The sequence below is a fragment of the Olsenella sp. KH3B4 genome, assembly GCA_900111695.1.
Taxonomy (GTDB): domain Bacteria; phylum Actinomycetota; class Coriobacteriia; order Coriobacteriales; family Atopobiaceae; genus Tractidigestivibacter.
Map to the genome: position 1 here is coordinate 345,411 of FOHD01000001.1, position 56,062 is coordinate 401,472.

The 56,062-nt window shown below is 62.8% G+C and carries 55 protein-coding genes and 1 riboswitch (2 of these 56 only partly in view); of the genes, 25 read left to right on the top strand and 30 right to left on the bottom strand.

Translation table 11 applies throughout. The features are described from left to right. The 3 genes from BMX94_RS01550 to BMX94_RS01560 all read right to left on the bottom strand — a co-directional run. Positions 1–781: the 5' portion of an Mbeg1-like protein gene (locus BMX94_RS01550; RefSeq protein WP_091002695.1), read on the bottom strand. The gene continues 494 nt to the left of window position 1, outside the view; only the first 781 of its 1,275 coding nucleotides appear in the window; its start codon is at positions 779–781; its stop codon lies off the left edge, out of view. Between the two features lie 358 nt (positions 782–1,139). Further along, positions 1,140–2,303, bottom strand: coding sequence for a lactaldehyde reductase (gene fucO / locus BMX94_RS01555; RefSeq protein WP_091002697.1), 1,164 nt, complete (start codon positions 2,301–2,303; stop codon positions 1,140–1,142). Positions 2,304–2,525: 222 nt separating this feature from the next. Next, entirely contained in the window at positions 2,526–3,002 is a 477-nt protein-coding gene (locus tag BMX94_RS01560) for a sortase (RefSeq protein ID WP_082667286.1), read from the bottom strand. Between the two features lie 38 nt (positions 3,003–3,040). On the opposite strand from BMX94_RS01560, the gene BMX94_RS01565 reads away from it, so the two are divergent. Then, a complete protein-coding gene (locus BMX94_RS01565; RefSeq protein ID WP_059054738.1) occupies positions 3,041–3,277 on the top strand; it encodes a GGDEF domain-containing protein in 237 nt (78 codons plus the stop codon). Between the two features lie 20 nt (positions 3,278–3,297). Beyond that, positions 3,298–3,540 (top strand): diguanylate cyclase domain-containing protein, encoded by a 243-nt coding sequence (locus tag BMX94_RS01570; RefSeq protein ID WP_286159984.1) that lies wholly within the window; start codon positions 3,298–3,300, stop codon positions 3,538–3,540. Positions 3,541–3,557: 17 nt separating this feature from the next. Here BMX94_RS01570 and BMX94_RS01575 read toward each other — a convergent pair whose 3' ends face one another. From BMX94_RS01575 to BMX94_RS10670, 4 genes are all read right to left on the bottom strand, one after another. Then, on the bottom strand, positions 3,558–4,667 hold the full coding sequence (locus BMX94_RS01575) for a DUF1648 domain-containing protein (RefSeq protein WP_143052239.1): 1,110 nt from the start codon (positions 4,665–4,667) through the stop codon (positions 3,558–3,560). Beyond that, on the bottom strand, positions 4,657–5,088 hold the full coding sequence (locus BMX94_RS01580; protein WP_091002704.1) for a GntR family transcriptional regulator: 432 nt from the start codon (positions 5,086–5,088) through the stop codon (positions 4,657–4,659). The genes BMX94_RS01575 and BMX94_RS01580 overlap by 11 nt, the downstream gene beginning before the upstream one ends. Before the next feature lie 112 nt (positions 5,089–5,200). Next, positions 5,201–5,911 (bottom strand): zinc-binding dehydrogenase, encoded by a 711-nt coding sequence (locus BMX94_RS01585; protein WP_286159985.1) that lies wholly within the window; start codon positions 5,909–5,911, stop codon positions 5,201–5,203. A 2-nt stretch (positions 5,912–5,913) separates the two neighbouring features. Beyond that, complete coding sequence (locus BMX94_RS10670) at positions 5,914–6,303, bottom strand: alcohol dehydrogenase catalytic domain-containing protein (RefSeq protein WP_218138433.1); 390 nt, start codon at positions 6,301–6,303, stop codon at positions 5,914–5,916. Positions 6,304–6,476: 173 nt separating this feature from the next. On the opposite strand from BMX94_RS10670, the gene thpR reads away from it, so the two are divergent. Then, entirely contained in the window at positions 6,477–7,115 is a 639-nt protein-coding gene (thpR, locus tag BMX94_RS01590) for an RNA 2',3'-cyclic phosphodiesterase (protein WP_091002706.1), read from the top strand. Positions 7,116–7,196: 81 nt separating this feature from the next. Here thpR and dapD read toward each other — a convergent pair whose 3' ends face one another. From dapD to BMX94_RS01610, 4 genes are read right to left on the bottom strand one after another with little or no spacing between them, the layout of a single operon-like run. After that, complete coding sequence (dapD, locus tag BMX94_RS01595) at positions 7,197–7,898, bottom strand: 2,3,4,5-tetrahydropyridine-2,6-dicarboxylate N-acetyltransferase (RefSeq protein WP_091002708.1); 702 nt, start codon at positions 7,896–7,898, stop codon at positions 7,197–7,199. A 40-nt stretch (positions 7,899–7,938) separates the two neighbouring features. Further along, positions 7,939–8,658 (bottom strand): 4-hydroxy-tetrahydrodipicolinate reductase, encoded by a 720-nt coding sequence (gene dapB / locus BMX94_RS01600; RefSeq protein ID WP_286159986.1) that lies wholly within the window; start codon positions 8,656–8,658, stop codon positions 7,939–7,941. 1 nt (position 8,659) lies between these two features. Continuing rightward, positions 8,660–9,550 carry a 4-hydroxy-tetrahydrodipicolinate synthase gene (gene dapA / locus BMX94_RS01605; protein WP_177171278.1) on the bottom strand — a complete coding sequence of 297 codons (891 nt, stop codon included), beginning with the start codon at positions 9,548–9,550 and terminating at the stop codon, positions 8,660–8,662. A gap of 59 nt (positions 9,551–9,609) precedes the next feature. Then, positions 9,610–10,899, bottom strand: coding sequence for a diaminopimelate decarboxylase family protein (locus BMX94_RS01610; RefSeq protein ID WP_091002711.1), 1,290 nt, complete (start codon positions 10,897–10,899; stop codon positions 9,610–9,612). A gap of 57 nt (positions 10,900–10,956) precedes the next feature. Beyond that, positions 10,957–11,126: riboswitch (Lysine riboswitch) on the bottom strand. Between the two features lie 456 nt (positions 11,127–11,582). Here BMX94_RS01610 and BMX94_RS01615 point away from each other — a divergent pair. After that, entirely contained in the window at positions 11,583–12,734 is a 1,152-nt protein-coding gene (locus BMX94_RS01615) for a M20 family metallopeptidase (protein ID WP_177171279.1), read from the top strand. A 47-nt stretch (positions 12,735–12,781) separates the two neighbouring features. Here BMX94_RS01615 and BMX94_RS01620 read toward each other — a convergent pair whose 3' ends face one another. The 3 genes from BMX94_RS01620 to BMX94_RS01630 all read right to left on the bottom strand — a co-directional run bounded on the left by BMX94_RS01620 (position 12,782) and on the right by BMX94_RS01630 (position 14,927). After that, positions 12,782–13,921, bottom strand: coding sequence for a pyridoxal phosphate-dependent aminotransferase (locus BMX94_RS01620; RefSeq protein WP_091002715.1), 1,140 nt, complete (start codon positions 13,919–13,921; stop codon positions 12,782–12,784). Positions 13,922–14,084: 163 nt separating this feature from the next. Then, positions 14,085–14,309, bottom strand: coding sequence for a hypothetical protein (locus BMX94_RS01625; RefSeq protein ID WP_091002717.1), 225 nt, complete (start codon positions 14,307–14,309; stop codon positions 14,085–14,087). A gap of 153 nt (positions 14,310–14,462) precedes the next feature. Further along, positions 14,463–14,927 (bottom strand): hypothetical protein, encoded by a 465-nt coding sequence (locus BMX94_RS01630; RefSeq protein WP_177171280.1) that lies wholly within the window; start codon positions 14,925–14,927, stop codon positions 14,463–14,465. A gap of 201 nt (positions 14,928–15,128) precedes the next feature. Between BMX94_RS01630 and BMX94_RS01635 the strand changes: the two genes are divergently transcribed. Continuing rightward, positions 15,129–15,995 (top strand): LysR family transcriptional regulator, encoded by an 867-nt coding sequence (locus tag BMX94_RS01635; protein WP_177171281.1) that lies wholly within the window; start codon positions 15,129–15,131, stop codon positions 15,993–15,995. Positions 15,996–16,049: 54 nt separating this feature from the next. Here BMX94_RS01635 and tatA read toward each other — a convergent pair whose 3' ends face one another. Then, positions 16,050–16,310 (bottom strand): twin-arginine translocase TatA/TatE family subunit, encoded by a 261-nt coding sequence (tatA, locus tag BMX94_RS01640; protein ID WP_091002722.1) that lies wholly within the window; start codon positions 16,308–16,310, stop codon positions 16,050–16,052. A gap of 250 nt (positions 16,311–16,560) precedes the next feature. Between tatA and BMX94_RS01645 the strand changes: the two genes are divergently transcribed. Then, entirely contained in the window at positions 16,561–17,373 is an 813-nt protein-coding gene (locus BMX94_RS01645; RefSeq protein ID WP_091002724.1) for an S-methyl-5'-thioadenosine phosphorylase, read from the top strand. Positions 17,374–17,478: 105 nt separating this feature from the next. Here BMX94_RS01645 and BMX94_RS01650 read toward each other — a convergent pair whose 3' ends face one another. Together BMX94_RS01650 and BMX94_RS01655 are read right to left on the bottom strand one after the other, a co-directional pair. Next, positions 17,479–17,907 carry an ACT domain-containing protein gene (locus BMX94_RS01650; protein ID WP_091002727.1) on the bottom strand — a complete coding sequence of 143 codons (429 nt, stop codon included), beginning with the start codon at positions 17,905–17,907 and terminating at the stop codon, positions 17,479–17,481. Further along, positions 17,907–19,253, bottom strand: a complete 1,347-nt coding sequence (locus BMX94_RS01655; protein ID WP_091002729.1) for a phenylacetate--CoA ligase family protein — start codon at positions 19,251–19,253, stop codon at positions 17,907–17,909. Before BMX94_RS01655 ends, BMX94_RS01650 begins: the two co-directional genes overlap by 1 nt. Positions 19,254–19,827: 574 nt before the next feature. Here BMX94_RS01655 and BMX94_RS01660 point away from each other — a divergent pair. After that, positions 19,828–20,421 carry a GNAT family N-acetyltransferase gene (locus BMX94_RS01660; RefSeq protein WP_059054755.1) on the top strand — a complete coding sequence of 198 codons (594 nt, stop codon included), beginning with the start codon at positions 19,828–19,830 and terminating at the stop codon, positions 20,419–20,421. On the opposite strand, the gene pdxR is transcribed toward BMX94_RS01660, so the two are convergent. Next, positions 20,416–21,855, bottom strand: a complete 1,440-nt coding sequence (gene pdxR / locus BMX94_RS01665) for a MocR-like pyridoxine biosynthesis transcription factor PdxR (protein WP_091002732.1) — start codon at positions 21,853–21,855, stop codon at positions 20,416–20,418. The genes BMX94_RS01660 and pdxR overlap by 6 nt on opposite strands. A gap of 153 nt (positions 21,856–22,008) precedes the next feature. Between pdxR and pdxS the strand changes: the two genes are divergently transcribed. The 8 genes from pdxS (at position 22,009) to BMX94_RS01705 (ending at position 29,329) form a co-directional block, all read left to right on the top strand. Then, the gene (gene pdxS, locus BMX94_RS01670) at positions 22,009–22,926 is read left to right on the top strand and encodes a pyridoxal 5'-phosphate synthase lyase subunit PdxS (RefSeq protein WP_091002734.1); all 918 of its coding nucleotides are present in this window, start codon (positions 22,009–22,011) and stop codon (positions 22,924–22,926) included. Continuing rightward, positions 22,926–23,495: a pyridoxal 5'-phosphate synthase glutaminase subunit PdxT gene (gene pdxT / locus BMX94_RS01675; RefSeq protein ID WP_059054758.1), complete on the top strand. Its 570-nt coding sequence runs from the start codon at positions 22,926–22,928 to the stop codon at positions 23,493–23,495. Before pdxS ends, pdxT begins: the two co-directional genes overlap by 1 nt. Positions 23,496–23,651: 156 nt before the next feature. Continuing rightward, a complete protein-coding gene (locus BMX94_RS01680) occupies positions 23,652–24,731 on the top strand; it encodes a 6-phosphofructokinase (RefSeq protein WP_059054759.1) in 1,080 nt (359 codons plus the stop codon). A gap of 15 nt (positions 24,732–24,746) precedes the next feature. After that, positions 24,747–25,454 carry an MgtC/SapB family protein gene (locus tag BMX94_RS01685; RefSeq protein ID WP_091002736.1) on the top strand — a complete coding sequence of 236 codons (708 nt, stop codon included), beginning with the start codon at positions 24,747–24,749 and terminating at the stop codon, positions 25,452–25,454. A 33-nt stretch (positions 25,455–25,487) separates the two neighbouring features. After that, entirely contained in the window at positions 25,488–26,264 is a 777-nt protein-coding gene (locus BMX94_RS01690; protein ID WP_091002737.1) for a radical SAM protein, read from the top strand. Between the two features lie 91 nt (positions 26,265–26,355). Continuing rightward, positions 26,356–27,183, top strand: coding sequence for a class II glutamine amidotransferase (locus BMX94_RS01695; protein ID WP_091002739.1), 828 nt, complete (start codon positions 26,356–26,358; stop codon positions 27,181–27,183). 141 nt (positions 27,184–27,324) lie between these two features. Then, the gene (locus tag BMX94_RS01700; RefSeq protein ID WP_091002741.1) at positions 27,325–28,308 is read left to right on the top strand and encodes a 3'-5' exonuclease; all 984 of its coding nucleotides are present in this window, start codon (positions 27,325–27,327) and stop codon (positions 28,306–28,308) included. Position 28,309: 1 nt separating this feature from the next. Then, positions 28,310–29,329 carry a LysR family transcriptional regulator gene (locus tag BMX94_RS01705; protein WP_091002743.1) on the top strand — a complete coding sequence of 340 codons (1,020 nt, stop codon included), beginning with the start codon at positions 28,310–28,312 and terminating at the stop codon, positions 29,327–29,329. A 158-nt stretch (positions 29,330–29,487) separates the two neighbouring features. On the opposite strand, the gene htpG is transcribed toward BMX94_RS01705, so the two are convergent. After that, positions 29,488–31,458: a molecular chaperone HtpG gene (gene htpG, locus BMX94_RS01710; protein ID WP_091002745.1), complete on the bottom strand. Its 1,971-nt coding sequence runs from the start codon at positions 31,456–31,458 to the stop codon at positions 29,488–29,490. A 596-nt stretch (positions 31,459–32,054) separates the two neighbouring features. Here htpG and BMX94_RS01715 point away from each other — a divergent pair. Next, entirely contained in the window at positions 32,055–33,041 is a 987-nt protein-coding gene (locus tag BMX94_RS01715) for a D-isomer specific 2-hydroxyacid dehydrogenase family protein (RefSeq protein ID WP_091002747.1), read from the top strand. A gap of 422 nt (positions 33,042–33,463) precedes the next feature. Here BMX94_RS01715 and BMX94_RS01720 read toward each other — a convergent pair whose 3' ends face one another. After that, positions 33,464–34,300, bottom strand: coding sequence for a nitroreductase family protein (locus tag BMX94_RS01720; RefSeq protein ID WP_091002748.1), 837 nt, complete (start codon positions 34,298–34,300; stop codon positions 33,464–33,466). 277 nt (positions 34,301–34,577) lie between these two features. Between BMX94_RS01720 and BMX94_RS01725 the strand changes: the two genes are divergently transcribed. Next, positions 34,578–34,886 carry a CDP-alcohol phosphatidyltransferase gene (locus BMX94_RS01725; protein ID WP_072354954.1) on the top strand — a complete coding sequence of 103 codons (309 nt, stop codon included), beginning with the start codon at positions 34,578–34,580 and terminating at the stop codon, positions 34,884–34,886. Positions 34,887–35,232: 346 nt separating this feature from the next. Here BMX94_RS01725 and BMX94_RS01730 read toward each other — a convergent pair whose 3' ends face one another. From BMX94_RS01730 to BMX94_RS01755, 6 genes are all read right to left on the bottom strand, one after another. After that, positions 35,233–36,828, bottom strand: a complete 1,596-nt coding sequence (locus tag BMX94_RS01730) for a 4Fe-4S dicluster domain-containing protein (RefSeq protein WP_091002750.1) — start codon at positions 36,826–36,828, stop codon at positions 35,233–35,235. A gap of 148 nt (positions 36,829–36,976) precedes the next feature. Beyond that, on the bottom strand, positions 36,977–37,867 hold the full coding sequence (locus BMX94_RS01735) for an RluA family pseudouridine synthase (protein WP_286159980.1): 891 nt from the start codon (positions 37,865–37,867) through the stop codon (positions 36,977–36,979). Between the two features lie 35 nt (positions 37,868–37,902). Beyond that, positions 37,903–38,199 carry a type II toxin-antitoxin system RelE/ParE family toxin gene (locus BMX94_RS01740; RefSeq protein ID WP_091002752.1) on the bottom strand — a complete coding sequence of 99 codons (297 nt, stop codon included), beginning with the start codon at positions 38,197–38,199 and terminating at the stop codon, positions 37,903–37,905. A gap of 4 nt (positions 38,200–38,203) precedes the next feature. Continuing rightward, entirely contained in the window at positions 38,204–38,491 is a 288-nt protein-coding gene (locus BMX94_RS01745) for a type II toxin-antitoxin system Phd/YefM family antitoxin (RefSeq protein ID WP_091002753.1), read from the bottom strand. Positions 38,492–38,591: 100 nt separating this feature from the next. Next, complete coding sequence (gene eda, locus BMX94_RS01750) at positions 38,592–39,230, bottom strand: bifunctional 4-hydroxy-2-oxoglutarate aldolase/2-dehydro-3-deoxy-phosphogluconate aldolase (protein WP_286159981.1); 639 nt, start codon at positions 39,228–39,230, stop codon at positions 38,592–38,594. A 25-nt stretch (positions 39,231–39,255) separates the two neighbouring features. Continuing rightward, the gene (locus BMX94_RS01755) at positions 39,256–40,287 is read right to left on the bottom strand and encodes a sugar kinase (RefSeq protein WP_091002755.1); all 1,032 of its coding nucleotides are present in this window, start codon (positions 40,285–40,287) and stop codon (positions 39,256–39,258) included. A gap of 215 nt (positions 40,288–40,502) precedes the next feature. On the opposite strand from BMX94_RS01755, the gene BMX94_RS01760 reads away from it, so the two are divergent. The 7 genes from BMX94_RS01760 to BMX94_RS01790 all read left to right on the top strand — a co-directional run bounded on the left by BMX94_RS01760 (position 40,503) and on the right by BMX94_RS01790 (position 47,500). Further along, positions 40,503–41,189: a GntR family transcriptional regulator gene (locus BMX94_RS01760; RefSeq protein WP_177171282.1), complete on the top strand. Its 687-nt coding sequence runs from the start codon at positions 40,503–40,505 to the stop codon at positions 41,187–41,189. A gap of 298 nt (positions 41,190–41,487) precedes the next feature. After that, on the top strand, positions 41,488–42,843 hold the full coding sequence (locus BMX94_RS01765; protein WP_091002760.1) for a dicarboxylate/amino acid:cation symporter: 1,356 nt from the start codon (positions 41,488–41,490) through the stop codon (positions 42,841–42,843). Between the two features lie 519 nt (positions 42,844–43,362). Continuing rightward, entirely contained in the window at positions 43,363–44,748 is a 1,386-nt protein-coding gene (locus tag BMX94_RS01770; protein ID WP_091002762.1) for an efflux RND transporter periplasmic adaptor subunit, read from the top strand. 1 nt (position 44,749) lies between these two features. After that, on the top strand, positions 44,750–45,511 hold the full coding sequence (locus BMX94_RS01775) for an ABC transporter ATP-binding protein (RefSeq protein WP_091002765.1): 762 nt from the start codon (positions 44,750–44,752) through the stop codon (positions 45,509–45,511). Next, entirely contained in the window at positions 45,508–46,725 is a 1,218-nt protein-coding gene (locus BMX94_RS01780) for an ABC transporter permease (RefSeq protein WP_091002767.1), read from the top strand. Before BMX94_RS01775 ends, BMX94_RS01780 begins: the two co-directional genes overlap by 4 nt. A gap of 233 nt (positions 46,726–46,958) precedes the next feature. After that, a complete protein-coding gene (locus tag BMX94_RS01785) occupies positions 46,959–47,225 on the top strand; it encodes a hypothetical protein (protein WP_091002769.1) in 267 nt (88 codons plus the stop codon). Next, positions 47,225–47,500 carry a DUF4160 domain-containing protein gene (locus tag BMX94_RS01790; RefSeq protein ID WP_091002771.1) on the top strand — a complete coding sequence of 92 codons (276 nt, stop codon included), beginning with the start codon at positions 47,225–47,227 and terminating at the stop codon, positions 47,498–47,500. The genes BMX94_RS01785 and BMX94_RS01790 overlap by 1 nt, the downstream gene beginning before the upstream one ends. A gap of 222 nt (positions 47,501–47,722) precedes the next feature. Here BMX94_RS01790 and BMX94_RS01795 read toward each other — a convergent pair whose 3' ends face one another. Next, the gene (locus BMX94_RS01795; RefSeq protein WP_091002773.1) at positions 47,723–48,664 is read right to left on the bottom strand and encodes a LysR family transcriptional regulator; all 942 of its coding nucleotides are present in this window, start codon (positions 48,662–48,664) and stop codon (positions 47,723–47,725) included. Between the two features lie 182 nt (positions 48,665–48,846). Here BMX94_RS01795 and BMX94_RS01800 point away from each other — a divergent pair, with 182 nt between their 5' ends. Beyond that, positions 48,847–50,226 carry a Na+/H+ antiporter NhaC family protein gene (locus BMX94_RS01800; protein WP_177171283.1) on the top strand — a complete coding sequence of 460 codons (1,380 nt, stop codon included), beginning with the start codon at positions 48,847–48,849 and terminating at the stop codon, positions 50,224–50,226. Positions 50,227–50,509: 283 nt separating this feature from the next. On the opposite strand, the gene BMX94_RS01805 is transcribed toward BMX94_RS01800, so the two are convergent. From BMX94_RS01805 to BMX94_RS01815, 3 genes are all read right to left on the bottom strand, one after another. Then, complete coding sequence (locus tag BMX94_RS01805; RefSeq protein WP_091002890.1) at positions 50,510–52,120, bottom strand: MFS transporter; 1,611 nt, start codon at positions 52,118–52,120, stop codon at positions 50,510–50,512. Positions 52,121–52,199: 79 nt separating this feature from the next. Next, positions 52,200–55,214, bottom strand: coding sequence for a glycoside hydrolase family 3 N-terminal domain-containing protein (locus BMX94_RS01810; RefSeq protein WP_218138434.1), 3,015 nt, complete (start codon positions 55,212–55,214; stop codon positions 52,200–52,202). A 129-nt stretch (positions 55,215–55,343) separates the two neighbouring features. Then, positions 55,344–56,062: the 3' portion of a glycoside hydrolase family 2 protein gene (locus BMX94_RS01815; protein WP_218138435.1), read on the bottom strand. Its footprint extends 1,234 nt past the window's final position; only the last 719 of its 1,953 coding nucleotides appear in the window; its start codon lies off the right edge, out of view — the gene reads right to left on this strand; the stop codon is at positions 55,344–55,346.

Here is a 56,062-nt window from a genome sequence, read left to right on the forward strand (position 1 = left end):
CGTGCTGGAGGGCACCGTCACCGGTACTCCGCACGATGGTCTTGGGCTCGGCGGGGTCGTCGAAGAGCATGCCCACCACGCTGTAGGTGGGGACAATCCGCACGAAACGCTCGCCGTACACATCATGGCAGCTCAGAGGCACGACCTCCGGCGCCATGAGTGGGCCGTCGTTTGAGTAGACGCGCTCGATCACGTTACGCAGGTCGTCGGGCAGCAGCACCGCCGAGAAGCTCGCGAGGTTGCCTCCCTTCGAGTGGCCGCCCACCATAAGGCACACGCCCTCGGTCCTGGCGCGGCGCGCCTGTCTCAGCAGGTACTCCGCCGCCAAGCGCTGTGCCTCCGTGACCTCGAAGCTCAGCATGAAGTCCTCGCGCCAGCCAACGAGGGAGTTGTCCGTCCCCCTAAAGGAGACGAAGCGCATCCCGCCCGGAAGGTCCACCGTGAGTGCGGCAAACTGAAGGTCGCGATCGTGGTCGAAGACGTCCACGTAGTCCTCAACGCCAGCCTGCCCAAAGCGCTTGGACGCACCAAGGAGCCGCAGGTAGCGCTCATCGATCTTGGCGAGCGAGCGCACGTAGGGCGAGACGTCGCCACCAGCGCGGTCAAGCAGGGCGTCGCAGGCGTACGAGATGTTGACCGGCCCCTCCCCCTCCCCGGGAACGATGCCCGAAAAGTCGACGTACGAGAGCACCGAAAGCACCAGGCCGTCGACCACGTTGAACGGCCGCTCCCCTAGCGTGATGTCGGCGCGAAGGTCAAGGTAGTCGTGGATGTTCGCCATGGGCGTCCCTCCGTGCAAGGCTAGACGAGCAGTTGGTATGAGGCAGTATGCCACGAACGCGTGCAGGTGGGGGAAATCTGAGGCTAAATTGCAGTTTGCCTGTGGTGTCGACCCGTCGTCGATCCGCCTCTCACCAAACCTGCGACTTAATAGCAGTTAGCCTGGGGCGCCGCTGAGAGAAACCGCAGGTAGAAGGCCCGCTGCCTTCTCGGAGGGTGCTATTAAACCGCAGGTTTTCTCGGCGGCGTGTTTTTTCTCAGCCGTAGTCTTCCCTTGCAGGGCCAAGGACTGCGCCCAGCCGAGAAAAACGGCCCGGCCGGGAAGCCCCAGCCGGGCCGTAGTCCGGAGTCCTTCTCGCCTACGCCATGACCTTGCGGAACAGCGCCTTGATGGTCTCGTGGTCTGCCGGCTTGGGCGTCCCGGGGAAGCACGCGTCGGCGGCAGCGTCGTCTGCGAGCTGGTCGAGGTCGGCCTCCACCAGACCGTTACAGGTCTTGGGGATGCCCACGTCCTCGCCGAGCTTGGCAACAGCGGCAACCACGTTCTTGTTCACCACGTCGATGGGGTCGGTATCCCAGTCGGCCACATCCATCACGCGGCCAATCTCGCGATAGCGCTCGCCGCAGGCGTCGGCGTTGTACTCCATGCACACAGGCAGGAGCATAGCGCAGGCCACACCGTGCGGGGTGTCATAGTGCGCCGAGAGGGTGTGCGCCATGGAGTGCACGATGCCCAGGCCAACGTTGGAGAAGCCCATGCCGGCGATGTACTGGCCCAGCGCCATCTCCTTGCGGCCCTCGCCCGGCTCCTTGGACTTGGCCTCGGCCACGGCCTCGCGCAGGTTGTGCGAGATGATGCGAATGGCCTCGAGGTGGAACATGTCAGAGAGCTCCCAGGCACCCTTGGTGGTGTAGCCCTCGATTGCGTGGGTGAGCGCGTCCATGCCGGTCGCTGCGGTGAGGCCAACGGGCATCGAAGCCATCATGTCCGGATCGACGACGGCGACCTCAGGAATGTCATTGGTGTCCACACAGACGAACTTGCGGACCTTCTCGGGATCGGTGATCACGTAGTTAATCGTGACCTCAGCCGCGGTGCCTGCCGTGGTGGGCACGGCAATGGTAAAGGTGGCGTGGTTCTTGGTGTCCGCCACGCCCTCAAGCGAGCGGACGTCTGCGAACTCGGGGTTCTCGTGGATGACGCCGATGGCCTTGGCGGTGTCCATGGAGGAACCGCCGCCGATGGCGATGATGCAGTCAGCACCGGAGTCCGCCATGGCGGCCACGCCATCCTGCACGTTCTTGATGGTGGGGTTGGGCTTGATCTCGGAGTAGACCACGTAGGGGAAGCCCGCCTCGTCAAGGAGGTCGGTTACCTTGGCGGTGACGCCAAACTTCACGAAATCAGGATCAGAGCACACGAACGCCTTAGTGAGGCCGCGACGGCTCAACTCGCCGGGGATCTCTTTAATGGCACCGGAGCCGTGGTACGAGATGGTATTGAGGACAAAGCGATTGGCCATTGGCTCTTCCTTTCCGTTGGATTCCGGCGGCGCCCATGCCGCCGGGCACATGCCAGGGACCAATCTACCCAACGAGAGGGATGCCAGACTGGTGAGCCTCCCCAATCAGCCTTCTTTATCGGTATCTGGGAATGCTCTGCTCGCCAACTGGGCAAATGCGACGTCCCGTTCACGGATACCGATAAAGAACGGAGGGGCTTGAGACGAGATAGGGCCAAGACGCTACTTGCGTTCGTGGCATGGCGTGTAGGAAGAGTCTCGGTCTCTCCTGCGTACGACTGCCCAGCGCAGGACGAGCAGGCCGATGCCCACGCCAAGGCCTATGAGGGAGAAGACGATGAGGGGCGCGCTCTCGTCAGCAGGACTGAGCAGTGGCACGTCATCGGCCGTGTCCTGCATGTCGAGCCACTCCTGGGGCACGTCGCAGCGTTCCGCGTGGACAAGCAGCCTGTGCGTGTTCACGCCATACGGCGTGCAGGTGACAAGCGTCACCAGGTCCTTTCCGTCCTGTGTGACGAGGCTCTGCGTCTCTGTAGGAAGCACGACCTCGGTGCTGGTCACACGGTAGGCGTGGTCCTCCCCCAGAACGGGGATGATGAACCAGTCCCCCTCCTTGAGCTGGTCGATGTCACCCAGGATCTTGGCGGATGGCAGACCGGTATGACCTGCGAGGACACAGTGCGTTGAGGGGCCTCCAATGGGAAGGGATGTCGTAGGGAGATGCCGTCTGCGTACTCATGTACTCCGAGCGCCTGAGGCGTGACAAGGCTGAGGAGGGCCTCGAGACCCTCGCGTCGACGGACGCCCTCACAGGACTGGGCAACATGCGGGCGTTCTCGCGAGTGCGCCAAGGGGTTCCGAGGGACGCAACGACCATGCTCATCGTCGACGTAGACGACTTCAAGGTATTCAACGACACGTATGGCCACGACGCGGGCAACCGGATTCTGAGCTGCATTGGACAGGCTCTCTAGGGGGATTTGGGAGCCACGCGCTGTGCTTCCGTATGGGTGGCGACGAGTTTGCGGCCATCTCCGATTCGCAGGACGAGAAGGGGCTTCTCGCCTGCCTCGAAGACGCCAAGACGAACCTGAGCTATCTTGCAGATGCCATGGGACTTGAGGCCCCCACGCTGTGCGTTGGGTTCTCGAGCGTGCAAACGGATGGCGCAAAGACCTACGAGGACCCGCTCAAGTACGCCGACAAACACCTCTACCAGGAGAAGGGCACCCGTTGAGCAGGGCGGCGCCTCGCCTACCCCTGCGCAGCCACCACAATGGACACGATGCAGATGGCGATGAACCCAACCACGATGGCCCAGCCAGCGGGCCTTCCCATGTTGAGCGTCCAGCCAATCCCAAAGCGCTTGGGCACCACTACTGACGGGTCTTCTCGGTTGACGTAGAACACGCCTCCATACCATCGGTCGTCCTCGTCCGCGGGAAGCGCGAGGTCCTCCGGCAGCCGCGCAAGGAGCCTCGTGCCGTTCTGCCCATAGCGAACGGCCAGGACCAAGCAAGGGACGAGAATTGCCAGCGTGACGGCCGTGATCGCCGTGGATGCAACGTGCAGCGAGACCCATCCCACCTGGGATGCCTCCAGCACCATCCCGGACGCGTTCAGTGCCAGGCCCATCCACACGCAGCACACGCTCCAGGCGTGCACGTAGGCACCGTAGGCGAAGGCGCTCGACGCCGGATGTCGCGGATCCACGGGACGCTTTGACCGCAAGATCATGGCGTGGACAACGGTCATCGTACCTGCCATCGCCAGCTGGAACAGAATCGGCAGGAGCATCGTAAGAACGGACTTCTCAGCCCAGCCGTTCACGACTCCGTCCAAGCCCTCGTGGATGGGAATGAGGTCCGGCGCCCCGTCGTAGCCCAGCGCTGCTATGAGCAACGATGCGGCTATGGGCAGCAAGTTCAGAAGCTCCCAGCTCAGCGACGCCGGCATGGGAACGCCGTCACCGACCAACATGGCCGCGTGCTCCTGGGCTGAGGCTACCCAGCCGCGGACCTTCTTGAGGTTACGCACCCTGTCCCTGCAGCGCAGCATGAGGAGGTAGCCCACGAGCACCAGGGCTGCGGTCGCCACACAGATGACAAGTGCGGCGGTGTATTCATCAGCCGCGGCGAACGCATAGATGACCAAGCCGGTGAGCGCGGCAGTTAGGACGAGCATCCACTGTGAGTAACCGCGCTTGAGTGACCGAACCTGTGGGTCGCTCGCCGCCGCGGTAGGAACGCTCACCGAGAAGAGCTCTCCCTTCGACGTGATCCAGGGAGTCAGGGCGAAGACGATGCCGCACGCTGGCACCAAGACGAGAATCATGACCGCCTCAAGGATAGACTCAGCGCTCATCTCCACCAGCCCCTTTGACTAAGGTCTTCTCCGCCTGGAACGCGGCGCGCGCCTGGCGGGCCGCCTCCTCCACAAACGCAGACTCCGAACCCCCGCGAGCCCGGAAGGCTACCGCTAGTCGCCTCAGCTCTTTTCCCATGAGCCAGTCCTGCTCGGCCGTGAGATGGTGCACGGGCGAATCCCGTATGTCTGCGACAAAGGCGCCAGACCGACCGCGCATGATGAGGTAGCCCTCGTCGCGCAGGACGGCATATGCCTTGTTCACGGTATGGAGGTTCACGCCAAGGTCGCGCGCAAGCGAGCGCACCGAGGGGAGAGGTTCCCCGGGAGACAGCTCTCCCGTGGCGATGGCCCCTATCACCTGTGTGCGAATCTGCTGGTAGATGGGATCCTCTGACATCTGGTCTATCACGATGGGCATGGCAAAGCCCCCTCCGCGGCGACAGCATTTGTTCTATTTGAACTATAACAGTTAGAACAATCCTGTCAACCAGACGGAGGAGGCCCGACAACAATCGCCAGCAATACGCGTCCTACTGCTTCGAGATCCTGAGTACGGCCTTGATGGCCTTTCCGCTAGACGTGTCTTCAAGAGCCTTGTCAATCTCGGAGAAGTCGTAGAACGAGAGGATCTTGTCCACGGGGAAGCGACCCTCCTTGTACCAGCGCACCATCTGCGGAACGAAGGTCTTGGGGTCGGACTCTCCCTCGCAGGTGCCCTTCATGGTGCGCATGGGCATCATGATGTCACCGCCCACGTCAAAGTGGTCGATGCAGCCAGCCGCCGCAACGGGTAGGAACGTTCCGTGGAACTTGAGGCTGCGGATGGCGTTGACCATCATGTACTGGTTGCCGGAGGTGTCCAACGTGACGTCGACGCCGGCAGGGCAGATCGCGTGGACCGCCGCCGGGACGTCGTCCACCTCCTTGCGGTTAATGGCGTGGGTCGCGCCAAGCTCGCGGGCAAGGGCCAGGCTCTTGGAATTGCCTCCCACCGCGATGATGACCTTGGCTCCCGCTACGGCCGCACCCATGATGGCCGACATTCCCACGGCACCGCAGCCGAATACGGCGACGGCGCTTGTCTCGTCCACGTGAGCCACGTTGATCATGGCACCGGCGCCCGTCTGCACGCCACAGCCCAGAGGCGCAACAATGCCCAGGTCAACGTCATCGTCAACCTTGCAGACCGATGCGGCGTTGGCCACGGAGTAGGTGGCGAACGAGGACTGCCCGAAGAACATGCTCACGTCATGTCCGTCCTGGTGGAGGCGCGTGGTGCCGTCGGAGGCAACGCCGCCGAAGTTGATCTGGTTGAAGTTCTCGCAGTAGTAGGGCTCGTGCGCTTGGCATGCAGGCAGGTGTTGTCGAAAGCGTAGGTTATGCCCACGTGGTCTCCGGGCTTGAGGTCGTCCACGTTGGCGCCCACGCGCTCGACGATGCCGGCGCCCTCGTGGCCCAGCACCAGCGGCAGCGCTATGGGCACGCCCTGGGAGCGGCCAAACTCGTCGGTGTGGCAGATGCCCGAGGCCACGTTTCGCACGAGAACCTCGTTGTCCTTCGGCTCGTCTAGATCGACGTCCTCCATGCAATAGGGGCCGTTTTTCTCGTGCACGACCAAAGCCCTGACTCTCATGTGTACCCTCCCAACGTCACGTGGCTCGCGGGCGCCTATCCCGCTCACCGAATGACTATAGGGCACAGAGCAGACGTTCAACTCGTCATTCCTGCAAGTGGAGCTGCGGAGCCACTCGTTGAGATAGGCTTCCTTGTAGGGACAATCTCTGCAGGCTAGCTACGGGAGACATCATGGAGCATGCCGAGAACCACCAGCTCTCTGCGGACCAGACGCAAAAGCGGCTCTTCATTGCGTTGCGCTTCTCGGAAGAGGAACAGGAGGCGCTTGCGCGGTCACGTGACGCCGTACTGAAAAGGCTTCGCTCTGGGCGTCCCACTCCCACTACAAATATCCATCTGACCATGGCGTTTCTCGGGATGCTCGACGGCGCGGGCGAGCAGCGCGCGGCAGAGGCGCTGCGTTCTGCGGCACGCGAATGCGGCCCAGTGAGCCTTTCTCTTGGCGACCTTGGCGCGTTCGAGCATCGGCGTGGGGGCATCGTATGGCGCGGTGTCTCTCAGCAAGAGGGGCTTCTCGCCCTGCAGCAGACGCTCGTGCGTGAGTTGGCGGCGCGTGAGCTGCCTGTGGACGAGAAGCCCTTTGTGCCGCACGTGACCCTTGTGCGCAGTGCGCGGCCGGCCAAGGGCCTTGTGGCAAACGCCACTCCTGACCTGCAGCTCATTTGCGATGAGGTGTCCCGTGGGCTCCCTTCGCTCCAGACGCGCCACACGGAGGTTGCCCTTATGTGGAGCCATCACCCCGAGGGAGGCCAGCTCACCTATACACCCATCCTCACCGCGCCGTTGCGCGGCAGCGAGCACCGCGCCTAGCAAACAGCAAATGCCGCGGATTCCGGACGGTTAGGCCACCCTAAACGTCCAAAATCCGCGGCAATACGCGTCGCGCCCTGCCTACAGCGTGCGTAGTGCGTCTACCAGGGCGGTCTTGGCCTCGGTCTTCTCGTCCTTCATCTTGATCACACGGGCCGGGCACCCGGCAACCACCGCACCGGCAGGCACGTCCTCGGTGACGACCGCGCCCGCAGCCACAACGGCCCCCTTGCCAACGCGGCACCCCTCGATGACCACGGAGTTTGCGCCGAGAAGCACGTCGTCCTCGATCACCACGGGCGTCGCGCTCGCGGGCTCCACCACGCCAGCAAGCACGCAGCCAGCGCCCACGTGGCAGTGGGCGCCAACCGTGGCGCGCCCACCCAAAACAGCGCCCATGTCAATCATCGTGCCCGCGCCAATGACCGCACCAATGTTGATGATCGCGCCCATCATGATGACCGCGTTGTCGCCAATCTCCACCTGGTCGCGAATGATGGCGCCCGGCTCGATGCGAGCGTTCACGTTGCGCACGTCAAGCAGCGGAACGCCGGAGTTGCGGCGGTCGTTCTCTATGACGACATCGAGAACGTCGTCACCCGCCGCCTCGAGCGCCGGCCCGACCTCGGACCAGTCGCCAAAGACCACGACGTCTCCCGTCCCAAAGACGTGGGAGCTGGGCCCAAAGTCCACATGCGCACCAGAGGCAAGCTTGACGTATGCCTTGACCGGCGTCTTCTTTGGCGCGTTCGCAATGAAGTTGATGATTTCCTGGGCGTCCACGGATAGTCTCCTCTCGCCAGCGACTGGCGGTTCTCGTTTCCTAAAGCAGTCCGAACATGAGCGTGTCGAAGTCGTAGAAGCCGGGCTCGCACACCAGCAGGCGCTTTGCCGCAGCAATGGCGCCGTTCACGAAGATCTGCCTGCTCGTCGCTCGGTGCGTGAGCACAACCTCCTCGTCCTCGCCAAAGAACATCACCTCGTGCGTTCCTGCCACGGTGCCGCCGCGCAGGCTGTGCATGCCGATCTCGCCAGCGGGGCGTGGCCCCACGATGCCCTCGCGACCGTACACGACGCTCTTCTCGCCAGCGGGATCCACGGCCTCAAGCAGCATCTTTGCCGTCCCGGAGGGGGCGTCCGCCTTGCGGTTGTGGTGACACTCGACAATCTCGGTATCCCATCCGGGAAGCGATGCCGCGGCCTCGCGCGCCAGGTGTCGAAGGACCGCCACACCCAGCGAGTAGTTTCCGCTCCAGATGACCGGTGCCACCTCACCCAGAGCGCGCAGTCGAGCGAGGTCATCCACCGAGAGGCCAGTGGTGCCCGAAAGGAGCGCGGCATGTGTGCGGCGCACGTAGGCCTCCACGTGCGGCAGCGACGCGGGGGCGGAGAAGTCAATCACAAGGTCCACCGCCGACGCAACCGAGTCCAGTTCAGAGACGTTATCGGCGTCGTATCCGCCCGCAAGCGAGAGCGACTCATCTGCCTCGACGGCAGCCCGGAGCAGCGTTCCCATGCGCCCCTTGGCACCTACAACCAGCACGCTAACCAAGAAGACCAGCCCCCTTCATGGCCTCCTCGAGGCGCACGTCAGCCTCGGGCGAGAGCTGCCAGAGCGGCAGGCGCACGGTGGGACCGATGAGGCCCATCTTGGCGAGCGCCGCCTTCACGGGGATGGGGTTGACCTCGCCAAAGAGCGCGTGCACCAGGTCGAGGTTCTTAAGCTGCACCTTGAGCGCGCCGGCGGTATCGCCAGCGAGCCACTTCTCGCACATGTCGTGCACGGTACGCGGCGCAACGTCTGCCCAGACCGAGACCACGCCAACACCACCAAGCGAGAGGATGGGCACCACCATGTCATCGTTGCCACTCATCATGTGGAAGTCGTCCGAGAGGTAGCGCGCAACCATCGTGGCATAGGAGATGTTGCCCGAGGCCTCCTTGATGCCCCAGGCGTTGGGATGCGTAGCCAGGCGTGCAACGTTTCTCTCCGAGATGGAGCAGCCCGTGCGACCGGGGATGTTGTAGAGGAGGCACGGCACGTCCACCTGGTCGAGGACCGTGGTGAAGTGATGGTAGATGCCCTCCTCGTTGGACTTGTTGTAGTAGGGCGTGATGAGGAGAAGCCCGTCGGCACCGAGCTTCTCGAGTGCCTTTGCCTTGCGGAGGGACTCCGCGGTGGAGTTGGAGCCCGCGCCGCCAATAACGGGGATGCGGCCGGCAACGCGGTCGATAACGGTCTTGGCTACCTCGAGGTCCTCCTCGTCGGTCATTGTGGACGACTCTCCCGTGGTGCCCAGCACCAGAATGCCATCGGTCCCGTTCTCAAGATGGAAGTCGACCAGGCGCTCGAGCGACCCAAAGTCAATGGAGCCATCCTCGTTGAACGGCGTGACCAGCGCCACGACGGATCCGGTAAGTCCCTGCATGTCCATTGTTTCCCCTCTCGTCTGGGCGCCCCGCAGGCGCCTTGCGTGTAAGCCCTACGTGCTGCCTAGCCCTCTGGGTGGGCGAGCGCCGAGAAGCGCGAACCTGGAAAGTCGAGCGTGGCAAAGTAGTCCGCCGGCGTCTCGGCGCGCCGGATGAGCTCGAAGGTGCCGTCCTCGTGGAGGAGCAGCTCCGCCGAGCGGAGCGTGCCGTTGTAGTTGTAGCCCATGGAGTACCCGTGGGCGCCGGCGTCGTGAATGAAGAGCAGGTCACCGATGTGGACCTCGGGCAGCATGCGGTCGCGCGCGAACTGGTCGGAGTTCTCGCAGAGCCTTCCCACCACGTTGTAACGCTTGGTTGCGGGCTCGCCCTCGTGGCCCATTACAGTGATGTGATGATAGGCGCCGTAGACGGCGGGGCGCATGAGGTTGGAGGCGCAGGCATCGACGCCCAGGTAGTCGCGGTAGGTGACCTTCTCGTGGATCACGCGGGTCACAAGGCCGCCGGCGGGCGCCAGCATCCAGCGGCCAAGCTCGGCAGCGAGCGTCACGTCGCCCATCCCCGCGGGGACGAGAACCTCCTCGAACACAGCACGCACGCCTGCGCCCACCGCTGCGATGTCCACCGGGGTGTCATCCGGACGGTAGTCAACGCCAATGCCGCCGGAAAGGTCGATGAGCCGCACGCGCACGCCAAGCTCGCGCCTCAGGCGCACGGCAAGCTCGAAGAGCACGCGCGCGAGGCGCGGATAGTAGTCCTCCACCTGCGTGTTAGAAGCAAGAAAGGCATGGAGGCCAAACTCGCCGACGCCCATGGCGGAAAGCCTGCGAGCGGCCTGCATGACCTGCTCGACCGTCATGCCAAACTTGGAGTCCTCGGGCTCGCCGATGATGCCGTTAGAGGCCGTGAAGTTGCCGCCCGGATTCACGCGCAGGCAGACCGTAGAGGGAAGCACCCCGCCCAGCGCACGCGACAGGCAGTCCACCATGTCGAGCGAGTCCAGGTTGATGATGGCGCCCAGGTCGTACGCGCGGCGATAGTCCTCGTCGGGCGTGTCGTTGGAGGAGAGCATGATGCGCTCGCCTCGCACGCCGCACGCGCTGGCGAGCGTAAGCTCTGTGGCAGTTGCGCAGTCGCAGCCACAGCCCTCTTCCGCAAGAATCGAGACAATCGTGGGGTTGGGCGTAGCCTTCACGGCGAAGTACTCGGTGAAGCCGGGGTTCCATGAGAAGGCCGCCTCAAGGGCCCGCGCACGCTCGCGGATGAGCTTCTCGCTATAGACGTGGAAGGGCGTGGGCCACGTTGCAGCGGCACGCTCGAGCTGCTCTTTAGTGACGAATGGTAGCTTCTCTCCCATTGCTCCCCCAGACGCGCCGCAGGGGCGCCGCCGGGGTCCACACGGCAGCGCCGCATGACCGGGGATAGCGCTCCCGCAGATCTTCTCCACGGACAGTCCCGGCGGTATTCCCGCCGAGCCCACCGCCACGCCATGCCTGACGTGGAAGTTCGGCGGTCATCGCCTCTCCTGGAATCCTCGCCCGCCGGCTCCACCAGGACCATCGTGCCCGCTCCTCTATCGTGGGCACAACGCTAGCATCCACGCCGCGGCGGCGCAAGGTCGCGTGGGATACCGACGAAGAAAAACTGCTTCACGCGGGAGCAGTGGCGCTCACCCCGTCCGTCCGGGACCCTATTCCGTTCGCGAAACCAGTTCCGGGGCATCGAATTCGTGAAAAGAGCCCGGCAGTGGGGTGAGCCTGCACAAAAATCGCGATTGACGGCCCATTTTGGGCGAATCTCCGAGTACGAAGGCGCTAACTCTTTGCGGAGCCGCAGGTAGGGAAATGGCACCCGAGGGGTGATACTAGGCGGGACCCCGAATTTGGGCCGTCAATCGCGATTTTTGTGCACGGGGCGCCGCACACGGCCGCACAAGCTTCCCCCGGTCCACTGCCAGCAAACCCGCCTACACGCCGCAAGGTTTTGAGTATGCTTTGGCTGACGCCCGCGTAAATAGCAGCAATGCCAACGGAGGACCGCATGAACGCAAGGGAGACCTGCACAGCACTGGAGTTCGCACGAGAGGTTCGCGAGGAGTCGCTCGAGCTCCTGCGCACGATTGGTCGAATTGGCGCGCCTACCGGTGACGAGGGCCGCCGTGCGGCTTTTGTTGCCAACTGGCTCCGCGAGCAGGGCGCCACCGACGTCACCGTGGACGAGGCCAGAAACGTGGTGTGCATCCTGGGCGATCGCGCCGAACCCGGTCGCGCGGTCTTCTCCGCCCACACCGACGTTGTCTTCCCCGATACGGGCGAGCTGCCGCTCACTGAGGACGAAGAGAACATGTACGCCCCGGGCATCGGCGACGACACCGCCTGCCTGGTAACGCTGCTCATGGCCACCAAGTGGTTCCTGCAGTACCAGCCCAAGCTCGACACCTGCGTTGTTGTAGTGGCAAATTCCGGCGAGGAGGGCCTGGGCAACCTCAAGGGCACCAAACAGCTCATGCGCGAGGCGACAGCCCCCGTGACCGAACTCACGGCACTCGACGCCCACTTCCCCGAAGTGGTCACCGAGGCCGTGGGGTCAATGCGCTACCGCATCAGCGTGCACACGCAAGGCGGCCACAGCTGGAAGAACTGGGGCGTCCCCAACGCCATCGAGCGGCTCGCACGCGTGACGTGCGCGATGTACGACCTGCCGCGCCCCACCGAGGCCCGCACCACCTGCAACGTTGGCCTCATCGAGGGCGGCACCACGGTCAACAGCATCGCGAGCGAGGCGTCGTGTCTCTGCGAGTTCCGCTCCACGAGCGAGGCGTGCCTGCAGGAGATGGACGAGAAGCTCCGCGACCTCGTCGCCCGCGCGGACGCCCGCGACGACATGGAGGTGCGAATCGACGTGATAGGCCGTCGCCCCGCCACCGGTGACGTGAACGAGAGTGCCGAACGCCGTCTCACGCGTCGCTGCGACGACGCCATTCAGGCGGTCCTTGGCATACGCGCGCGGCACGTGAGTTCCTCGACCGACGCAAATGTGCCGCTCTCGCTTGGCGTACCCGCGGTGTGCGTGGGCACCATCGCGGGCGGCCTTCCCCACACGCGCGACGAGTGGATTCGCAAGGCGTCGCTCGAGCAGGGCGTGGCCGTGGCACTGCTGCTCATGATGGCACATGTGGTGGAGGACGAGTAGGGCACTGACCGGCGCCCACCGGTAGCCACCCGGCCCGCACGCCATTGCTACCGCAGCGCGCTCACGAATCCAGCCAGCCGCTCGAGGCCGGTAGCCAAGGTCTTCTCGTCCGTGGCATAGCTCAGGCGCACGTGGCCCTCGCCCCCAAAGCATGAGCCCGGCACCAGCGCCACGCCCGCCTCGCGAATGGCTCGCTCGCAGAACTCCTCGCTCGCAAGGCCAAGTCCCTCGATGCTGGGAAACGCGTAGAACGCGCCCTGGGGCGTGACGGTGGGAAGCCCCATACGGGCGAGCGCCTCCACCGTGAGGTCGCGTCTTGCCTGGTACGATGCGCGCATGGGAGCCACGCTCGTCGACAGTGCCTCAACGGCGGCGTGCTGCAAGAACGCCGGAACCGATGAGACGGCGTACTGGTGCACCTTGGCCATGGCGGAGGCGACCTTCTCGCCGGCACCCACCCAGCCAAGGCGCCAGCCGGTCATCGCCCAGGGCTTCGAGAAGCTGTTGGCAACGATGGTTTGGTCCGCGAGCTCGGGATAGGCTGCCGAGAAGCGCTGGTAGCCGGGCTCATAGCAGAGCTCTCCGTAGACGTCGTCGCAAATCACGTAGAGGTCGCGCGCCCGCGCCGCCTCGGCAACGGCGTCCATGCTGTGACGGTCGAGGACGCAGCCGGTGGGGTTGTTGGGCGAGGTGATCACAATCACCTTGGTACGGGGCGTGATTGCCCGTGCAAGCGCCTGCGGGTCTATCTGGAAGTCATGTGCTGTGGTGTCGAGCGGCACGGGCACGCCGCGGGCCAGCCGCACAAGGGAGTCGTAGAGGAGAAACGCCGGCGTAGGTATGACCACCTCGTCGCCTGGGTTGAGAAGCGCCGTGATGGCACAGAAGAGCGCCTCCGTTGCTCCGTCGGTCACGATGACGTTGCTGGGCGAGAGGAGCACGCCGCGCTCGGCCTCCCACGCACAGATTGCCTCGCGAAGCCAGGGGAAGCCATTGTTAGGTGGATAGTGCGTGAGGCCGCAATCGAGGTCCTCCCCCACCCGGACGCACACCCCGGGAGGTGTGTCCTCGCCGGGCTCGCCCAGCGTGAGGGAAACGCAGTCGGGAGTCTGCACGGCAAGGGCCGAGAAGCGCCTGATGCCAGAGAGTCTGAGGCCATCGAGGGCAGAGTTGAGCGAGAGGGGCATAGGTTTCTCCTAGGAATTCCAGGCTGCCCCAATGGTGGTTCCGGGGGCGGCGCACGGGCGCGACTCCCCGAAGACTAACAAAAAAGACCCCGTGGGGTCCCGCTTGCCAACGTGCACTGTGTCATTTCCCCGGACGGCACCGGGGTGCCGGGGCGCACAGCCCCTAATCGACCCTAGTGCACTTGACGAGCAGGTGGGAATCCCCGTGGTTGGCGGCATGGCTTGCATACCAGCGCTCGATGTCGCGGTAGAGCCAGAGGGGGCTGTCGGCCTCGAAGCTGCGACGATGGTTGTCAAAGGTGGCCGTGTACTCGCCACTCATGAACCAGCCGTTCATGCAGGCATCAAGGACCTTCTTCTGGAGCCTGCTTAGGTTCTTGATCTTCATGGAGTCCTCCTTTCCTAGCGGTGTTCCTGATTGGAACGGTACCCGTTAGGTAGGAGCGATATGTTGCCGCCCGGTTACCTCACATAATGTCTACAACTTGTTTGAACAAGCTGTAAGCCCAGCGTAAGTACCCTGTACGGCGGGTGAACAGTGTTAGCGAAGCTTCTCCAGGCGCGCGAGGGCATCGCGCACGGTATCGCGCGCATGGTCCACGTGGCTGCGCGCATCCTCGATCTTGCGCTGCACCACGATGTCAGAGATGGCGCCATCGAAGAAGAAGTCCGCGAACGTCCACCCGCGACCGATGTCAACCTTGAGACCTGAGAACTCGCGAACGTCCGAGAGCTCGCGCGAGAACACCGCAAGGGACGCCTGCGCCTCTCGCAGTGCGTCCTGCGCCTCGTCGATGCGGTGATGTTTTGCCAGGCCAGAGATGAGGCCACCGCCAAAGATGTCGAGCATGCCCCAACCAGACGCACTGTCCAGACACTTCGACGCCCGGTCGAGGCATGCAAGAGCCTTCTCGCCCGCGTCGATTGCCTCTGCAACCTCGCGCTTTGGGTCAAAGTCCTCCCCGGGGACCTCGTAGCTTGGGTAGTTGTCGCTGTCTCGGGCCATGTGGACCTCACCCTCCATGTGTGCCGGCATAGGCACCCGGCTGCCTTTGTGCCCACATTCTACCCATGCGAGAAGAGCGAGCCACTGTTGACCCATCTTGTACACGCATGTTCTGGGGCGACGCCATACAATTCTCGTATGATTTGTTCGGGGAGGCAATCGACCCATGCCCTGCATCCCCAGACGCCATGGGAGGCACATGTGAACCTCAAACAGCTTGAGTACTTTGTCGCCATTGCCGAGGAGCACCAGATAACGGCAGCCGCCCGTCGTCTGCACATCTCTCAGCCGCCCCTCTCCTACGAGCTGGCGCAGCTCGAGCGCGAGCTGGGAACCACGCTCGTGCGCAGGGGACCGCGCTCGGCCACGCTCACGGACGCCGGCAAGCTCCTCTACGAGCGGGCCGTGCGTATCCTGGCGCTTGCCCAGGCCACCAAGCGAGACGTCGAGGGGGTTGGCAAGGGCATGACGGGCGTGCTCACGCTTGGGGTCGACGCGTCATGCGTGGGGTCGGTCCCGGGCACGAGACTCGCCGAGCTTGCGGGCGCGCCCCGCGTCTCGGTCGAGCTGCGCGAGGGTGACACACCGCAGATACTCGAGATGCTCGAGGGCGGCGTAATAGATATTGGCGTGGTGCGCACGCCTTTCTCGAGCAACGGACTGCGTTGCCGCTACGCAAGGACCGAGCGCATGCTCGCCGTCATGCCACCTACGCTCGAGGTGGGGTCAGAGATGGAAGTCACCTGCGAGCAGCTCTCGGGCGTGCCCATAGTGCTCGCGCGCTGCCTCGAGGAGCAGGTGCGCACCGCATTCGAGGAGGCCAAGGCCGAGCTCACGGTGAGCTGCACGGTTGACGACGAGCGAACGGCGTGCAGCTGGGCGCGAGGAGGGATGGGCGTTGCTCTCGTCCCCGAGACGCTGCTTCCTGTCACCGACACAGGCGACTGCTTCATTAAGGTGATCGCCGAGAAGAGCTTGTCAACTCGTCAGGCGGTGGTCTGGAAGGCAGACCGATACATGTCACCGCTTGCACAGAGATGCTTGGCTCTTCTCGGCGATCTTGGGTAGGAACCAACCTGGCGGAGGAAGGAGGCCGTTCGGTCTGGGGAATGGGGACCAGGGTTACTTGGTGCTTGAGGCGACCTCGATGTCGGCATCGGCGTCGTCAGGGTCGGCGACGACCTCCTCGACGTTCTCGGAGGGGCTGGACTTCTCGGCCTTTGCCACGGCCGCGTCGCCATCGCCCTCCTCCATGCCCTCGCGCACGTTCTTGACGGTCTTGCCTATGGCGGAGCCGAGCTTGGGTAGGTTCTTGGGCCCAAAGATGATCAAGGCAACCAAAAGAATGACGAGAAGCTCGGGAACTCCCAATCCGAGAATCATTGCGTACCTCCTCAACGACATGCGATTGGACGGCAACGTTGCGTTGCGGTCCCTTTGCAGCACGTCTTGGGGCGCGCCGCCTTTCAGTCTTGATGGTAGGGATGGCGATTGGATAGGTAAAATACATTTTGATGCACGTATCCATATACGCTTTGTATCGATTGCCGACGACTGCCCGTCACGTGACGGAGCAAAGCCGCCACCCTACAATGGACAGGGGCATACGCACCGCATTCGAAAGGAGTCACGCATGGCAGAGCTTCCGCAGGCAGAGATTGGCATCTTTGGCGGATCTGGCTTCTACAGCCTCTTCGAGGGCGACTACGAGGAGGTCTCCCTTGACACGCGCTGGGGACAGCCCTCCGACGTCTACACCGTGGGGACCATCGGGGGTCGCAAGATCGCGTTTCTCCCCCGCCACGGCCACAAGCACACCTTTGCCCCCGGCGAGGTCAACTATCGCGCCAACCTCTGGGGCATGCACGAGCTGGGCGTGAAGCAGGTCATAGGGCCGTGCTCGGTGGGGTCCCTCTCGCTTGACATCCACCCCGGCGACTTTGTGATCTGCGACCAGTTTGTGGACAGGACCAAGGGCCGTGCCGACACGTTCTTCACGCATGACCTGGGGCTGGGCGTGCAGCACCTCTCCGCAGCTCACCCCTACTGCGAGACCATGCGCAAGGTCGTCGTCGAGAAGTGCCGCGAGCTGGGCATTCCCGTGCACGACGGCGGGACCGTCGTCACCATCCAGGGACCGCGCTTCTCGACCACCGCTGAGAGCGAGTGGTTCCAGAAGATGGGCTGGTCGGTGGTGAACATGACGCAGTACCCCGAGGCGTGGCTCGCCCGCGAGCTGGGCATGCACTACGTGAACGTGAGCCTGGTCACCGACTACGACTCCGGCCTGGGCAAGTACGCCGCCGTCACCAATGACGACGTGCTGCGCGTCTTTAACGAGAACCTCCACCTGCTGCGCAAGCTCATCGAGGCCATGGTCCCCGCGCTACCCGCCACCATCGACGACGACTGCACAGGAAGCGCGACGCTCTTCGATCGCTTGTAGAAGAAGTTGCGCTCGCGCGGTTTTTTCCTTAAGAAGCCCCTCCGGCGACCACTTGACGCCGGAGGGGCTTTGCAACGCACACACAGCCAAGCGCTCGAGACCAGGCTAGTCCAGCTCGCCCTCCTCCAGAATCTGGAAGCCCGCGCGCTCGATGGCAAAGACAGCCTCGGCCGCCTGCGCCGCATCCGTCACCTTGAGCGCAAAGATTGCGTTGCCGTCCTGGTGAGAGAAGCAATACCCGTACTCCACCGAGATGTCCGCCTCGTCCAGCGTCTCCAGGAGCTCGGCTAGGCCGCCGGGACGGTTGGGCACCGCCACGGCCGTAACCTTGGTGACGCGAGCGCGATAACCAGCCGCGTCAAGCGCCGCCTTGGCCTTGTCCGCCTCGTTGCACACAATGCGCACCAGGCCGTACTCGGGGGTGTCGGCAATCGACAGAGCGCTCATGTTGATGCCCGCATCTGCGAGGCAGCGGCAGAGCGCCGCCAGACGGCCCTTGTCGTTCTCGAGAAAGACCGAGATCTGCTTAATCATCACTTAATCCCCTTCCTCGTGTCGATGACGCGCTTTGCCTTGCCGGTGCTGCGCGAGATGGACTTGGGCTCGACGATGCGAACCTTGATGCCAACGGAGAGGTCGGTCTTGAGGCGCGCGGAGATCTGACGCTGCAGGGCATCGATGGCACCGGTCTGGTCGAAGTCGAAGTCGGGGTTTGCCTCGGCCTTGAGCGTGACAACGTCCAGCGAGCGCTCGTCGGTGCCGACCTCGATCTGGTACCAGCTGGAGACCTGGTCGAAGGTCTTCATAACGTCCTCGATCTGCGATGGGAAGACGTTCACGCCACGAATGATGAGCATGTCGTCGGTGCGGCCGTGTAGGCGGTCGATGCGCTTGTGGGTGCAGCCGCAGGAGCACTCGCCAGGCAGGATGCGCGTGATGTCGCGCGTGCGATAGCGCACGACAGGCGACGCCTCGCGGTCGAGCGTGGTGAGGACGAGCTCGCCCCACTCTCCGTCCGGCAGTCGCTTGCCGGTAGCCGGGTCGATGATTTCGGCAAAGAAATGGTCCTCTGCCAGGTGAAGGCCGTCCTGCTCAAGGCACTCGCAGGCCACGCCCGGTCCCATTGTCTCCGTGAGGCCGTAGATGTCGAGCACCTTGTAGTCGAGCTTGCGCTCGAGCTCGACGCGGAAGTTGTCAGAGAAAGGCTCGGCGCCGTGGATTCCCGCCTTGAGATGGAAGTCTCGAGAGGGGTCGAGGCCCATCTCCAACGCCGTGTCGGCGATGTGCATGGCATAGCTGGGCGTGCAGCAAAGAATCGTGGTGCCCATCTCACGCAGGATGCGAATCTGGCGCTCAGTGTTGCCGGCAGAGGTGGGGATCACCGTTGCCCCAGAGGCGAGGGCGCCATAATGGGCACCAAGGCCGCCCGTGAAGAGGCCGTAGCCGTAGGCAACCTGCACCACGTCGTTGGCGCCACCGCCCGCGTAACGGATACCGCGCGCGAAGCAGTCGGACCAGAAGTCGAGGTCATGCTGAGTATAGGCACCAAGCGTGGCAACGCCCGTGGTACCGGACGACATGTGAATCTCGCGCACGTCGGAGAGCGGAACGGCAAGCATGCCGTAGGGCGCGGCGTCGCGGAGGTCCTGCTTGTTCACAAACGGGGCGTTGGCAAGGTCATCGAGGGAGGCCAGGTGATAGGGGTCAAAGCCCGCCTCGTCGAAGGAGCGCTTGTAGAACGGGACGTGTTCGTAGCAGTTGACCAGCGTGCGGCGCACGCCTTCAAGCTGCATCTCCTCGAGCCTCTCGTGCGGAAGGCGCGTTGCGTCCTTTGCCCCCGCATTGCCGGTGATCGCCGTGCCGTCGTGCTCGTCTGCCATGCCATACCGCCTTTCGAGCCAATCTGCGCCGACTGAACTCGGCGCGTGCACCCATTGTCACCCAGACGTCGCGCCTGATGGGGCAGGCGTCCGTGAGCGCACTTTATCACAGGGGAGCGTCGCCAAGAGGGTGTGCGCGGCAGGTGGACTTGATGCAGCGCTTGCTATAGGGCACCTGCAGGCGGAGGAGTTATTGCGCTTCGCCATGCAACGACGCCGATCCCTGTGCATAAAACTACCCTATCGGACGGTGAATCCTGAGTCGCTGCATAAAAACGCTCTATCGGACAGTGCCTTCGTGTCACAGATATCAAACTTTGAACTACATATCCACAATACTGCATATTTCATATTAAGTATGCATTTATATGAAAGTTTGATTCAATATTTGATGCAGTTAGACAAAAAACACCGTCCGATAGAGCGTTTTTATGCAGCGAACCCTGAAACTCTGTCCGCTATCGACTTTTTGTGCAGTGAGATGACTGTTGCAGCAAGCATGGGCGCCGCGACAAGCCCGATGGACTCCAAGCACACCGCTATAGTTGACCCAGGAGTTACAAGGAGGAACCACATGAACCAGGTAGACCAGCTTCGCATAACGGTCGCTACCAGCTCAGATGCTGCAGCCGTCGCCAACATCTACGCTCCATACGTACGAGACACCGCAATCACCTTCGAGTACGATGCCCCTGACGCACGGGAGATGGCCGCTCGCATCGAACGGGTTGGCGCCACACACCCCTGGCTGATCGCGCGCGACGCCGCAGGAGCAGCGCTCGGCTATGCCTACGCGAGTCCCTACTATGGGCGAGCCGCATACGCCTGGTGCGTTGAGACCTCCATCTACGTTGACCGCGAGGCCCGCGGCAGCGGGGTTGGCACCGCCCTTTACCAGGAGCTCGAACGCGTGCTGACCGCTCAGGGAATCCTCAACCTATACGCCTGCGTTGCCACAACAAGCACGCCCGACACCCACCTCGACAACGGGAGCGTCACCTTCCACGAGCGGCGAGGCTACCACGAGATAGGCCACTTTCCCAACTGCGGATACAAGTTTGGGCACTGGTACGACACAGTGTGGATGGAACGCAATCTGGGCGCCCACGCTTTGCCACAGCCGTCGGTGCGTCCGTTTTCGCAGGTGAGAGCCGAGCTTGGCCTATAGCACGCTCCCAAGCGCCTTGGCAGCAGCACGGGCATCGTCCACCGAGAGGCTGTCGTACTGCACCACAAACCGGGCAAAGCCATCCGGTGCCCCGACATGCTCGGAAACCCGCGCAAACGAGGAGAGCGGCATCAGTCCCACGCCCACCTCACGCGCAGCCGCGGAAATACCGGCCTCCCCGCGCCCCTCATCGCGCACCTCCAGCACGAAGTGAATCCCGGAATCGGCTTCCTCGAAGCGAACGCGTTGCCCCGAGGGGCCATCGAGCAGACCCTCAACCAGCGCATCGCGCACCTCGCGCATGGCGTGGCGATAGCGAGCCACGTGCCGCTCGTACGCTCCGGACTCAAGTGCCTGTGCAAGCGCCACCTGATCGATGGCAGGCACGGTGGTCGAGAGAAACCCCAGGCGCTCGTCATAGGCAGCGTCGAGCGTAGCAGGCAGCACCAGGTAGGCGATGCGCAGTGCCGAGGAGAGGCTCTTCGAGAACGTGTTGAGGTACATCACGCTTCCCGTGGCATCGATGCTCGCTAGCGCCGGGATTGGCCGGCCCGCGAGTCGCAGCTCGCAGTCATAGTCGTCCTCGACAACGTAGCGTCCGTCCTGCTCGGCTGCCCAGCCCAAGAGCTCATAGCGGCGCGCGACACTCATCACGCGGCCGGTGGGAAACTGGTGCGAGGGCATCACGTGCGCCACGGTAGCACCAGACCCACGCAAGGCACGCACCGAGATGCCCTCGCCATCAAGCGGCAGGTAGTGCACGTCAAGACCATGTGCGCGGTAGGTCTCGCTCGCGCGGGAGTAGCCAGGGTCCTCCACGCCCACCGAGCCTCCCTCGCAAAGGAGCTGTGCGACAAGTCCGTAGAGCGTCTGCGCACCAGCACCCACAACCACCAGCCGAGGGTCGACCGACATCCCGCGCGAGCGCGCGAGGTGGTTAGCGATTGCCTCGCGAAGGCGGGGCACGCCTCGAGCAGGCGGCGTACGATAGAGCACGTCATCAGGCTCATGGGCCAGTACGTCGCGCAACGCGCGCTCCCAGAGGCGCGCCGCTCCTGGGCAGGCAACGCTGGCTCCACGTGTCAGATCATATGGCACCCTACCTGCAGCGGATTGGTCTTCTGCCACACCTGCCGACGCAATCTCGGACCCCGAGGAAACCGGCTTGGCTGCCGTTGTGTCCGGCAGCGCGGGCAGGCTTTCCGCGTAGTAGCCGCGACGGGGTCGGGCGACAACATACCCCTCGGCGACCAGCTGCGCATAGGCGCCCTCCACGGTGACCACGCTCACGCCCAGCCGCTCCGCCAGGACGCGCCTAGAGGGCAAGCGCTCGCCCGCGGCAATCGCACCCGTCACAACCTGGTTGCGAATGCACCGGTAGAGGTACTCATAGAGGGGAAGCTCCCCTCTCCCTGTGAGGTCAATCCCCCGCATGCGACGATCCTCTCAACATCTGGTCTTATCGGTTTTGTAAAACTGGACTTATATTGGTCATAGCAATCTATCACGTTCTGGACATTCTAATATTGCCACGGTGCTCCTAGTCTACGTAGGCACACAGACGCGCCAACGCAAGGAGGACCACGAATGTCACAGGACAAGAGAGACGAGAAGACCGTCACGCCGGCACCCGGGCCGGAGCGCGCAAAGCTCAACCGTGAGCTTGCACAGATGCTCAAGGGCGGCGTCATCATGGACGTCACGACCCCCGAACAGGCTCGCGTTGCCGAAGAAGCCGGCGCCTGCGCCGTCATGGCACTCGAGCGCATCCCTGCTGACATCCGCGCAGCAGGCGGCGTGAGCCGCATGAGCGACCCCCACATGATCAAGGGCATCCAGGCGGCGGTCTCCATCCCCGTGATGGCCAAGTGCCGCATTGGCCACTTTGTGGAGGCTCAGGTGCTCCAGGCCATCGACATCGACTACATCGATGAGTCCGAGGTCCTCTCCCCTGCCGACGACGTCTACCACATCGACAAGACCCAGTTCGCGGTGCCTTTCGTCTGCGGCGCCCGCGACCTGGGCGAGGCACTGCGCCGCATTGCCGAGGGTGCCTCGATGATCCGCACCAAGGGCGAGCCGGGCACTGGCGACGTGGTGCAGGCCGTAAGCCACATGCGCCTCATCAACTCGCAGATCCGCCACGTGGTGAGCCTGCGGGCGGACGAGCTCTTCGAGGAGGCCAAGCACCTGCAGGTACCTGTCGAGCTCGTGCAGTCTGTGCACGAGAACGGCCGCCTTCCCGTGGTCAATTTTGCCGCAGGCGGCGTGGCCACCCCCGCCGACGCCGCGCTCATGATGCAGCTGGGAGCCGAGGGCGTGTTCGTGGGCTCGGGCATCTTCAAGAGCGGCGACCCCACCAAGCGCGCGCGTGCCATCGTGGGGGCCGTCACCAACTTCGACGACCCCGAGAAGGTTGCCGCGCTCTCCGAGGACCTCGGCGAGGCCATGGTGGGCATCAACAAGGACGAGATAGACCTGCTCATGGCCGAGAGGGGCAAGTAATGGCCACCGCGGTTCTCGCCCTCCAGGGAGCCTTCGCCGAGCACGAGGCCCGCCTCGCCGAGCTTGGCGAGAACACCATCGAGCTACGGAGCGCGGACGACCTCGCGCGCCCGTTCAATCGCTTGGTGCTGCCCGGCGGCGAGTCCACGGTCCAGGGGCGCCTTCTCAAGGAGCTGGGCATGCTCGGGCCACTGCGCGAGCGTATCGAGGACGGCATGCCGGTGCTTGCAACCTGCGCCGGGCTCATCCTCCTGGCGCAGAGACTTGCGGCCCATGACGACAAGGGCACGCCACGCCTGGCAACGATGGATGTGACCGTCGAGAGAAACGCCTATGGTCGGCAGCTGGGAAGCTTCCATGCAACGGCGGAGGTCGCTGGCATTGGCCCAGATGTGCCCATGACCTTCATCCGCGCGCCGCGCGTGGTTGACGTGGGGAAAAGCGCTCTGGCACTGGCGCGCGTGGACGGAAACGTGGTGGCCGTGCGGCAGGGTGCCCAGTTGGGGGTTGCCTTCCATCCGGAACTCGACCCAGACCTCAGGCTGCACCGGCTGTTCCTCTCGCTGTGAGCGGGGCGCAGCGCCCGCAGCTGGCCCGGCGGCAAGCTCACGCCTGCACCGGGCCAGCCTCCCTTTGGCCGCCGGCCCCACCCGCGAGCCGCAACTTGTGCCACACTCTCTCTAGGCGTCCGCCAGGGGACGACGGACCACAGGAGAGGATGAACCATGCTGAGGATCGGCCTTCTCACCAGCGGCGGCGACTGCCAGGCGCTCAACGCCACCATGCGTGCAATCGTCAAGACGGTCATGCACAACACCAAGCAGGACGTCGAAATCTACGGCTTTCTCGATGGCTACCAGGGCCTCATTCACAACCGCTACATTCAGATGACCCCCGGCGACTTCTCGGGACTACTCTCGCAGGGTGGCACCGTGCTCGGCACCAGCCGCACCCCCTTCAAGCTGCTCGACATCCCCGAGGCAGACGGCACCGTGAAGGTTCCGGCCATGAAGCGCACCTACAAGAACCTCAAGCTTGACTGTCTCTTCGTGCTCGGTGGCAACGGGTCGACCAAGACCGCCAACCGCCTCTCGCAGGAGGGCCTGCACATCATCGCGCTGCCCAAGACCATCGACAACGACACCTGGGGCACCGACATCACCTTTGGCTTCACCTCGGCAACCGACGTCGCCACGCGCTGCATTGACGACATCCACACCACCGCCAGCTCGCACGGCCGCGTCTTCGTGATCGAGATCATGGGCCACAAGGTGGGATGGATTCCGCTCTACGCAGGCGTTGCCGGCGGTGCCGACGTCATCCTCATCCCCGAGATCCCCTACGACATGGACAACGTGGTCAAGGCTATCGACCGGCGCGAGGAGAACGGCGGACGCTTTGCGATCATCGTCTGCGCCGAGGGCGCCATCTCCAAGGAGCAGGCGGCCATGAAGAAGAAGGACTACAAGAAGCTCGTAGCCGAGCGCGTGAAGCCCTCTGTGGCCTATGACATTGCCGAGGAGATCGCCCGCAGGACCGACCGAGAAGTTCGTGTGGCCGTGCCCGGCCACACGCAGCGCGGCGGCCAGCCCGACTCCCAGGACCGCATCTTTGCCACGCAGTGCGGCGTCGAGGCGGCGCGCGGCTGCCTCGAGGGCAAGTACGGCTACATGATTGCCAAGGTGGGCGGCAAGATGTGTCGCGTACCGCTCGAGGACGTTGCCGGCAAGCTCAAGTACGTCGACCCCAACTGCGACCTCGTGCGCGAGGCAAAGCTTTTGGGCATCAGCTTTGGCGACGAGTAGCAAGCGGCACAGGGCATGATTGGCGAAGCCTGGCAGAGCTTTGTTTCTGAGACGGCGGCATGGGGTGCCCATGCCGTCTTCTTAAGGTTGCTGCTCGCAACCCTCATTGGCGTGGCCATCGGCATCGACCGCGAGTTCCACAACAAGGGCGCAGGCGTCAAGACCCACGTCCTCGTGTGCATTGGCGCAGCTATGGCCATGATCGTGAGCGAGTACGTGCTCCACCAGTTCCCCGATGCGCGTGGCGACATCAACCGCATTGGCGCCCAGGTCATCTCGGGCGTTGGTTTTCTCGGCGTGGGCACCATCCTCGTGACCGGCAAGAACGAGGTCCGCGGCCTCACCACGGCAGCCGGCCTCTGGGCGTGCGCGTGCATAGGGCTTGCTGCGGGCATTGGTTTCACGGAGGCCGCGCTCATCGGGCTGTTCTTCGTGCTTCTCACCTTCGAGGGGCTCAACCGCCTTGACCGCGTGATTCGCCGCGCATCAAAGACCTTCGACGTCTACGTGGAGTTCAACGAGCCGTCGGGCGTGCGAGAGCTTCTCCGCAAGCTGCACTCGTGGGACTGCACGTACGAGAACTTCGAGGTCATTCGCGGCCAGGATGGCCGCAAGGGCACGGCGGCGACCTTCTCGGTGGAGCTCTCGTCCATGGGCCGCAAGAGTCTCTTCATAGAGTCCATCGGCAACCTCGACTTTGTCACCTTTGCCGACGAGATATAGGTGGTAACGCCAGCGGCATTGGAGGCAATCGACATGCCCACGTTCCTCAACCAGAGCCCCGTCTTTGGGCCGGTCACAAGCAGGCGCTTTGGCGTCTCCCTCGGGGTGAACCTAATGCCGAGAACAGGCAAGATCTGCACCTTTGACTGTCTGTACTGCGAGAACGGCTTTAACGACGAGCGCCGCACGCGCGACAGCTATGTGGGCCTTGACCAGGTGATCTCCGCCCTCGAAACGGCCTTAGTGGCAATGGCCGAGAGGGGCGAGAAGCTCGATGACATCTGCTTTGCCGGCAACGGCGAGCCAACCGCAAGTCCCGTCTTTCCGGCAGCCGTCAACGCGGCGCTAGCACTGCGCGACCGCTACGCGCCAGAAGCGCACGTGACCGTGCTCTCAAACGGCACGCAGGCAGCACGGCCGGAGGTGCACGCGGCACTTCTCCGCGTGGACAGGAACGTCCTCAAGCTTGACACCGTCGACGCCACCTACGTGGCCGCGCTTGACCGCCCCCGTGTGCCCTATAGCGTGGAGCATCAGGTGGAAGTGTTCGCGTCCTTCAAGGGGCATGTGATTGTGCAGACCATCTTCCTGCGCGGCAGCTACAAGGGCCGCTCGCTCGACAACACGGATGAAGGCCACGTGGAAGCGTGGCTCTCGGCGCTTGAGCGCATTAGGCCGGAGGGCGTGACCATCTACACCGTGGACCGCGACACGCCTGCCTCGGGCCTTAGTAAGGCGCCGAGAGAGACCCTCGACGCCATTGCCCAGCGCGTGCGAGCCCTCGGCTTCCCCTGCACCGTGGGGTACTAGCAAGGCTGGCACCACACGGAAACAGAGCCGTCACACGAGACGCGCTATTATCGTTAGTGTACCTATACCCGCTTGAGATCGGACGTCCCGCATGTGTGAGCTCTTCGCGATCAACTCGGGAAGGCCGGTCTTGGCCAACGCCTACCTGAGGGAGTTCTACACTCACAGCCATGACAACCCACATGGCTGGGGACTTTCGTGGCGCGACGACCACGGCAGGGCCGGCGACCCCGAAGCGGATGTTGTACTTTGGCGCGAGCCCATCCCAGCATATGAGTCAGCGCTGTTGCCCAAGATTCTGGATCAGCCCGTCGAGGCCTGCCGCCTGGAGGCGCACATTCGCTTCTCCACCTGCGGTGCGCAGAGCGTCGAGAACTGCCACCCCTTCCTGGGCTCGGACATCTCCGGGCGCGAGTGGACCCTCATCCACAATGGCATCCTCTTCAACGAAGAGCTGCTCGCGGGCTATGACCGGCGCGAGCGCGGCGAGACCGACAGCGAGCGTACGATGCTCTTCCTTCTCGACGTCCTTGACGAGGCGGCAATGCGCGCGGGCGGTGCGCTGGACTTCAACGGCACCTTCGACGCGTTGGCTGGTGCCCTCTCGCAGATTTCCAACCTCAACCGCCTGAACCTCATCATGGACGACGGCACCTATACCTACGTGCACACCAACACCTCCGAGGACACGCTTAACTACCGTCAGCTCTCTGACGACGCCATTGTCTTCTCGACGAAACCCCTGGGAGGGGATGCCGAGAAGGACCTCTGGAAGCCCGTGCCCCGAAACCGTCTTATCGCCTACCGCGACGGTCGCCTGGTGCGGACCTCGGCGCCTCACGGGTACACGTTCTGCGAGGCGATTCTCGTCCTGCGCAAGAAGTTTGGCGACGCGTGGCCAGAGGTCATCGCGTCGTAGCGCCAGCAGCCAGCACCGCCTACCGTCCCGGCACACCGCCGCCACGCCCCTCTGCTAATCTGTATGGTTCCGTCTGGCTCCACCGGACGCCTCACACGGCAACAGCGCGGGCCCCGCCCGCCAGAAGCGAAAGCGGCAAGCATGGACCTCTCCCAGGCAATCGAACAGGCAAATGCCTTCGTCTTCCCGGGCTTTCTCACCGACGACGACTCGCTCACCCAGGAACGCACGAAGAACGAGGAGGCCATCAAGGTCCTGACAGACGCCTGGAAGGCCGCGCCGCTTGGCCGCGAGCCCTTCTCGTTCGACCTGGTGCGCGGCCTTGCCGACAGGAACCGCGACATATGCGACCGCTATGGCATCGAGCGACTGAGAAACACCAACGGCCTCAACCTCGCACGGCGCCTCTCGGATGCCGACCTCGTCCACGGCGTGGCCACGCTCCAGCACAGAAGCGACGAGGAGGTCGCGCGCGTCGCTGGCCCCACAGCCTCTGACCTGGGCATCGCCTACGTAGACGCGCCGGTGTGGGGTGCCGTGGTAGGCATCGACCTCGAGACCTCGGACCGCGAGCCCGACCGCGGCTACGTGATCAACGTTGGCCTGGAGTTCATGAACCTCACGCCAACGGCAAAGCCAACCAATCCCTACTCCGCCTACTGCGGCATGCCCGAGATGTATGCCGAGAAGGGCGTGCCCCTCACAGAGATCCATCACATCACCTGGAAGGACCTCGAGGGCGTGGCCCCTCTGCGCCAGAACCCCAAGATGCAGAAGGCCATTCTCGCTGCGCTCACCACCTTCCCCTACATGGCCCACAACGCCGCCTTCGAGGACTCCTGGTTCATGCTCAACGTGGACGGCTATGCCGAGGCGCGCAAGGCCGGCAAGGTCGTTCCCATAGACACGCGCGACATCTGCCGCCGGCTGGACCCGGAGGTGCGCCTGCTTCCCCGCGAGACGCATCCCGCCACGCTCGAGAACTGGGCGCGCCGCCGCGGAACGCTCAGCAAGAACGAGAAGGAACGCCACCTGGGCCTTGAGGACGTGGACCTCATGCTTGCCACGGTGCAGGCGGAGTTCTCGGAGCGCAAGATGTTCCCCGGCCAGCGCGAGGAGGACTAACATGCGCCTGCAGCAGCTTCGCTACCTCATCGCCGTCGCGGAGAGCGGCTCGATCAACTCCGTGGCGCACAGCCACTACATCTCGCAGTCCGCGCTCTCGACCTCCATCCGCGAGCTCGAGGAGGAGATGGGCGTCAAGGTCTTCAACCGCACGAACAAGGGAATCACGCTCACGTCGGAGGGTGTGGAGCTTCTCGCCTACGCACGCCAGGTGGTCGAGCAGGCCGACCTCATGATTCGCCACTACGAGAGCGACCGCAACGACACCTACCGCAAGCTGTCCGTCTCGTCTCAGCACTACGCCTTTGTGGTGAATGCCTTCACGGAGTTCGTGGCAAAGCGCCACGACGAATCATGCGACTTCACGTTGCGCGAGACCCGCACAGCCGACGTGATCGACGACGTGCGCACCTTTAGGAGCGACATCGGCGTACTCTTCCTCTCCACCTACAATGAGCGCGTGCTCAGGCGGCGCCTCGACGAGGCAAACCTGCGCTTTGTCTCGCTGTTCCGCGCGCGCCCGCACGTCTTTGTCCGCGAGGGGCATCCCCTTGCCACACACAAGAGCCTGCGCGTGCAAGACCTCGAGGACTACCCGCGCTACACCTTTGAGCAGGGCCCCGAGGGATCGCTCTACTACTCCGAGGAGCCCCTCTCGTCGCTTCCCCACCGCCAGCGCATCACCGTGAGCGACCGCGCGACCATGACGAGTCTCCTGCGCTGCTACGACGGGTTTCTTGTCTCGACGGGCGTGCGCTCCGACGAGATGCTCGAGGGCGTCGTTGCCATACCGCTTGACGTGGACGAGGTCATGAACGTGGGGTACGTGGTGCACCGGGAACGCAAACTCTCGAGCCTTGCGCAGGAATACATTGCCGAGCTCAACCAGCTCATCATGGACTGCACAGACAAGAACGCCCTCGTTCCCTCCAAGGAGGTCACGAGGGCCGTTGCCGGCGATGCTGTCGGCGCGGCCGATGACACACAGGACGCACCGGAAGACGCCACGCCAGCAGAGTAAGATGCGGCGCGACGTCCCCGCCCCTCTACTCCGACCTAACCTCTTGGCTGTAAAAATTCGTGAAAAACATGAAACGAGGGTGCCCGGAACCATTCCGGACACCCTCGAGCTGTATCGACGGCTTGGGCTCAGCGCGAAAGCCGCGCCCGCAGCCCCGCCTACATGAGCTCGGTCACGTTCTTGGCGAACTCCACCGGGTCGTCGATGGGAAGACCCTCGACGAGAAGCGCCTGGTCGTAGAGGATGGATCCCATGAGCTTGAGGCGGTCCTTGTCGCCAGCGTCCTTTGCCGCCACGAGCTTGCCAAACACGGGGTGCGCGGCATTGAGCTGCAGCACGCGCTGGGCCTTTGGCGCCGTGGTAGCCTCGGGGCCCTGGCTAATCACGCGCTCCATCTCCAGAGAGACCGGGCCCTCAGATGCAATGGCCGCAGGGGCGTCACCCAGGCCAGCGGCCACGCGCACGTCGGTGACCTTGTCGCCCAGGTCGCCCTTGAGCTCGTCGATGAGGTCCTTGTGCTCGGTGGTCGCCTCGTCCGCCGCCTTCTTCTCATCCTCGGTCGCAAGGTCGAGGTCGGCGGAGGAGACGTTGGCAAACTCGAGGTCGCGGGCGTCGGTACCCTTGTGCTCGGAGTCACCGGCCACGGCGTCCACGTGGTAGGTGCGCATGAACTGGAACATGAACTCGTCGACGTCCTGGGTGCAGAGAAGCACGTCGAAGCCATGGTTCACGGCAGACGTCACCACAGGCATCTTCTCCAGACGGTCACGGGAGTCACCGGCGGCGTAGTAGATCTTCTCCTGATCAGCGGGCATGGCGGCCACGTACTCCTTGAGCGTGACCTGCTTGCCCTCCTTTGCAGACCAGAACAGAAGCAGGTCCGCCAGGTCAGCGGCCTTCGAGCCGTAGGAGTTGTAGATGCCAAACTTGAGCCCACGACCAAAGTTGCCAAAGAACTTCTCGTATCCCTCGCGGTCGTTGTCGCGCATGTCCTCGAGCTCGGAGTGAATCTTCTTCTCGATGCGGCGGGCGATGGCCCTGAGCTGCGAGTTCTGCTGCAGCGTCTCGCGGGAGATGTTGAGCGTCACGTCAGGCGAGTCAACGATGCCGCGTACGAAGTTGTAGTAGTCGGGAAGCAGGTCCGCGCACTTCTCCTGGATGAGAACGTTGGACGAGTAGAGCGCCAGACCCTTCTCGTAGTCCTTGCTGTAGAGGTCGAAGGGCTGCTCGGACGGGATGAAGAGCAGGGCATCGTACGAGAGCGCGCCCTCGGCGTGGAAGCTGATCGTGCGCTGCGGCTTCTCCCAATCGTGGAAGGTCGACTTGTAGAACTCGTCGTAGTCCTCCTGCTTGACCTCGCTGGAGCGCTTCTTCCAGATGGGCGTCATGGAGTTGAGGGTCTCAAGCTCCTGGTAGTCCTCGTACTCGGGCTTGTAGTCGTCGCCGGCGTCCTCCGGCTTTGGCTTCTCGCGGCTCTTGGTGACCATCATCTGGATGGGATGGCGCACGTAGTTGGAGTAGCGCGTCACAAGATCGCGCAGGCCCCACTCGGAGAGGAAGCGGTCGGTGTTGTCCTCCTCGGTCGAGGGGCGCAGATAGAGCGTCACGTCAGTGCCGTGGTCGTTCTCGCCCGAACGCTCGCCCTCGGCGGCAGGCTCGATGGTGTAGCCACTCCTGCCATCGGACTCCCAGGCAAAGGCCTCATCCGCACCGTAGGCACGGCTCACCACGCGGACCTTCTCGGCGACCATGAAGGCGGAGTAGAAGCCCACGCCAAACTGGCCGATGATGTCCATGTCCTGGCCCTGGTGCTCGGCGTTTGCCTCCTTGAAGGCCTCCGAGCCCGAGTGGGCAATGGTACCCAGGTTCTTGTCGAGCTCATCCTTGGTCATGCCGATGCCGTTGTCGCTCACTGTGATGGTGCGCGCGTCCTTGTCGAAGGCCAGGCGAATGGCAAGCGAGTCCTGGTCAACATGGACATCCGGGTTGGTGAGGCTCTCAAAGCTGAGCTTGTCGATGGCATCCGATGCGTTGGAGATGAGCTCGCGCAGGAAGATTTCCTTGTTGGTGTAAATCGAGTTGATCATGAGGTCCAAGAGCTTCTTGGACTCTGTCTTAAATTGCTTCATGTGCGCTTCTTTCCTTGAGACAAGCCGGCATCAATATGCATACCGTCTATCTAGGTACCCAGCGCAGCAGGAGATAAACCTACAGAGGGAAATAATCTAGTGCACACGCACTGAGATTATCTCCGTGTGCAGATTGATGGACGAGATGGGCAAGCACCCGATTCGCCGACGTCCTCAACTACGCCCAGATAAGCACTGTTGAGAAGGAATTGGACGTTCTTGGGCATCCCTGGCGTGAATTCTGTCCACTTTCTTCTCAACGGCAACGGCACACGAGGCCGGGCGGGCCACCCCGTCTCTGGACGGACGCCATTCGGATGCACGATGGCAGGAATCGACGGTTGGTGGCAGTTTTTCGGAGATACCCCCAGTACAAACAGGTTTGAAACATGATGAACCGCAGGTCAGAGAATTGGGACTTTGCTACAGACACATAAAGAATCTCACCAAAACTGCTGCCAACCGGAACTCGCATCTGCCGTCTCGCGGTTATTCCGCTTTTGACCGCTGTGTTTCGCGTTGGTCGCCACGATGCATCTGTGCTCCTGTCGCGCATACCATAAAGCCGCACCGAGCGTGACCTAAGGAGATACAACATGAAGCTCTTTGCCTATGCCCTGCGCGAGTATGACGAGCTGGGCTACCTTGACGCCTGGGCGCACGAGATGGGATTCGAGTACGGCTGGACGTCCGAGTACCCCAGCCTCGAGAACGTTGGCTTGGCCAGCGGCTATGACGCCCTCTGCATCATCACCAACCCCATGAACGCCGAGCTTCTCGACGCGTTCCATGCGGAGGGCATCAAGAACCTTGCCACCAGGACCATCGGATACGAGCACATCGACGTTTCCCATGCCTACGAGCTGGGCATGCGCGTGGCAAATGCCCCCTACCCGCCCGAGGGGGTGGCCAACTACGCCATCATGCTGCTGCTCATGGCACAGCGAAAGGTGAAGCTCCTCTCGCGCCAGTCCCTAGCGCAGGACTTTGGCCTCCATGGCAAGCTGGGAAAGGACGTCTCTACCTCCACAGTGGGCGTCATTGGCACCGGTCGTATTGGAACCACCGTGGTGAAGCACCTTGCGAGCTTTGGCTGCAGGCTCCTGGCGTACGACCCCTACCCCAATCCCGAGGTCGCCAAGCTCGCAACCTACGTCGACCTCGACACCCTCTATGCCGAGTCTGACGCCATAACGCTCCACGCGCCCGGCCTGGCCGAGAACCGCCACATGATCGATGCCGCGGCCTTCTCCAAGATGAAGCGCGGCGTGACCATCGTGAACGCGGCGCGCGGCATGCTCATCGACACGCAGGCGCTGGTAGATGCCGTGGAGTCCGGACAGGTTGGCGCGGCGGCGCTCGACACCATCGAGCACGAGGAGGACCTCTACTACCTCGACCGCAGCCGAGACGTGCTTCCCAACCGCGATCGCTCGATCCTCATGGCCTTCCCCAACGTGATCGTCTCGCCGCACATGGCGTTCTACACCGCCGAGGACGTTGAGGCAATGATCCGCAATTCCGCAAGCGCGCTCCTCGCTTTTGAGCGAGGCGAGGAGACGCCCTTCGAGGTACGCCACTAGCAAGGGCGAGTCCACGAGCACGAAAGGAACGAGCGTCTCGCCGCGAAGACCATACGGAGAAAAAGGGGGCCGGCGTCTCTAGGACTGCCGGCCCCCTCGTGTCATGTGGACTTAGCTCTGAACTATTAGGGTGGTAACGCTCCTTTGCAATCGCAACCTGTAGAACTTCTGTCTACACGTCGCCAGGTTGCTAGCGCCCTTGATGCGATTTACGCTTCGCGTTGCTGGCCCTCCCGGGACCTACAAACGGGCGTGCCTTGGGTTGGCGGCCGCAGACAGGTTTGAATGTATCTCGTCTTCACTGCCCATCGGTATCGCCTCCCTCACTCGAGCTCCGGGCCGTGCCTCGAAGCTAACCTTCGTTTCGATGAAGTATGTACCCTGGCGTCTGAGAAGTAAACAACACTTGATGCGGCTTGTGTTTAAAAACTGATGGTAGCCACGTAAGTCAAGGAGGGATCGGGGTAGCCAGCACCGGCGCGCGGCCCGTCAAACGACCATGTGCCACACATGCCCTGCTGGGCAAGGCCAGCCTCAAGGTGGAGCATGGCTATCCCCATGTCCACGAGCTGCACGTCCCCGATGGGGCGCAGCGGCAGCGTGCGATGCTCAAAGAGGTCGATGCGACCATCCGAGCAGACCAGGCGCCACGGCTGGAGATTCTGCGCCGAGGGCGCCGCGCGCACGCAGGTGAGAGCGGTGGCGAGTGCGGGGTCAAGCTCGTCCGGTGAGGACATGGGGTGTGCGAAGTCACCTCGGAAGACGAGCGCGTTCCACGGCGCCCGCTCGTCCGCATGCAGCTTCGAGCGCATGACGCGCTCGAGCGCGGACATGCGGGCCGCAGGCGTACCAACGGCGATGACGGCAGGCGTGATGCGGTTCTCGTCCACCTCCGCCACGCGCTCGAACGCAGGGCGGTCAATGGTGCCCGCAAGCCAGGCCGTCCCCAGACCGTGCGACGTCGCTGCGAGGATCAGGCGCTCGACCACGTAGCCAAAGGCCTCCTCGGCGTGCGCACGGCGCGAGAGTGAGCCAACCACGTACCAGTTGGTTCCACGAATCACGCGGCTGGTGGCGCCGTACGCCTCGGCGTCAATAAGCCGCAGGTCAATCGGTATGCCATAGGGGTTCTCGTCATGGGATGCCAGGGTTTCGAGAGGCTCGCGAGCCTCCGAAGAGAGCGGCGAGGCGTCGAAGGTGCGCACGGTGCGACGGAGCTCGCACGCAGATGCAAGAACAGCGGCCTCTGTTGCTTCCATGTCGACGCTCCTTCATCAAGCCTCGAACCGATAGCGGGCAGCCCCGGGCCCGTGCGCATTCCCCACCATGCTAGCGCACACGTTGTGCCTCAAGTACCGCCAAGCGCGACCAATCGGGCGGGCGGCAGGCGCGCACCCCTTTCGAGCTGCATCTTATTTGGAGAAACAATCGCTTGCCGACGAGAAGGGAACATTATCCAAACGCGGGACTAACTCTGAGCCAACGGGGATATAGTCAATCTATGCAGGTCATGGTCGTTCGGCGAAAGGACATGCCATGGGAAAGAAAGCGGCAGAGGCGCTCGATATCAGCTACAACGATCTGGCCGACTACCTTCATAGGAATCATTCCGTGTACATGAAGGTTGGGTCGGCCATTTACTACCTCACGGACGTCAACTTTGAGGCTTGGCGCGCGCAGGACACCTCGCGGCGCAACTCCAAGAACCACTTCGTAGACTGCAGCGAGCTTGTCGACACGGTCGACGAGTTCCTCATGCTCCCCTTTGTCCACGGCAAGACCATCAAGGATGTGTTTGACCAGGCAACCTTCTATGCCTCGGTCAAGGGCGAGAAGACCGCGTAGGTCCACTGCCATAGCTGCTCATGGCCCCGTTGGCAGTTGCCGACGGGGCCGTTTTGTGTACCCCCCGCCTCGCGGGGGCCTGGAGGGCGGGAGTGGCGGGGAGAATCCGAGGGGCTGCGGGATCCCGAGGGCGGCTCGCGGGGTCCGGAAGGCGGCTCGCGCTGAAAACTGCGACTTAATTGCAGTCGTGCGAAGGGTGTGCCGAGAAGAACCGCAGGTAGAACGCTTGGTCCTTCTCGGCACACTGCAATTAAGCCGCAGTTTTGGTTTCGCGCAGCGCTGGACGGCCGAGACGGGCGGGCGGACGGACGAGACGCGCGCCCCCGGTCGCGGCGCCCCGGAGGCGCTACTTCTCGTCCACCGGACACTGGGCCTCGAAAGTCTCCTCAACCTCGGTATCCACGCCATCTTCCTCGGCAAGCGCCGGGATGAGCACGCGGTACGCGTTCTCGGTAGCGTTCTCGTGCGGAGACCGCTTGGCGTAGCGCTTGACTGCCGCAGCAGACTTGTTGATTGCCTGCAACGTGCCAGCTCCAGCCACGCAGCCACCCGGGCACGCCATGCCTTCAAGCAGGTAGCCAGGGTACTTGCCACGTACGGCGTCCTTCATCATCTTGCGGCAGTCCTCGAGGCCCTCCGCATTCGCCACATTGACCTCGCGATCGGGGTAGCGACGGTGAATGGCGTTGACCACGGCCGTGGCCACGCCTCCCGCCACGGCAAAGCCGCGACCGTCGGCAGACGCAACGTCGAAGTCGCTCTTGTTGTCGTCGGCCAGAGAGAGATAGTCGATCTGCTTGGCCTCCATCATGCCCGCCATCTCCTCGAAGGTGAGCACGAAGTCCACCTCGCTCCTGATGGACTTGCGCATGGCCTCGAGCTTCTTGGCGGCGCAGGGCCCCACAAAGACGATCTTGGCGTGGGGGTGCTGGGTGCGAATCATGCGCGCCGTGAGCGTCATGGGCGTGAGAGCCATGGAGATGCAGTTGGCGTACTTGGGGAACTCCTTCTTGGCCATGACCGACCACGCGGGGCAGCACGACGTGCCCATGAAGGGGAGCTTGTCGGGGACCTCGTTCATGAAGTCCTCGGCCTCCTGGATGGTACAGAGGTCCGCTCCAAGCGCGACCTCCTCAACGCCAGAGAAGCCCAGCTGGTGGAAGGCCTCACGCAGCTTGCCCACATTGCCCTTGCCGCCAAACTGGCCGACAAACGCCGGCGCCACGGCAGCAATGACCTCGTCGCCTGCGTTGATGGCCTGGATGACCTGGAAGATCTGGCTCTTATCGGCAATGGCGCCAAATGGGCAGTTGATGAGGCACTGTCCGCAGGAGACGCACTTCTCGTAGTCAATCTCCGCACGACCGTGCTCGTCGGAGCAAATGGCCTTCATGCCGCAGGCCGAGGCGCAGGGCCGCTCCTTGTGGAGAATGGCGTGGTAGGGGCACACCTTGGCGCACTGGCCACAGTGGATGCACTTCTCCTGGTCGATGTGGGCCTTCTTGTCCACAAACGTGATGGCGCCCTTGGGGCATATCTCGCGGCAGGGGTGCGCCAGGCAGCCCTGGCACATGTTGGTCACGCGATAGACGTTGTCCTCGCAGGCGTTGCAGGCAAATTTGATGATGTTGATGAGAGGCGGCTGGTAGTAGGTCTCGGGCTTTGACGCCTCGGCAAGGCCATCGGAGAGCTGCTCGGGACGGTCGACGCCCTGCAGGGGAAGGCCCAGCGTGAGGCGGATGCGCTCGCCCACGATGGCGCGCTCGAGGAATACGCTCTCACGGTAGGTTGCTACGTCGCCGGGAATGATCTTGTACGGCAGCTCGTCGAGCTTCTTCGCCTCGTCTTCCCCGCCCTCGTACGCAATCTTCGCCACCTCGCAGAAGACATTGCGCCTGATCTCGGTCAGGTTGGTGTACACGCCACGCATGGTGTCAGCCATCGGCGAATCCTCTCGCTTCTTTTCTGTTCTACGCGCCGCACTGCAAACGGCGTCCCCTTCATCAACAGTATCGCGCAACCGTGCTTGCGCTGCATGAGTCGAAATGGCGTTGCAAGCGGGCGCACAGCCCCAGTCGCGCAACTCCCAGCTACGCTCGGAACCTTTGCGGCATCTCGGTGCGGAGAAGCACGTGCGCGCCGGTCACCGGATGGTCGAACTCCTCCTCCAGCGCATGCAGCATGAGACCGCGCGCATCGCGGGCGCCGCCGTAGAGCACGTCCCCCATGATGGGAAAGCCCACAGACGAGAGGTGCACGCGAATCTGATGGCGCCGGCCCGTGCCCAGCTCGACGAGAAGGAGCGTGCTTGCCGACCTTCGCTCGAGCACGCGCACCCGTGTGAGGGCGGACTGGCCCTGCCCTGGACGGCACACGCGCATGCGGCGCGCGTCGTGACGGTCTCGGCCGATGGGCCTCTCTATGGTAGTCGCATCCTGCGGAAAGCTGCCGGCAACCTCGGCAAGGTAGCGCTTGCGCATGGCGTGACCGGCGACAAGCGCGTCAAACGCCGGCTGGTACTCCTCGGAGAGCGAGAAGAGCACAATGCCCGTGGTATCGACGTCCAGGCGCTGCACCGCCTGGGGGATGGCCGCCACACCCTGGCGCGCAAGCGAGACGCGCACGCGGTCTGTGAGCGTGGGGGTACCGGTACCGTCCCCATGCACTAGGATGCCCGCGGGCTTCTCGGCAGCAAGGCAAACGGAGTCCTGGTAGATGATGGTGGCAGGAGGAACGTCCAACACTGCGGGGGTAACCGCAGAGCGCACAAGGGCAACGGTCACCGTATCGCCCGCCAAAAGCCGTGACGGTGGTGCGAGCATCTCTCCGTCACGCGAAAGCTCGCCGCGCTGGAACGCGCGGGCAGCGGAGCGACGCGACATGCCCGTGTCCAAGGCCACATCAAGCGCCGAGCAGGCCTCGGGCACGCGGAACTCAAGCCGCGTGGCATCGCCCTTCTCGCCGAGAAACTCGCAACGCACGAACTACCTCCAGCCTCGCCGCGCCAAAGCGCTACTCACGCAAAGCGGCGCCGCAGGTCACCCGCACTCCACTCGACGTCGAAGACCGTCACGACGCCGACCTCCTCGTCAAAGAGATAATAGAGCGTGAACGGTGTGTCGGAAACTTGAAGAAACCTGCACGGAAAGGGAGGGCGTGCGGCAGGATACGATGGATCGTACGCTTTGCCGATCAAAGGATACGCGCCGAGAAGTTCAACGGTTTCCTCAATCCTTCTCATCACGCGTTCGAGAGTCACATTTTCGAGAAGGAAACTCTCCGCGTGTTGGGTGAGCAGCACCTCGCACGACATGGCGCTACCAGCCGCGCTTGGAGCGAATGCGGGCGAAGGCATCTTGCGCGGGGGCCGCCTTGCCATCAAGAACGTCCTGGTATCCCTGCATGAGACCGTCGTACACTGCCATTTCGCGAGTGCGGAGCTCCTCCTTGGCAGAAACCATGCGATCGAAAGCGTCCGCGTCCATGACCACCACGGCAGACTTGCCGTTTCTGGTGAGGTACAGAGGCTCCCCCGTCTTCTCAAGCTCGGATATTGTCTCGCTTTGGTGCCTGTTGAACTCGCTAAGCGACGTCATCGCCGGCATGCCGAGCCTCCTCTCGATGGGTTCGCATGTATTTTACTGCAAATATCATGTGAAACGGCAAGCAAAGAGGAAGCTCAGACCGGCATCGTCCAGCGCGACCCTACCCCCGGACGATGGCAGCCGCCTCACGCGAGAGTTCGCAGATGCGGTCGAACTCACCGGCGCGAATCATGGCCGGTTTGCACATCCAGGTGCCCCCGCAAGCAATGATGGCAGGGTCAGCGAGGTAGTCCTTGAGGTTCTCGGCGTTCACCCCGCCCGTGGGCATGAAGCGGTGACCCACAAAGACCGAGGCCAAGGCACGGATGGTGGAAAGACCGCCGTACTGTGCCGCCGGGAAGAACTTGGTGACCTCCACGCCCTCGTTGACCAGCGCCGTGACCTCGGTGGGCGTGACGCCGGCAGGAATCACGGGCACCTGGTGTGAGAGGCACCAGCGAACAACGCCCAGGTCGTAGCCGGGAGAGACCACAAAGCGGGCGCCAGCGTCAACGGCGCACCTGGCCTGCTCCTCGTTGAGGACCGTGCCCGAACCCACAAGGACGTCCGGGCACTCATTGGCGATGGCGCGGATGGAGTCGGCCGCAGCGGCAGTGCGGAAAGTGACCTCAGCCGCGGGAAGTCCGCCCTCGGCAAGTGCCTTTCCAAGCGGCACCGCGTCCTCCGAACGATCGAGCACGACCACGGGCACAACGCCGACCTGCTCAACGCTCTGATAGAAACCATCCATGTAACTCATGAGAATCCCCCTTATGGCAAAGGCCCTAGCGACTTACGCGCAGGGCAGCGCCGCTTTTTGCAACAGACTCGATATCGCCAACACTCACCAGGTTGGAGTCACCACGGACGGTAAGCTTGAGGACACTCGCCGCAATCGCGTACTCCCCTGCTCGATCGAGGTCGAACCCATGAAGCAGCGCGTGAAGAAGGCCTGCGCCATACGCATCGCCCGCTGCAACACCCTCGAGCACGTGAACGTGGTGGATGGACGAGAAGTGCGCCTGGCCGTCGGTGTAGATGAGCGACATCCAGTCGGAGTCCTCGACGGAGCGGATGTCACGAACGATCGAGGCGACCATCTTGCAGCCGTAGCGCTCGCAGACGTCAGCGGCTATCTGCACGTAGGCGTCGCGTTCCTCGATACCCGTGGCAAGCGAACCGGAGCCGTGGGAGATGCCGAGACACGCCTCGGCATCCTCGTCATTCGAGATGCAGATGTCAACGAGGGGCAGAAGGCGCTTCATTACCTCGCGCGCACGCTCGGGAGACCAAAGGCGCCCGCGGTAGTTGAGGTCGCAGACCGTGGTGATGTTGCGCTCACGGCAGGCAGTAAGGGCTTCCTCACAGGCTGCGGCCATCTCGGGAGACACGGCAGGGGTGACCCCGGAGACATAGAAGACACCGACGCCCTCGAGAATCGAGTCCCAGTCGAAGACCGAACGAGAGGCAAGGTTCATGGCGGAGTACTTGCGGTCGTAGACGCAGCCGTTGGGCCTCACCGACGCGCCCAGCTCGAAGTAATAGGTGCCAAGGCGATCACCCGTGCGGACCACGCGACTCACGTCCACGCCGTAGGCAGCAAGGCTGCGCAGCGCGCAGTCGCCTATACGGTTCTCCGGCACAACCGAAACATACGCCGCGTTGTCACCCTGATACGCAAGGGAGAGCGCGACGTTCGCCTCGGCGCCGCCGTAGCGAACGTCCATGCTCGTGGCCTGCTCCAGTCGCAGGTGATCAGGTGGTGAGAGACGCATCATGATCTCGCCAAACGTCAAGACCTTGGTTGTTGAATCCATGGCCACTCCTCCTTTGAGTAATTTAGCATGCTAGTTATGCCTGTGATCTTCTCGCCTTGGATATGAGAAGTCAAGGCGTTACGTGGTGTTTTCGCAAGTGAATTCCAAATATCGGCAAACGCGCATCCCCAGTGGTTGCCGTGATTCTGGCTTAACTTACATTCCAGTTAATGAGTAATATGCTAGCCACCACACTCAAGCCCAAGGAGAAGCGGATGCCAGACAGTACCGACCAGGACCAACAGGCCGAGCTCGCCTATGGCGCACTGAGGCGCGGCATCATGGAGTTTCGCTTTGCCCCGGGAGAACGGCTCTCCCCCACCGCGATACGCGAGCGCCTTGGAGTCGGACGCACCCCCGTCCGCGAGGCGATCGTGCGCCTGCGCCAGGAGGGGCTCGTTGTCACACGCCCAAAGAGCGGCTCGTACGTGGCCTTGGTCGACCTCGATGCCGCGGAGTGCGCGCGCTTCCTAAGGTCGAACACCGAGCGCGCGGTTGTTGTGGAGTGCTGCTCACGCGCAGGCGAGAAGGACATCGCCTCTCTGCGAAAACTCCTCGACAACCAGGAGCGCGCCATGAAGGCACACGATCAGAGGACGTTCTTTGACGCAGACAACCGCATGCATGAAGAGCTCTATACCATTGCAGGAAGGCGTCGCGCCTGGGCGTGGCTTGAGGAAACCAACCTCGACCTCGAGCGGTATCGCTGGCTGCACGTTCAAACGCGAGGCATGGGCTGGGGCTCCATCCTCGCCGAACACCAAGAGCTAGTCGAGGCCATCGCTAAGAAGGATCCCGAGGAAGCGTCCTACGTCACGGTCCACCACCTTCACGTGATGCTCGACGAGCGCAACGAGGTCACTGCTGCTTTTCCCGGCTATTTTGTTCAGGGACCGCACTAGCCGTACTTAATTCGGTAAGAGCCATTCCACGGGGCCCTTTGGGTCCCGTTTTTCGTGCGTCGAAACTCCCTGCTCTCCCAAATTACGAACGCCAGTTGTCGAAAAACGCTACGACGTGTGACCTTGTGCTGCGAACTCTCATGCACGACCATACCAATATCCTACTCGCGCACTAGAGATTGAGGAGCATCTCATGGCCACCATCTGTCACCGAATGTGTAGCGAAACCAGCACGGCGAAGCAGCTCGCCCGCATCCCCCACTTGGAACGAATACGACACGTCGGAAGGTAGCATCTCATGCAGGTTGATATCACGGCACTCTGGGCACTCGTCGCAACCATTGTGGCGTTCGCCCTTCTCGCCACGCTCAAGCGCCGGTTCAAGGTGGGGTTTGGCGTGCGCACCCTCATCGCGACCGGACTCGGCATAGTCATTGGCGTCGCGTTTGGCCAGGCCTTCTCGTACTACGCAATCTTTGGCGCCATCTACGCAAACGTGATTTCCGCGCTTGTGGTACCGCTCCTCCTCTTTAGCATCATCTCGAGCGTCACCAACCTGGCGGACCTCGTCCACCTCAAGGGCATCGGGGTAAAGTCGGTGCTCTACCTCGTGCTCAACACGCTCACGGCAACCCTCCTCACGCTGGCAATCGCGCTGCCCCTTGGCGTGGGAACGGGCTTCTCGCTTGACGGCGTCACGTACGAGGCCAAGGAGGTCCCCACGGTCACCGACACCATCGTTGGCCTCTTCCCGCAGAACCTCGCCGCCGCGTGGACCAGCAACGCGGTTGTCCCAATCATCATTTTTGCAATCATCGTGGCACTGGCGTACAACCGCCTTGCCTCGCAGCGGAAAGATGACGAGAAGGTCGACGTTCGTCCGTTCAAGGCATTTGTCGATGCCGGCAACAAGGTGCTGGGCGAGACCGTAAGCTGGGTCGTTGGCTTCACGCCTTACGCCGTGGTGACCCTCATCGGACGCGCCGTTGGACGCGCTGACGTCACCCAGCTCGTGCCGCTGCTGGGTGTTCTCGCCGTTGCCTATGTGGTTCTCGCCATCCAGTTCTTTGGTTTCGAGTCTGCCTTCGTGGCATGGATTGGCCGCCTGAGCCCGGTGCGCTTCCTCAAGGGAATGGCCCCCGCAGCGGTCACCGCCTTCACCACGCAGAGCAGCATCGGAACGGTCCCCGTTACCATTCGCTCGCTCACCCAGAACCTGGGCGTCGACGAGGACGTGGCAAGCTTCACGGCCGGCCTTGGCGCGAACCTTGGTATGCCCGGCTGCGCCGGTATGTGGCCAACGCTCGTGTCGGTTTTTGCAATCAACGCGCTTGGCATCCCCTTCACGCCGGTCCAGTACGCCTTCCTCGTCCTGCTCACGCTGGTTGTCTCCATTGGCACCGTGGGCGTGCCGGGAACGGCAACCATCACCGCCACGGCGCTCCTGGCCGCGCTGGGGCTTCCCGTGGAGACCATCGCCCTTGTGGCGCCCATCTCCTCCATCGTCGACATGGGCCGCACGGCGACCAACGTGCTGGGCGCGGCAGAGGCCTCGCTGCTTGTTGCGGCAGGCGAGGGCCTGGTAGACCACAGCGTCTACGACGGCGAGGATTCGTTTGGACTCAAGAACACGAGTCAGGCAAGCGCGGCGTAGCGCTTCTGTGACAGCGTCTCCGCGGGCTCCCCGGTGCCGCATGGGCATTGGGGAGCCCTGGTTTGTGTGCCCCACTTTGCCTAGCCACTCGTGGCCCACGGGCTGTTGGGCGAGCGTTGGATGCGGGGCAAGAGCCGTGCCGACTCGATGTTGCCTTACTGGCAAGGATTTATTGCGCGATATTCCGAGAAATCCTAACAGCAACTGGGAGAATGTCATTCTTAGAAGAAATAACGTTCAATAATTGAGAGGCAATAGGCCTTCGGGACTGAAAAGCCCTGCCTATTGGCCGCAAACTCCAGCCGATGGGATGAGAACCCCCGTGCCTACCGTCTCGCCCGTCCGCAGGCACAAGCGCCGCTTACAGATTTGTAAGCTTGCCGATAGGTTCCTGATGGTAAGGCCCCGGTATCATGTCCCTAAGCACGTTGAGCAGGCAAAACAGCAGCGTTCGCTCAACATCGCAGGCACGACGGCACCCCGCACCACCCGTTTGGCACACAAGGGCGAGGAGGACGCATGTCCCAGGAGACCGACCGCACCACAGATTCTGGCGAGCCTGACAAGACAACGCCAGCCGCCCACCCACTCGACAGCCTCCCCGTGATATCTGGGGACTCCCCCAGCGCCTCGCCGTCCCTGCCAGGCGAGACCGCCGAGGAGGACGAGGAGACCCGCAACGCCATGGCGAGCCTCCTCGCCCACCGCAAGAAGCGCCGCCGTAGGAACGTCATCATCGGCGCCATCGCAGCCTGCGCGGTTCTCGCCGTCCTCGTCTGGACGGTGACCTCCCAGCAGAGTGCGAACGTCCCCGAGGGGCCAACCCTCCAGACCACCCCCGTCATGCGCGGAGAGTTCACGGACCAGGTGAAGGCCTCCGGAAACGTCCAGCCCATGAGCTCCGTCGTGGTGACACCGGAGGTGGACGGCATCATCTCCGAGGTTTTCGTCAGCGAGGGAGACTACGTCGAGGCGGGCACCACCCTCCTCACCATCCGCAACGACTCACTCGACAAGGCCGTGCGCGAGGCGGACATCCAGCTGCGCTCGGCAAAGACGCAGCTCTCCTCCGCCAAGGAGAACTACAACACTGCCTACAAGGCATACTACGCAGACCAGACGGACCTCGCCACGGTGAACTCGGCCGCCGACGCCGTCGACTCCGCCCAGCTCGCACTCGAGACAGCCCAGTCCGCCTATGACGACGCCGTTGCCACCGCAGACAAGCGCACGGTCACGGCACCGGCCTCGGGCACGATCGTGGTCATGAACGCCGTCGAGGGCGCCGCCGTGGGCTCCGGGGCAGGCGCTGGTGCCGCCGCCACGGTCTCCTCTGGCTCGCTCATTACCATCGGCGACCTCTCGCAGATGACAGTATCGGTGCAGGTGAACGAGATGGACATCTCAAAGGTCTCCGTTGGGCAGGCGGCGCGCGCGACCTTCTCGGCGCTTCCCAACGTCGAGCTTGATGCCACCGTCACCCGCATTGCCACGGTCTCCTCGGCAGACGCCTCGAGCGCCCTGTCGGGCTACGGCGGAAACGTGGTCACCTATGCCGTCGATCTTCTCATCCCCAACCCGGATCCGTCGCTCAAGCCAGGCATGACGGCAAGCGTCACCATCTCCTCGACGGACATCCCCGACGCGCTCATGCTTCCATTGAGCGCCGTAGACGGCGAGGGGGACCAGGCCATGGTGGGCGTTGTTACCGGGCAGGACGATTCCGGCTTCCCCACAACGGAGGCAAGACACGTCACGGTGCTTGCATCCAACGGAACCATGGCAGCCGTCGAGGGTGACATTGCCGAAGGCGACGAGGTCGTGATAGGCGTGATGCAGGGAGGCGCGGAGACAGACGCGGACACCATGACCGGCGAGGCATCCTCCTCGAGCTCGGTGGCCTAGCATGGCCTCCCACGTCATCCACGCCGAGAAGGTCTGCCGCATCTACTCTTCGGCCGCCGGCCTCACGCCAGCGCTTCGCGGCGTGAGCCTGGACGTCGAGCGCGGAGAGTTTCTCGCCATCATGGGCCCTTCCGGCTCGGGCAAGTCCACGCTCATGAGCATCCTCGGCTGCCTCGACCGCCCCACGTCCGGACTCTACCTCCTCGAGGGCATCGACGTCTCAAAGCTCACCGACGACGAGCTGGCACATGTTCGCTCCACGCGGCTTGGCTTTGTCTTCCAGTCATTCAACCTGCTCCCACGTGCCACGGTGCTTCGAAACGTGATGCTTCCCCTGGTCTACAGCAGGGGCACCACCGCCGATCGCGAGCTGAGGGCGTGGCAGGCTCTTGCAGAGGTAGGCCTTCCCGAGAGCCTCTACACCCACCGCTCGAACGAGCTTTCCGGCGGGCAGATGCAACGCGTGGCCATTGCCCGCGCGCTGGTGAACGACCCCGCGCTCATCCTTGCTGACGAACCAACGGGAAATCTCGACTCCGCCACCGGAGAGCTGGTCATGCGAACGTTCAGGCGCATGCAGAAACGCGGCAAGACCGTAGTGCTCATCACGCACGACTCGAGTGTCGCAGGCTGGGCGGACCGCGTGGTGCACATACGAGACGGACGGCTCCTCTCTGACGAGCAGGAGCGCGCCTACGTGGCATCGCTAGCCCGGCGAGAGCGGCAGGCGCTCGACGGCACGCAGGAGGTGACGGGCGCATGAGAATCCGAGACCTCTTCTACGAGACCTTCTCGGCCATCCAGGCAAACCGAGGACGAAGCCTGCTCACAATCCTGGGCATTGTCATTGGCATCGCTGCCGTCATCTCCATGACAGCGCTCATAGACGGCGTGAAGGCATCGCTTGTGGGTGAGCTGGGACTTTCCCAGTCACGCACGGTCATGATCGACTGCTGGCCTGGTCGTGAGGTCACGATGGATGACATCGCGGCGCTCGAGGCCGGAATGTCTGACGACTACGAGTTCATCACAGCGGCGTCCTACAACTCGGGAGCCATCTCCAACGGTGTGACCCAGGAGAACAGCACCCTTCTGGGCGTGGAGCCAGAGTACTTCGAGGCCATGGGCACGAAAGCCATCGCCGGGCGCGTCATCATGCAGAGCGAGGAGGACGCAGGGTCGCGCGTCATCATGCTCGACCAGGCAATTGCTGAGCGCATGTGGGGATCGGCGGACGAGGCGGTGGGGCAGAGCGTCCACGTTGGCAACGACGACTACACCGTTGTGGGCGTGGTTGGCAGCTCGGGCATGATGAATGGCTACTCCTTTGTGCCGCTCTCGACCATGCAGAAGCGCATGAGCGGCAATACGGGCGTGAGCCAGATCATCGGCTTTGCCCGCGAGGACACGGACATGAGCGGCATTCCCGCACGGACGGAGTCCTATCTTAGGAGCTACTTCAACCTTCCCGATGAGGACCCCTCGAGCGGCGAGGCGCCCAACTACTACGTGGGCGTCACCACGATGGCCTCGGTCATCGAGCAGCTCGACTCGACGATGGGGGCGTTCCAGGCACTCATGACCTGCGTCGCTGGCGTTTCCCTCATTGTCGGCGGCATTGGCATCATGAACATGATGCTCACCAACGTCACCGAAAGGATCCGCGAGATAGGGCTGAGAAAGGCGCTGGGGGCGCGCCGCGCAGACATCACGTGGCAGTTCTTGCTGGAGTCCATCACGTTGTGCCTGGTGGGAGGCGCGTTTGGAATAATCCTGGGGTATGCCGGCGCAAACGTGCTGGCGCAGTTTGCCAGCATGTCGAGCGAGATGGGCGGGTTTGCGGTAACGCCCGTCATCTCCCCCACGGCGGTGGGTCTTGCCTGCGGCATCTGTGTGGGCATCGGCGTGCTCTTTGGATTCTACCCCGCCTGGCGTGCCGCGCGCCTCGACCCGGTGGAGTCGCTGCGGTACCAGTAGGGACTGCTCCGTTCCTCCCCTGCCGGCGCCGCGCCATCTGAGTTGCCGATACACCTCTGGGATGCCGATACATCTCTCCTGGGCTGTCGATACACATTCGTATGCCGAACCTGTATCGACCTGCGCGCGATACAGGTTCGCGCACGAATGTGTATCGCCGCGGCAATTCGGCAGCGACGAGAAAGATGGCGCGGCATTGGGTATGCTTTTCCTAGTTTCGGAAGGAGGCCGCCATGCTGTGGGAATATGCCCGCTTAGATGACGAGACGAGAATAGCCTGCTCAGCCACTCGGGCCGATGGGACGGTTCGCGTGGTTGTCGAGCGCCCAAGAGATGGGGGTCTCGACTCAGCGGAATGCCTTCTCCCCCAGTGCCGCTGGAAGGACGTGGATGGATTCTCAACGACCGAGCTTGAGTTTCTCACGGACTTCTTGCACAACAACGCCCCCCTCATCTTCGATATGGCCGAGCGGCACTCAGGCGAGAGGAACATCGCATAATGCCAAAGATACTCGTCTTTGGCACATTCGTGCTGTACTTTTGGGCTGGCGAGAATAACGAGCCAATCCATGTGCATGTTGGCGTAAGACGCCCAGCAGACGGTGACGCCAAATTCTGGTTGACCAATGACGGCGGGTGCATCGTTGCCCGACCAGGCGACCTCTCGAAGAGGGACCTACGAGACATCCAGCGTTTTATCGTCCAGAACCACGCCTACATCGTGAGCAAATGGGTGGAGTTTTACGAGGGGATTGAGCCTCGCTTCTATCAGTAATTGAAATGCGGGCTACCTGCTCACCTTGCCGGCTGCTAATGTGACGGGCGTGTGAGTCGACTTGACACAAATTGATACACATTCGTATGCCGAACCTGTATCGACCTGCGCGCGATACAGATTCGTGCACGAATGTGTATCGCCGCGGTATCGCCGCGGCACCGCTAGGGCGAGAAGAGCCTCGGCGGCGGGGCTTGCCCCCGCGACAACCCAGCCAGCTTCCTACGTCATCCTGGACCCGTCGGCAAACTGCTGGCGGAGCACCTGGTCAAAGCCGAGAATGGCAGACCACACGTGGCCTGCGGAGCGCCACGCCACCGAGAGCGGATAGCTCATCTCCTCTCCCAGGTGAATGACGCGCATGCCAGCCGCCTCGGGATCGGCGAAGGAGGTGGCGACAAGCTCGGAGGGCACAAAGCACGCCCCCACACCGCGCAACGCCAGGGCCATGAGCGTCTCGGAGTTCTTCGACACCACGCGCACCTCGGGCGAGATGCCCGCCTCGGCAAGCTTGCGCCGCGAGAACTCGCCGGGTACGTCCTTCTCGCCCATGAGAAGGAACGGGCAAGCCGCAAGCCCCTCTATCGAACCCGTGGCCTCGCAGGCTGCGGCCACGCGCTCCGCCTCCTCGCCGTAGAGGTCCTCGAGCAGAGACCGCGCAACGATGAGCACGACCTCCTCGCGAAAGAGCTGGTGTACCTCGAGGCCTGGTACACGCTCCGCGACGGTGGCCACGACCATGTCGAGCCGGCCCTCCCCCAGCTCTTCGACAAGCTCGTCGTTCTCGCCCTCGAAGAGCGCGATGGAGATGTGGGGGTGCGCCCGCTGGTACATGGCAATGGCGCGCGGCATGATGATGTGGCCGCGCGTGGCGGTGACACCCACGCGGATCCTGCCTCGGTCGTTGTGCGCGATGTCGCGGAACTCCTGGCCCATGGCGCGCTGCTCGGCCTGGAAGCGTCGCGCATAGGCGAGATATTCCTCGCCCGCGTAGGTGAGCGAGAGCGGGACGGTGCGCTCGACGAGCTTCACCCCAAGCTCGCGTTCGGCGGCGGCAACGCTTGCCGAGAGGGTCTGCTGGCTCACGTGCATGAGGCCAGCCGCACGCGTGAAGCTTCGTTCCTCTGCGACGGCGACGAAGTAGTCCATGGTCTGAAAGTTCACGACTCAGCACCCCTCAGCACAATTCATGCATGCAGCAGCACCGCCACTGCGCGTTTTTCCTGCTGAGTCCATATTACAAAATGATTTAGTGATTCATACCATATTAATCAGTTTGACTTGGTTGTCATGCGTCCATAGTGTTTCTCATGCCTTGGAAGGACGCGCTGAGAAGGACGAGGGACATGGCAGAGACGGCAACGCTTGGGGTGTTTGCGGGAATGCTCGTGGCGGGCACTGCCTTTGGGGTTCCCCTGGCAGCAATACTCGCAGCCGGGTTTGTGCTCTTCCTCGCCTACGGCATACGCCATGGCACCAGACTCCCCGAGCTGCTGCGTGCCGGCGCGTCATCCATGCGCTCCGTTGCCTCCATGCTCGCCCTCTTTGTGATTGCCGGTGCGCTCGCCGCGTCATGGCGCGCCTCCGGCACCATCGCTGCGATCGTGAGCTGGTCTTCCTCTCTCATCCAGCCGTCCGCCGCCGTACTTGCGGCGTTTCTCCTCTGCTGCCTCATGTCGCTCCTCATGGGCACGGCCTTTGGCACGGCAGCCACGATGGGCGTCATCTGCATGGCCGTCTCACACGCCATGGGAGCAGACGAGCTGGTCACCGGTGGCGCGGTGCTCGCCGGCTGCTACTTTGGCGACCGCTGCTCCCCGCTCTCGGGAAGCGCCGTCCTGGTGTCAAAGCTCACGAGCACGAGTCTCTACGACAACGTGCGTCGCATGCTGCGGACCGGCCTCGTGCCGTTTCTCGTCGCCTGCGCTGCGTACCTCGCGATGGGCATGCAGGCAAAGGGAGGTCCCAACGCAGCAGGCGTAGCGGCGGCTCTAGCCGAGAAGTTCTCGCTTTCTTGGCTTGTGATCCTCCCGGCGGCGCTGGTCGTGGCGCTCTCGCTCGCCCGCGTGAACGTGCTGGTTGCCATGGCTGCGAGCCTGGGCGTGGCATGTGTGGTGTGCGTTGGTGTGCAGGGAGTCTCGCCTGCTGACCTGCCACAACTTCTCGTCTTTGGCTACCACGTCGCAGACCCTGCGGTGGCGCCACTCATCGACGGCGGCGGGGTCGTCTCGATGGCCAACGTGACGCTCGTGGTGGGCATCTCGTCCACCTATGCGGGCATCTTCAAGAGGACGGGGCTGCTCGACGGCGCCGTAGGCGTAGTCACGGGCTTCTCGCGCCGCTCCACCCCGTTCATGGGGGTGCTGGCAACGAGCGTAGTCTCGTGCATGGTCGCGTGCAACCAGACGCTTGCCATCATGCTCACCGACCAGCTGTGCCGCCGCACCGAGGGCACGGGAAGTGCCCTTGCGCTTGACCTCGAGAACAGCGTGGTCATCGTGAGCCCGCTCGTGCCGTGGTCAATCTCCAACATAGCCGTGCTCTCGAGCGTGGGGGCACCGGCACTGAGCATCGTGGCGGCGACGTTCTGCTACCTGCTGCCGCTATGGACCCTGGCGATAAGCATCTGGCAGCGCAGGCGCCCCGAGTTTCCCGACAGCAAACCCGCTCAGCTCCTCGGCCTCACGCCCGCCGACGACGTGCGGAGGATGCCCGCCGCGGCGTAGATACGGGATTCCGTACGAGACGCGCCCTCCGGAGAAGAAATGACGCCGAAGCAGGGGTTTCATACGGGTTTCCGTACGAGACGCGCCCTCCGGCGAGGAATTGACGCCGCAGCAGGGGTTCCCGAGGCAATCACGTACGAAACACCCCTTCCGGCGCCGAATTCTCGCCGAAGCTGAGGTCCCGTACACAGTCGTTGCATAAACGTACCCTCCGGCGTCAACAGGGCGCCGGAGGGCACTAACACACCTCGAAAGCGGAGAAGACAAGGGCGACGTCGGGCCGTTACTTCTCGGCAGCAGCCCCCACAACGTCCTCGGCACTGCTCCAACGCTCCATTGCCTCCTCGACGGGCATGCCCGCCTCGATGGCCGCCTTTCGGGTACCGTTGACGGCCTGGATCTCCTCCATGCGCTTGCCTGTGAGGCTGTACCCCTTCATGGCAACAAGTGTGAGCACCCAGGCAATCATCGGGATCACGCAGAAGAGGACGATGGTCAGCCCCTTCATGCCGGGAACGTAGGCAGTCGTGGTGTCCGGCAGGTGATTGAGCCCCACGGCGAGAAGGGCGATGCCCACGACCGTGGTGGAAAGCGAGCTCACGAGCTTGTCCACGAACGAGAAGAGCGTGCCAATGACGCCGGGAGCATAGTTGCCGGACCTGAACATCTCGTAGTCCGAGACGTCGGCGATCATCGGGATGGCCATATCGGCCGTCGAATAGTACGCGCCGTAACCAAGGCCGTACAGCACGATGAACGCGATGGTGTACGCATTGAGCGTGAGGTGGAAGCCGCCGTCGGTCGAGAAGATCGAGAGCGTGAGGTCGGGGTTGCCGGGCTGCCACGCCATGAGCAGACCGCAGACGCCCAGGTAGAGCAGAAGCGCCATGCTCGTGAAGGTGACGAGCGTCTTCTTCTGGCCGGCCTTCTGCGAGAGGCGAAGCCCTCCCAGGAAGAATGGCGCGCTAAAGGCGTAGCCCAGGACGTACATGGGCAGGTAGAGCCCGTTGTAGTTGCCCATCATGCAGCTGTAGAGCAGGATGCCCACGCTGGTGTTCGTTGCCACGGCGAAGGCGAACTTGGTGCCGGACGCGGCAACGATAAGGCGCTTGAGCTCGTGGTTGTGCTTGAAGATCTGCACGTAGTCGTGGACCTTGAGCTGCGTCTTCGAGCTCTTGCCTCCCAGGCCCCAGAACTCGGGGCGGTCCTTGCCGGCTATGCCAACAACCGCAAGGGCGGTGAGCGCGGCAGAGAGGCAAATCACGAGCGGGATGAGGATGTTGAAGAACTCCTCGGTCCTAAAGCCAACGACGCCGCCGACAAGGCTTGCCACCGCCATGGTCACGCCCATGCCAACCAGGGACGCAATCGTGTTGAAGAGCGTGAACGTGGGGCGCTGCTTGGGGTCGTTCGTAAGGCAGGTCTGTCCCGAGCGCGTGCAGGACGTCTGGATGGAGTAGCCCACCATGAGCAAAATGTAGAAGAGGGTGTAGACCACGTACTTTGCCGCCGTCGCGTCTGCGGGGATGAGCCTCGTGCCATAGAAGAGGCACAGAGAGCTCACGATCATGACCACGTTGCCCAGGACCATGAACGGCCGGAACTTGCCAAAGCGTGTCTGCGTCCAGTCGATGAGCATGCCCACGACAGGGTCGATGAAGGCGTCGAGCGCCCGCGTGACCGTCACCATGGTCGTCGCGAAGGCAAGGAGCAGGCCCAGCACGCCCTCGGCGTAGTAGGCGATGTAGTTCATGAGCAGGACATAGTACACGTTCGTCGCGCCGTTGTTGAACGGGAACAGCACGAGCTGGTAGAGCTTCGCGCGATTGAGAGACGTCTCGCCCGCTCCGGGTTCCAAGCCATCTTGGCGGTTCTGGCCTTCTTTGCTTGCCATCATTCTCACTTTCACATGGTACTGACGTTGCGTTCGGGGCCGCCCACGCAAAGAATGCGTGGGCGGCAAAGAGAGGGGACTAAGACCTGGTCGAGCTGTCAGCCGTTTCTTCGGCAGTCTCGCGGATGGCACGCCTCATCTTCACGCCCTTGACGAGACGTCTGATGTTCAGGAACGAGAGCAGCGCAAAGACGGCGCCGATTCCGTAGAGAATCCAGTAGTACCACGGCATGGCATACGACACCTTCGAGTTCTCGCCAATGCCATTCATCGCGTTGGAGTTCACGACCGAATACATGATGCGGTGAGAAGCTTCGCGCATGGCGTTAACGACAGCAGGATCATCATCGAAAGCCTCGAGCTCAGGACCGCGCAGGCGGTTGTACATCATGTTGTCCCAGAGGTCAGTTCCCGCGAGAAGGCCGTCGGGCGTATCCATGTAGCGGGACATTGCGCTCATATCGGTGATTGAAATCCCCTGGAGACCGCACTCGCTGCGGAGATAGTCAGTCATGAGTGCCTTTGACTCTCCGCACCACTCAGCACCAAGTCGGTTAAAGCCGCTCATGATGCCCTGTGCGCCACCCTCGGTAATTGCCTTCTCGGTACAACGAAGGTAGACCTCGCGCATCGCCTGCTCGTTTGCCCAGACGCCAATGCCCATGCGGTAGGTCTCGGCATCATTGAGGGCAACGTGCTTAATGAAGACCATGGTTCCCTTCGACTGGATGCCGGACACCTCTGCGGCACAAATCTCGCCAGCGACAAACGGATCCTCGGAGTAGTACTCGAAGTTGCGGCCGCCGTAAGGGGTACGGTGCACATTGATGCCGGGGCCATAAACGCCGTTGTAGCCATTGACGAGGAAGTCCTCTCCCATTAGGGCGCCCATCTCGTTAATGAGCTCTGTATTCATGGTCGCAGCCATGACATCGGCAGAGGTGTAGGTCGTTGCAGAGTTACCACCAAGGATTGACGCGGTGAGGCCAGTCGAACCGTTTTCCTCGCGTGTCATCGGCATGCCCACGCTCGCAACGGTGTTGGTCTGGTGGAATCCGCATGCCACAAGTCGGACCATATCGTCCACGCTCAGCTGGTCGAGGAGGGACTCCCACGCCGGGTCATCGTAGGAAAGCCCGCGCATCTGAATTAGCTGCAGCCCATTCTTGGCACCCGTGACAGGCATCTCGCTGCTGATGGATCCCTTTTCATAGGTGGTATACCTAAGAGTATCGACCAGAGCGTCGGATGCGATCCATCCCTTCTGGGTCGAGGCAGCGGTGCCGGTCCAGTCGGACCTGCTCAGCCACGTGACCTTCGAGGGAGAGACAGAGCTCTTGTTGGGGTCCGCCTCGTCAAAGAGATTGGTGACCTTCTGCCCCGTTGCCTTGCTCGTCGAGCAAGAGTCGGCATCAAACGTGGGGTTATTCCAGGTGTAGACGAGATTGGAATCGCCATTGCTCGTCATTGAACCGTTGGTGCTATCGGGGGTGTAACCCTTTGCTGCAAGGAAGTTGTTAACTGCGGAGTGGGCGTTATCGGCAACCGTGATGAGGTAGTCACCAGCATCAAGAATGTACGTCTTGGCAGCGTTGGAGTCATAGGAAGCGAGGTCATCCAAGTCGACGGAGATGGTCACCGTCTGCGACTCCCCTGGCTGAAGCAGCTTCGTCTTTGAGAAGCCCACGAGCGCCACAGAGGACTTTTCGACACCATTCTGCTTGTCATAATCGGTGTAGGGACTCTGTGCATACACCTGCACAGCCTTCTTGCCCGCAACAGATCCGTTGTTTGTGACGGTCACCGTTACGTCAAACCCGTCTTCGGTTTTAGTGACCTCGTAGTCAGAGTAGTCGAACGTGGTATACGAAAGTCCGTGGCCGAACGGGAACGCAACCGTTGACGAGTAGTCATAGTCGCCCGCATTGCCCTGCTTGAGAACATAGTCCTCGTAGCGGGTCTCATAGTACCTGTACCCTACATAGACGCCTTCCTGATAGACGTTATACGTGTTGTTGACGTCATAGTACGGGCGACCTCCCTCAGCCTGATACTGCAGTCCAGCATCATCGGCGTTAGCGTAGGGCTGTCCATACAGGTTCCTTGTCGCCGGACTCGACTGCGCATTCATCGCATAGGTGTCGACAAGGCTGCCTGAGGGGTTTACGGATCCAGAAACGACATCCGCCACGCCATATACGCCATACTGACCAGGCAGGCCAATCCAGACCGCCGCATCGATACCGTAGTCAACGCCACACACGTCGGGGAACAGGAAGTCGCAGCTTGGGGCGTTCGAAGTGTTGAACAGCACGATTATCCGCTTGAAGACGCCCTCGTCCTTGAGCTGCTTAAGACCCGCAAGGGTGTCCTTTTCCTCTGGGGAGAGCTGAAGGTAGTCGCCATCAACCCCACTGTTATAGGAAATGCCAAGGGACTCGTCTGCGTCGGGGAGGTCTGCACCCTCTCCGCCGGAGCGGCTGACCACAAATACGGCGGCATCCCCATAGTCGCTGAAGGAAGTGCCCGCGCCGTCGAGGACGGTCTGCCATGGAACCTCGTTTGCGCCAAATTGGGGAAGGGCGACCTCGGGATTGTCGCTCGAGGTCTTCACGTCCGCGATGGAGCGCTTGTAAGTGGACGCGATGTCATCGGACGTGTAGAAGTTCCATAGGGTGTCGTTGATCTCGATGCCCTCACGCGCAAGGGCATCCTTAAGAGTCGGGAAGCTAGAGGCATCAGAGGAGCTTGATCCGGTGCCACCATACAGCAAGTCTACAGATGACCTGCTGAAGAGGCTGATCTTACTCCCGGAAGGCAGGGGCAGGGCCTCGTTCTCGTTTCTCAACAGAACGGCCCCCTCTGCCTCGACCTGCTCGCCGACCTTCGCCTCTTCCTTAGCGCGGTCCTCATCTGAATAGGAGGCTTCGAAGTACTGGTTCTCCCCTTCTGAGGGTTTAGGGCTAACGCTCGTGGTATCCGTATTTGTATACACGTTAAAGATGGTCTCGTAACCACGTACTACCATGGGCGCCCCAACGAGGAAGATGAGTGCCACCAACACCGTAAATACGGACAGGATGCTGAAGAGCACTACTCTTGGCTTCCTTGGTCGACGTCCTCTTTTTTGGGCTTTCTTCAACATGCAATTTCCTCCTTGAATTGCCGCTTCCCTCATATCCGCACTAGCTGCTTGCAGCCCCACACTGGAACGGAAGGCCTCCTACGTCCAGTTGCCTCCGCCGCCCTTGCCATGCAGGCTATAGGCGGGGTTCGGGGTGTCAACCCTCCTAAAGGTCGCCTCGTCGGAGAGGTCCCCGGCGCGTGCCTCGATGTGGTTCTCGCCCGCCTCGAGCGAGACGTCGAACTCGAAGACCTTGTCGCACGCCCTCGTGGCCACCTCTTGGCCGTTCACGACGAGCGTGACCTGCGGCTGGTTTGAGTAGATCTTCACGCGGATCTTGCCCTGTGCCCGGTCGACGAACCGCTTGGAGCAGATGTGGACCATGGGCTCGGGGTTCCACCAGCACTTGTAGAGGTAGAAGGCGTCCTTCTTAGTCTTGCGGTCGAAGGTCACAAGGCCCTTGTGGTTCATGCCGGGCTCGCCGCCCTGGTTGCGCGCGTCCGCCGCGAAGTCGAACATGTTCCACACGTTGGTGGCCCACAGGTAGGGATGCCTGTCGAAGAACCTCAGCATGTACTCGTGGTAGACGCACTGGTACTCCTCCGAGTGGTCCCCGCGGCGCGGGTGCTCGGAATGCAGGTTGGGCATGGCCTCGCAGCCGTACTCGCTCATGCCCACCGTGCGGTTGGGGTGCACCAGGTGGAAGAAGCCGAACCAGAGGTCGTTCAGCCAGAGGCCGGGAACGTACCAGCCAAGGTAGAGGTTCCAGCTCACCACGTCACTCACGAACGCGGTGCGGTTGAAGGGGCCGCACATGG

What these genes read in the sequence shown, in the direction of transcription:
- fucO (WP_091002697.1), bottom strand. Translation starts at nt 2,303, where the DNA reads ATGGCCAATCGCTTTGTCCTCAATACCATCTCGTACCACGGCTCCGGT.
- BMX94_RS01565 (WP_059054738.1), top strand. Translation starts at nt 3,041, where the DNA reads ATGTACTCCGAGCGCCTGAGGCGTGACAAGGCTGAGGAGGGCCTCGAG.
- BMX94_RS01575 (WP_143052239.1), bottom strand. Translation starts at nt 4,667, where the DNA reads ATGAGCGCTGAGTCTATCCTTGAGGCGGTCATGATTCTCGTCTTGGTG.
- BMX94_RS01580 (WP_091002704.1), bottom strand. Translation starts at nt 5,088, where the DNA reads ATGCCCATCGTGATAGACCAGATGTCAGAGGATCCCATCTACCAGCAG.
- BMX94_RS01585 (WP_286159985.1), bottom strand. Translation starts at nt 5,911, where the DNA reads ATGTTCTTCGGGCAGTCCTCGTTCGCCACCTACTCCGTGGCCAACGCC.
- BMX94_RS10670 (WP_218138433.1), bottom strand. Translation starts at nt 6,303, where the DNA reads ATGAGAGTCAGGGCTTTGGTCGTGCACGAGAAAAACGGCCCCTATTGC.
- thpR (WP_091002706.1), top strand. Translation starts at nt 6,477, where the DNA reads ATGGAGCATGCCGAGAACCACCAGCTCTCTGCGGACCAGACGCAAAAG.
- dapA (WP_177171278.1), bottom strand. Translation starts at nt 9,550, where the DNA reads ATGGACATGCAGGGACTTACCGGATCCGTCGTGGCGCTGGTCACGCCG.
- BMX94_RS01610 (WP_091002711.1), bottom strand. Translation starts at nt 10,899, where the DNA reads ATGGGAGAGAAGCTACCATTCGTCACTAAAGAGCAGCTCGAGCGTGCC.
- BMX94_RS01615 (WP_177171279.1), top strand. Translation starts at nt 11,583, where the DNA reads ATGAACGCAAGGGAGACCTGCACAGCACTGGAGTTCGCACGAGAGGTT.
- BMX94_RS01620 (WP_091002715.1), bottom strand. Translation starts at nt 13,921, where the DNA reads ATGCCCCTCTCGCTCAACTCTGCCCTCGATGGCCTCAGACTCTCTGGC.
- BMX94_RS01625 (WP_091002717.1), bottom strand. Translation starts at nt 14,309, where the DNA reads ATGAAGATCAAGAACCTAAGCAGGCTCCAGAAGAAGGTCCTTGATGCC.
- BMX94_RS01630 (WP_177171280.1), bottom strand. Translation starts at nt 14,927, where the DNA reads ATGGCCCGAGACAGCGACAACTACCCAAGCTACGAGGTCCCCGGGGAG.
- tatA (WP_091002722.1), bottom strand. Translation starts at nt 16,310, where the DNA reads ATGATTCTCGGATTGGGAGTTCCCGAGCTTCTCGTCATTCTTTTGGTT.
- BMX94_RS01645 (WP_091002724.1), top strand. Translation starts at nt 16,561, where the DNA reads ATGGCAGAGCTTCCGCAGGCAGAGATTGGCATCTTTGGCGGATCTGGC.
- BMX94_RS01650 (WP_091002727.1), bottom strand. Translation starts at nt 17,907, where the DNA reads ATGATTAAGCAGATCTCGGTCTTTCTCGAGAACGACAAGGGCCGTCTG.
- BMX94_RS01655 (WP_091002729.1), bottom strand. Translation starts at nt 19,253, where the DNA reads ATGGCAGACGAGCACGACGGCACGGCGATCACCGGCAATGCGGGGGCA.
- BMX94_RS01660 (WP_059054755.1), top strand. Translation starts at nt 19,828, where the DNA reads ATGAACCAGGTAGACCAGCTTCGCATAACGGTCGCTACCAGCTCAGAT.
- pdxR (WP_091002732.1), bottom strand. Translation starts at nt 21,855, where the DNA reads ATGCGGGGGATTGACCTCACAGGGAGAGGGGAGCTTCCCCTCTATGAG.
- pdxS (WP_091002734.1), top strand. Translation starts at nt 22,009, where the DNA reads ATGTCACAGGACAAGAGAGACGAGAAGACCGTCACGCCGGCACCCGGG.
- pdxT (WP_059054758.1), top strand. Translation starts at nt 22,926, where the DNA reads ATGGCCACCGCGGTTCTCGCCCTCCAGGGAGCCTTCGCCGAGCACGAG.
- BMX94_RS01680 (WP_059054759.1), top strand. Translation starts at nt 23,652, where the DNA reads ATGCTGAGGATCGGCCTTCTCACCAGCGGCGGCGACTGCCAGGCGCTC.
- BMX94_RS01685 (WP_091002736.1), top strand. Translation starts at nt 24,747, where the DNA reads ATGATTGGCGAAGCCTGGCAGAGCTTTGTTTCTGAGACGGCGGCATGG.
- BMX94_RS01690 (WP_091002737.1), top strand. Translation starts at nt 25,488, where the DNA reads ATGCCCACGTTCCTCAACCAGAGCCCCGTCTTTGGGCCGGTCACAAGC.
- BMX94_RS01695 (WP_091002739.1), top strand. Translation starts at nt 26,356, where the DNA reads ATGTGTGAGCTCTTCGCGATCAACTCGGGAAGGCCGGTCTTGGCCAAC.
- BMX94_RS01700 (WP_091002741.1), top strand. Translation starts at nt 27,325, where the DNA reads ATGGACCTCTCCCAGGCAATCGAACAGGCAAATGCCTTCGTCTTCCCG.
- BMX94_RS01705 (WP_091002743.1), top strand. Translation starts at nt 28,310, where the DNA reads ATGCGCCTGCAGCAGCTTCGCTACCTCATCGCCGTCGCGGAGAGCGGC.
- htpG (WP_091002745.1), bottom strand. Translation starts at nt 31,458, where the DNA reads ATGAAGCAATTTAAGACAGAGTCCAAGAAGCTCTTGGACCTCATGATC.
- BMX94_RS01715 (WP_091002747.1), top strand. Translation starts at nt 32,055, where the DNA reads ATGAAGCTCTTTGCCTATGCCCTGCGCGAGTATGACGAGCTGGGCTAC.
- BMX94_RS01720 (WP_091002748.1), bottom strand. Translation starts at nt 34,300, where the DNA reads ATGGAAGCAACAGAGGCCGCTGTTCTTGCATCTGCGTGCGAGCTCCGT.
- BMX94_RS01725 (WP_072354954.1), top strand. Translation starts at nt 34,578, where the DNA reads ATGGGAAAGAAAGCGGCAGAGGCGCTCGATATCAGCTACAACGATCTG.
- BMX94_RS01730 (WP_091002750.1), bottom strand. Translation starts at nt 36,828, where the DNA reads ATGGCTGACACCATGCGTGGCGTGTACACCAACCTGACCGAGATCAGG.
- BMX94_RS01740 (WP_091002752.1), bottom strand. Translation starts at nt 38,199, where the DNA reads ATGTCGTGCGAGGTGCTGCTCACCCAACACGCGGAGAGTTTCCTTCTC.
- BMX94_RS01745 (WP_091002753.1), bottom strand. Translation starts at nt 38,491, where the DNA reads ATGCCGGCGATGACGTCGCTTAGCGAGTTCAACAGGCACCAAAGCGAG.
- eda (WP_286159981.1), bottom strand. Translation starts at nt 39,230, where the DNA reads ATGAGTTACATGGATGGTTTCTATCAGAGCGTTGAGCAGGTCGGCGTT.
- BMX94_RS01755 (WP_091002755.1), bottom strand. Translation starts at nt 40,287, where the DNA reads ATGGATTCAACAACCAAGGTCTTGACGTTTGGCGAGATCATGATGCGT.
- BMX94_RS01760 (WP_177171282.1), top strand. Translation starts at nt 40,503, where the DNA reads ATGCCAGACAGTACCGACCAGGACCAACAGGCCGAGCTCGCCTATGGC.
- BMX94_RS01765 (WP_091002760.1), top strand. Translation starts at nt 41,488, where the DNA reads ATGCAGGTTGATATCACGGCACTCTGGGCACTCGTCGCAACCATTGTG.
- BMX94_RS01770 (WP_091002762.1), top strand. Translation starts at nt 43,363, where the DNA reads ATGTCCCAGGAGACCGACCGCACCACAGATTCTGGCGAGCCTGACAAG.
- BMX94_RS01775 (WP_091002765.1), top strand. Translation starts at nt 44,750, where the DNA reads ATGGCCTCCCACGTCATCCACGCCGAGAAGGTCTGCCGCATCTACTCT.
- BMX94_RS01780 (WP_091002767.1), top strand. Translation starts at nt 45,508, where the DNA reads ATGAGAATCCGAGACCTCTTCTACGAGACCTTCTCGGCCATCCAGGCA.
- BMX94_RS01785 (WP_091002769.1), top strand. Translation starts at nt 46,959, where the DNA reads ATGCTGTGGGAATATGCCCGCTTAGATGACGAGACGAGAATAGCCTGC.
- BMX94_RS01790 (WP_091002771.1), top strand. Translation starts at nt 47,225, where the DNA reads ATGCCAAAGATACTCGTCTTTGGCACATTCGTGCTGTACTTTTGGGCT.
- BMX94_RS01800 (WP_177171283.1), top strand. Translation starts at nt 48,847, where the DNA reads ATGGCAGAGACGGCAACGCTTGGGGTGTTTGCGGGAATGCTCGTGGCG.
- BMX94_RS01805 (WP_091002890.1), bottom strand. Translation starts at nt 52,120, where the DNA reads ATGGCAAGCAAAGAAGGCCAGAACCGCCAAGATGGCTTGGAACCCGGA.